The organism is uncultured Moraxella sp. (assembly GCF_945873075.1).
Taxonomy (GTDB): domain Bacteria; phylum Pseudomonadota; class Gammaproteobacteria; order Pseudomonadales; family Moraxellaceae; genus Moraxella.
Map to the genome: position 1 here is coordinate 1 of NZ_CAMCBS010000003.1, position 56,932 is coordinate 56,932.

The window sequence follows — 56,932 nt, forward strand, 5'->3', positions numbered from 1 at the left end:
CTTTGTTATTTATCACTCGCCATATCGTCATTGATGATGTCAGCTTGATGTGGATTGCTTATATCAACCGCCATCTCCAAGGCAAAATGCCGACATTTGAACAAACCCAGGAGGCGTTGCAGGCCCTTCTGAAAATCAAGCAACCAAAGTCTCAACACTTTAATGCAATACAAAAGGGTTTGTATCTTGCCAGACAGACCTTTAAAAATTCACAGCTGGATATGCAAATGTCTGCCATTGTCAGCGATCAGCAAAAACACACGAGCATCGGCAGTGATCAGTGGAACAAATACCACTCACCAAGCTTTAAACCACTGATATTAGCGCTATCCGATGAGCTGTTTACCACGACTTCGCCCATCAAAAAAGGTAAGGCAGAGCCAACCGATAAACCAGCTGTATATAAATCCGATCTAGTGCGTGAAATAAGAAATATCCTAAATCAAACTAACACCACAGCCATCGAATCGCTTAAGGGGCTTGCCAGTCAGACACAAATAAGTGCCCAGCTGGGTCTGATTTATTGGATAAGCGATCTACTTAACGGCGTAAAATCTGCAGGTATCAAACGTCATCAATCTACAAGTGCCCAACGCTATTTAAGCGAGGTTGGCGATTGGTTTTTACATTTTGTGCAAGATCAAGACATAACCACTTGGAATGCCGATGATTTTATCAATTTATATGAAAGTATCATTTATCAATCCAATAAGAAGAAGATAGGCTACACAGCAACTGTGCTCAGATCCTTACACCAATCTTTGCAAAGGCATTTTGTGAGCATTCCCGGTGTCGCAATTGCAAGTAAAAGCGATGGCATGGTGGTTGAGCCTGTCCTTGTCGCACCTATTATGTATCAGCATATCCGCAATCTGATACAGTCATCAACATTGAGTGAGCATAATCAAAAAATATTGGACATCATCTTTATTCTTTTGTATCGCACAGGCATGCGGATCAATGAGCTTTTGGGGCTTAAACTTAGGGATTTTGAGTATGATTACAAGCAAGAACAAACAGTCATCCTAAATATTTTGGTACGTCCCAATGGTTATCGTAGTATCAAATCTGATGATGGTCATCGTAGGCTTTGCCTGCAGCCACTGCTCAAACCATCCGAACTGCAATTGGTGCATGAGTGGTATTTGTTACGCAAACAAAGAAATGAGACTTTCTTTTTGACGCTAGAGCACAAATCGAGTGCGCTTGAATATCATGAAATCCAAAAACCAATCTCGGTGATATTGGATACTTTGCCTTATAAGGTAACCCCACACGGCTTTCGCCATAATGCCATCAGTGTGATGGCGATGATTTTGGGTGGTGCAGATGCGCTCTTGCCATATTTCAGTGACTATAGCAGTGATGAGATATTGGCGATTAAGCGCAAGTTTTTGGGTGAATGTCATCAGATATCGACAACAGCATGGAGCATCTTGGCAGAATTTGCCGGCCATTCATCGCCTGAAACGACATTTTCTAGCTACATTCATGTGGCTGATTTGATTGCGTATAGTCAAATGGCTCATACGACGATTGAAATGCCTGCGACTTTGGTGGAGGCGCTGACAGGTCTTCGTCGCCAAAGTTTTAGCGACAATGGGCGTCGTGCCTATGATAAAGATAGCGGCATGGTGAACCTAAATGATATTCGTACACTGATAATCAAGCAATTGGATGCCAATTGTTATCACAGACCTGCTCGTGTTACACTGCCTACCATCAAAATCGCGTCACACAAAGCATCAAGCAAAAATCAGATGCCTGATATCTTAAAGATTGATGTACATGCAGCCGTGATGAAGTTTTTGAAGAAGCTGCAAGACAATTACTCATTTGAGCACGCCAAATCCGAAGGCTTGGATTCAATCAAGGCTGAGAAGATTAAGAATTATATTGACACGCATCGTAAACAATTAACATCCTATTTTGGGGATAAAGGTAAAAAGAATCCAAATCAATATCTACCGATCGAACCCAAAATCAAGCAGGAAATCACTTTACTACACAATTTACTTGAAAAATTAGGTGATTTATATCAGGCAGATCGCAAAGCATTTGATGATTTTGTGGTGATTTTACGCGGTGCAAGCTTTGTAAGTGGTCAGATGCGAATGCCTTTTAAGGATCGGGAGCAAGTTTATCGATTTGCACAAATCGCCGTCAAGCTACTAGACAAAAAGTATTGGCAGATTGAAGTTGCCGCTAGGTCTGATGTTAAAAAGTCTATCAATCTAAACCAAGAATTGGCTCAATTAAAGCAAGAAACCACAATCATTGCCAAAAAATCAACTCGTGCAAATAGCTCTTATACGGGATTTTTGATATCAAATACCTATACCATCGATAAGAAGAAGCATAATGGCGTTGCCATATTGCAACATGTATGCTTTTTATTGGTGGTGGGGGTTGATGCTTTTTTGGATAAGCCTCAGAGTAATATATAGGGCTTGATGGTATATTTATGTTATCAAAAACCAAAAAAACTCAAGGGCTGGAGTAAATACCCAACCCTTGAGACTTAATCAATCCTGCACCGGTACAAATTTATGAATTTAGCGAAGCTTGCTATGACAATCAAATCAATCAAAAGTTTACCAACCAACAGCAAAGCTGAACGAGTAATTAGAACCTTAATGCAAATATGTATACCGGTACAAAACCCGAACCCAACCCCTATCTTTGAAAATCAAAAGTTTAGCCATCCACAAAACCTTCAATTATTTTATTAAAATCACTAGGGCGCTCTATATTTGCTATATGTGACGCTTGAATGGTTGCAAGAATAGCTCTCGATACATTATCGACAATAAATTGGGCATCACTAACAGGGGTAACTGGATCCAGCTCTCCACCGATTGATAAAATAGGCAGCTTAATCTCTTTGAGCCCATCCCTCACATCAGCTATAGCTAAAGCTTGACAACAAGCCGAATAACCTTCAGCGCTTTGATTGGACAAATTTTTAGTCAATCGATCAACAACATCCCCATTCTGGACAACAAAACTCTCGCTAAACCAACGAGAAGGAGCTGAACTGGCAATACTTTCAAGTCCATGCTCAAGCACAAGCTTTGCCCTATCCTGCCAAGCGCTTTCTTGCCCAATTTTGGCGGCGGTATTGCTAACAATAATTTTATTAAAACGCTCAGAGTGATGAATGGCAAGCCACAGCCCTGTCAAGCCACCCATAGAAATGCCACAAAAGTTAGCTTTTTGTAAGGATAATTCATTTAATAAAGTGATGACATCCTCGCCCAACTCCTCAATAGTATAACTTCCTTTTGGCGCATCTGATTTTCCATGTCCACGAGTATCATAGGCAATAATAAAAAATTTATCTTGCAATGCATCAATTTGTGGCTGCCACATGGTATGGTCAGTGCCCAAAGAGTTTGAAAAAATCAAGGCAGGGTTGCTTTTATCCCCAAAGGTTTGATAAAAAATTTGTCCATCTTTGGTTTGACAATACGACATAATCATTCCTTAATATAATAATTGTTTAATATAATAATTAAACACGCTCAATAATTATCGCAATGCCTTGCCCCACACCAATGCACATACTGCACAGGGCGTACTTCCCATTGATGGTCTCAAGCTGATTTAGGGCGGTTGTGACAAGTCTTGCGCCAGAAGCACCAAGCGGATGTCCCAAAGCAATCGCACCGCCATTGGGATTGAGGCGTGGGTCGTCATCATTAAGACCTAGCGCGCGAGTGCATGCGAGCGCTTGGGCAGCAAAGGCTTCGTTTAATTCAATCACATCCATGTCATTGAGTGTTAAGTCAGCTTTTGCCAATAATTTTTTGATTGCTGGCACAGGGGCAAATCCCATAATGCGTGGCTCAATACCCGCCGTGGCGCTGGCGACAATCTTGGCTCTGGGTGTCAGACCAAATTTCTGCACCGCAAAATCAGAGGCGATTAAAACTGACCCTGCACCATCATTGATGCCCGAGGCATTACCCGCTGTAACTGTACCATCTGCTTTGACAACAGGTTTTAGTTTTGCCAAGGCATCAAGGCTTGTTGCTCGTGGATGCTCATCTTTGTCTACCGCAATCAAGTCGCCTTTACGCTGTGGAATGGTCACAGCAATGATTTCTTTATCAAAAAACCCCTTATCTTGGGCAAGCTTGGTCAAAGTTTGGCTACGCAGTGCAAATTTATCTTGATCCTCACGGCTGATATTAAACTGTTCAGCGACATTTTCGGCAGTTTGTGGCATGGTGTCCACGCCGTACAGCTCCTTGAGTGCAGGATTGATAAAGCGCCAACCCATAGTGGTGTCTTCAATCTTTTGAGTGCGAGCAAAGGCAGTTTCCGCCTTGCCCATCACAAACGGAGCGCGACTCATACTCTCCACACCCCCTGCAATTATTAGGTGCGCTTCGCCTGATTTGATGGCGCGATTGGCATAAGCGAGTGCATCCATAGATGAGCCACACAAGCGATTGATGGTGGTGGCCGGCACTTCTACGGGCAAACCTGCCAATAGCGCTGACATGCGTGCCACATTGCGATTGTCCTCACCTGCTTGGTTGGCACAGCCAAAAATCACATCGTCAATTTGGGAAAAATCCACTTGGGGGTTGCGCTCCATCATTGCCTTTAAAACGATTGCCCCCAAATCATCGGCTCGCACATTGGCAAGCGACCCACCATACCGACCAAACGGCGTACGAATTGCATCAATAATATAAGCAGTTTCCATGAGTATCTTCCTTAAATTTCACTGGTAGTATCAATTAAAGTCGCTTCTGTTAGGCTTTGTAATTCATCAAAGCTCAAACCCTCCACCATCTCAATTACCTTTAGACCGTCGGCAGTCACATCAATGACGCACAAATCGGTATAAATTCTATCCACGCAGGCTTTGCCTGTTACAGGATAGCTAAGCTCTTTGACGATTTTGGGGGCGCCTGTTTTGGTGGTATGCTCGGTGGTGACAAATACTTTTTTGGCACCGACTGCCAAATCCATCGCCCCACCAACTGCAGGTACGGCATCTTTGGCACCTGTATGCCAATTAGCAAGGTCACCATTTTGTGCTACTTGAAACGCCCCAAGCACACAAATATCCAAATGCCCGCCTCGCATCATCGCAAAGCTATCCCCATGATGAAAAAACGCTCCCCCTGTGAGCATGGTCACATATTCTTTGCCTGCATTAATCAGCTCGTCATCTTCCTCGCCTTTGGCGGGGGCTTCACCAAAGGCAAGCAAGCCATTTTCAGAATGTAAAAAGATTTCTTTGTCTTTGGGTAGAAAATTGGCGATTTTGGTGGGTAGCCCAATCCCCAAATTGACATAAGCACCTTCTGGAATGTCTTTGGCAACGCGTTTGGCAATGTCATCTCTGCTTAATTTTTGGTACATATTATATCTCTGTCTTAGTGGGTGATGAAGGAGTGGCTTCTACAACATATTGCACAAAAATACCAGGGGTGATGATATGCTCAGGGTCAAGCTTGCCAAGCTCTACCACCTCTGACACTTGGGCAATGGTTGTGGTGGCTGCCATTGCCATGATAGGACCAAAATTGCGTGCTGATTTACGATACACCAGATTGCCCCAGCGGTCACCTTGATGCGCCTTAATCAGAGCAAAGTCAGCCCTGATGGGCATTTCAAGTACATAGTCTTTGCCATCAAGATGGCGAGTTTCTTTGCCTTCTGCTAGAAGCGTACCATAGCCTGTGGGTGTAAAAATCGCACCAAGCCCCATACCAGCTGCCTGAATGCGACACGCCAAGTTCCCTTGTGGTACAAGCTCAAGCTCAATCTTGCCTGATAAATACAGCTCATCAAAGACCCAAGAATCAGCTTGGCGCGGGAAAGAGCAAATCACCTTATCCACCGCCCCTGTTTTTAGCAGTTTGGCAAGTCCATAGTCGCCATTACCTGCATTGTTGCTGACAATTGTTAGACCCTTGACGCCAAGCTCAATCAAGCCATCAATCAATTCAGCGGGCTGTCCTGCAGTGCCAAAGCCACCAATCATAATGGTTGAGCCATCTTTGATATGGCTAATGGCGTCGCCAAGGCTTGTGTGTTTGTTTATCATCCAATTCTCCTTTTTAAGAATTTGCCATTCAAAACCAGGTAGCTAATCATACCGATTACCACTCCCCAGAATACCGAACTCAAACCAAGCAAGCTAATATCCGAGGCAGTTGTCAAAAAGGTAATCAAAGCCGCTTCTTTCTGCGCAGAAGTTTGCATAGCTATTGATAGATTATTCAGTAATGCGCCAAGTAAGGCTAAGCCGGCCAAAGCTCCAATCAATGCCGATGGGAGGATTTCGAACAAGCCCACCAAACTGCCTGCAAATAACGCCCCTAACAGATAAAATAAGCCGTTAGCAACTCCGCCAATATATCGTTGACTTGAGTGCTCATGGCATTCTTTACCCATGCATAAAGTTGCCGTCACCGCTGCCTGCACGATACTAATTCCACCAAATGGAGCGATTACCAAGGATGCCAAACTTGCGGTATTAATGACGGGCTTACTTGACATTTGATAATCATTCAATCGCAATAAAGCCATACCTGGCAAAAATTGCCCTGTAAAATTCAGAATAACCAGCGGTACCGCCAGGTTTAATATCGCCTGCCATGAGAAATCTGGGGCAATAATCTGAGGCTTAGATATTGAAAATCGAATCTCAGAACCATCAAATCCCTCTAGAAAATATGCGGCCAGAAGACCTGATAGCAAGACCCAAAAAATTACATACCGGGGGCTAACACTTCTACCAATCAAATACACGATCAACATAGTAAAAACCAGCACAGGTGAATCAGTGGCAGAATTAAAGATCTGTAAGCCAAAATTCAGTAATATCCCCGCCATCATACCAGCTGCAACTCCCTGTGGAATCCAAGATAGTAACCTATCAAAATATCCACTTATGCCTATCACTAGGCTAATAATCGCTGTTACAATGTAAGCACCAACCATTTCCGACAGGGTCATTTGTGGTAATAAATCAAGAAGCAATACCGTTCCAGGAATTGACCAAGCCAATAAAACTGGCATCTTGTAACGGAGAGATAGTGCAATACTAGTCAGAGCCGAACCTATCGATATCGCCCATATCCAAGAAATCATCATGCTATTATCTAGACCGGCTTGCTGTCCCGCTTGAAATACAATCACAAGTGGTCCAGCATAGGATATCGCTACCGCCAAAAACCCAGCAATGGTTGCAGATAACGACCAGTCTTTAAGCAACCCTTTTATCCAACTCATAAGACACTCCTTGTCGGTCTTTGGTTAACCTTGATCACCCCCACCGACTGGTACCACAGCACCGGTTATATATGATGATTCATCAGATGCCAAGAATAAAATGGCATTTACCTGCTCATCAATTGTGCCGTATCTACCCAAAAAAGTGCGGTCAATTGTCTGCTCAACCACTTGTTGCATCCACACCTTTTCTTGCGCAGATTGCTCTTGTGAGTTTCTAGGTATTTTTCTAGGTGGTGCTTCTGTACCACCAGTTGCCACAGCATTCACGCGAATGCCGTCTTTAGCATGTTCAAAAGCCAAAGATGCTGTCAAAGCATTTACACCGCCCTTGGCGGCCGAATAAGGTATACGATTAATACCCCGTGTTGCAATCGATGAAATATTAACAATAACGCCAGCCTGCTGAGCAATCATTATTGGCAATATTGCACGACAACACCAAAGCGTGGGATAAAGCGAGCGGTTAATTTCCTTAACAATTTCATCCTCCGCAAACTCTTCAAATGGCTTCATCCAAATCGCACCGCCAACATTATTGATCAAAATGTCAACTTTTTTATACTTTTTCAAAGCATATTCAACCGCCTTGCTGGCACCCAGAAAAGTTTCAAGATCAACCTTAACAGCGACAGCCTTACCCCCAAGGTCTTTAATCTCTTGAACCACATCATTCACATAATCAGAGCGATCTACTAGTACGACGCGCCCAGACTCTTTAGCGATTTGCAGAGCTACACCTCTGCCAATGCCTTGCGCAGCCCCCGTTACAATGACTACTTTATCCTTAAATCGTTTATTACGTGACATAAGCCCACTCCTTGCTTAAATAAATCATAAATCATTTACACTTGTTCTGGCTTCGCAGAAGCCTTAGGGATAATAGCCAATACTGCAAGTGTTGCCAACACACCAAAAGTTACCATGGTTAATAAAGCATATTGTGCGGCAACATGAACATCAACACCCTTAAAGGCGCTAAAGATAGTTGCGCCAGTTGCAATACCAAATGAAGCACCCAGCGCACTTGCCATCTTAAACACACCGGCTGCAACACCTGCTTTATCCATTGGGACATTAACCATGGCACAATCTGCAGCAGGTGTTGAGTAGCAACCCAGTCCAAATCCAAAGACAGCGAAAGATACAATTACCCACCACATATAAATCTCATGCGAAACGAATGTCATAGATAGACCCAAGGCACCCACAGCAGTGATCGCTGTACCAAGCCACATAGGTGTTTTGTAGCCAAATTTATGTAATAATTTTTCACTAATTCGAATCATGATCATTACCATTGCCACATAGCCTAATGATTTTACACCTGCCTCGAAGGCTGTTAGTCCATGCCCTTGTTGCAAATAAGTATTGATAATAATAATCGTGCCCGCCATGCAGTTTAGTAGGAAATTAGACAGGCAGGCACCGCTATACCCGCGACTTTTAAATAATGAAAAATCAAGAAATGCATTGGATCTTCTATGTATTTCGGTGCGAAAGAACACAATTCCCATAATAATTGCTCCCGCAAGCATCATCAGAGTAAATTGGTGTGTCAAACCCAGTCGAAAACCCTTTGTTATCAATAGGTTTAATGCCAATAAACCTAGTACACAACTAAATAACCCAATATAATCGTAACGACTGGTACCAATTTCATTTGATTTGCTTTCCGGCGTTCCTTTAATTAGCAAGACACCAATGATAGAAATGGCAATAGATAGCAAGAAAATACTCTTCCAGCCTAGACTGGTTGCAATAGCCCCACCAACAAAAGATGACAATCCCGACCCGCCAAACGAACCGATAGACCAAAAACTATATGCCCTCTGTCTTGCAGCGCCCTGATAATAATTTTTGATAATAGATAAAGTTGCTGGCATAATACAGGCTGATGACAACCCTTGTAATACACGACCAATACCGAAAGTAAAAGCCGAACTACTAAAATACAATACCAGACAGGCAAGAATATTTAGGGCAAAACCGATATAAGTTAGGCGTACCCGACCAAAACGATCGGCAAGACCACCCATTAAAATAATAAAACATCCAGAAAACAGCGATCCCAAACTAATGACAGCATTCAGTGATGAGTCACTCATATTCAAATCTTGTTGAATGGATGGCACCACATTGAACATGGATTGGTAAAATAGCCAAAATGTTAATACGCCTAGCACCATACCGATTAGCAGTCTGTCATTTCCGCGGAACTGCTTTGAGCCATATTCTTGATAAGATGTAGTCATGTGACAAAGTCCTTTTTATTAATCTTTTAAATAATTCTCAACCAATCCACAAAAGTAAGCGGCGGCAGGTGCAATAATTTCATCATTGAAATCATAGGCGGGATTATGCACCATGCAGGCACCTTCTCCACCGCCATTCCCTACAAAACAGTAATTTCCATTTGGATTGGCTTCTAACATAAAAGCAAAATCCTCACTCCCCATTAGTGGTGCAATATCGGTATGTACCTTATCCACTCCCACCAAATTTTGAGCAACTTTAATGGCAAAAGCGGTAGCATCATCGCCGTTAACAGCAGGCGGACAGCCATTGACATGCTCTATTTCAGCAGTTGCACCAAAACTCTGAGCTTGGAAATTAACCACTTCCTCAATGCGTTTTAGCACATTTTGGCGCACACTAGAGCTCAACGTTCTAACACTTAATTTTAATAAGGCACTGTCATTCACCACATTTGGTGCATTTCCCGATGTTAGCTGCCCCACTGTAATGACCGCCTGATCCAACGGACTAACATTACGGGAGACAATACTTTGTAACGCAATCGCAATATGGCAAGCCACCAACGTTGCATCAATGCCATATTCTGGCATAGCTCCGTGGCTTCCCACTCCCTTAATGTGGATATGGATGGTATCAGATGACGCCATTATTGCCCCAGTTTTAAAATAAAACTCTCCAGTATTTAATCGTGGCATATTGTGCATTGCAAAAATTACATCACAAGGAAATTGATCAAACAGACCATCCTCGAGCATGATGCGCCCACCACACAATAATTCCTCAGCGGGCTGAAAAATCAAATTCACAGTACCGTTAAAATTTTTAGTTTTGGCAAGCTGCTTGGCGCATGCAAGCAAGATAGTACTATGGCCATCATGTCCACATCCGTGAAACCTGCCATTAATGTGGCTCTGATATGATTTGCCAGTATTTTCAATAATTGGCAGGGCATCCATATCCGCACGCAAACCAATTGTTTTACCACCATCACCTATTTTTAAAGTTGCGACAATGCCTGTTTTAGCCAATCCTTGATGAACAGTATAGCCCCATGTAGTAAGCAGCTCAGCAATCAACTTGCTAGTTTCAAACTCTTCAAACCCCAGCTCAGGAAGTTGGTGTATAGCATGGCGAATGTCGCAAAAAAACGACCACTCACTCATAATATCTCTCAAATTCTGAGAATTAATTGTGATTGGGTTGGAAAGGGACATACTCACTCCTTTTATAACCATAGATGCAAACAAACTAATAAATATGCTATAAAAATATAATTGTAATGCATTTTATGGAATTTGTAATCCATCTATTATGAATAAGCATTTGTTATTAATTGGCTGAAAATTTCTCAAACAAGAAATTCTGCACTACAACATTTTGGTTATCTAGCCACTGCTTCACTGCATCCACCATAGCTACAGGTCCGCACAAGTAAATATCAACATTACCCGCATTCAACCAATCATCATCGATGTGAGCAATCACATAGCCTTTTCTTTCATGAGATGATTTTTCATTCGCGACGACCGTCCGATAATCGAACCAACTGTGCTTTTCTTTGAACGACTCCAAAACGTCAAGCCCAACCAGATCATCATCATTTGTAACGCCAAATATCATGCGTACTGGTTGCTCAGAGCCTTTTTCATCCAATACTTTCAGCATGGATAAAAATGGCGCTATGCCAGTTCCACCTGCTAAAAATAAGGTCGGTCGAACAATTTTTCGCAAATAAAAACTGCCAAAAGGACCAGTAAATTTCATTTTATCGCCAATTTGTGCAGAATTAGTCAAAAATGAGCTCATCTTGCCATTAGGAACATTTCTCACGACAAAACTGGTTTTACGGTCACCTGGTTTTGAGCTAAATGAATAAGATCGCGTTTCACCAAGCCCCGGTATCTCCACATTGACATACTGCCCCGCTAAGAAATTAATTTCTGGCTCACCCTCATCAAGCTCAATTTCAAAAGAAATCGTACTATCAGACACTTTTTGCAGATTGTTTAGACTGCCTGAAAATGTTTGAATTTCAGTTTTGCAGACAGTGGAACTTGCCAAGATTTGAACAACCGAATCAGAGGTTGGATAGCACTGACAAGCCAACACAAATCCATTTTGGGCATCTTCTTCACTTAAGGCATCCTCGATATACATATCCTTATCCATCTCATAAGTGCCTGACTCATAAAATGCACGGCAAGTACCACATGCCCCATCTCGACAATCTAGCGGAATGTTCATCTTTTGTCGATAAGCGGCGTCTGACAAAACTTCGCCATCATTAACTTGGATAAAGTGAGTAACACCATCTTCAAATTGTAAAGCGACATTGTGGCTCATAACTAAATATCCCTATCTTGGTGATTTTAAGATTTGTAAAAGCGCTCGCCCATTCCAAAGGTAGAACAAGCGCATTAAATTAATAAAAAGTCAGGCTTGATTTAATCAAATATGATAAATGTCAATCACCTGGTGGATGTAATCATTTTTCAGTACGACATACTTACTCAAAATCTTGAATTCATCGCTAGAGATATCAATCACATATCGAGAGATACCAAAATATTGATACATGGTTTTATAGCGAAAACTTGATGTCTGCCAATTGAATCGTACAATAGCCCTACCGCCATCAACACTCTCAACCTCAATGTTGTGAATGTTGTGATTTGTGCGCGTATCTGGAATTGTCGCTGACGAACGCTCGGTTTTAATACGGAAAACGCGATCTTCAAGACCCTGTCGATCTGGATAATAAATCAAGGAAATTTCAGACATTGGATCAGTGATTAGTGTATCATCGTCATCCCACGCAGGCATCCAAAAGGAAGCTTCAGGAGCGTAACACTCTAGCCAATCATCCCATTGTTCATCATCCAAAAATCTAGCCTCTTTGTACAAAAATTGACTAATCTTATGATGTAATTCTACAGACACTAAACTCATGCAACACCTCCCGATTCCAATTCTCGCTCATTTTTAATAGCCCGCTTCATGACTTCCATCCAGTGCTCATGCTGAGCCAGATATAGACCTTCATCTTCAGTTTTAACACCGCTAAGCTTTGGCTTGAGACCAATTTCTTTTGCGAATTCATCCGCGCCATACACCCAGTGATTGGCACCTCGGCACATATCATTCCACTCAACCTCAATGCCCGCATATCCAACTTGGCAAGAACGGAATTCCTCCAAGTCATCTGGAGTTGCCATACCAGATGCATTAAAGAAGTCTTCATACTGACGAATACGACGTTTACGATTTTCTACATCCTCCCCCTTAGGAGCAATGCAGTAAATTGTAACTTCGGTTTTATTAACAGATAATGGACGCAAAACACGGATTTGCGAACCAAACTGATCCATTAGATATACATTTGGATACAGACAGAGGTTGCGCGATCTCTCAATCATCCATTTTGCCATCGCTTCGCCATACAGCTCTTTATAAGAATCATACTGGGCATAATTTGGACGATCCTCTGGATTTGCCCACTGAGTCCAAAGCAGCATGTGACCATGCTCAAAGCCATAAGAACCTCCGCCCTGCTTGCCCCAGCCACCTGCACTCATGGCGCGGATTTTATCTTCACCTGCCTGTTTTTCTTTGCGCTGTTGAGTGGTTGCCGCATAGTTCCAATGCACTGCCGTAACATGATATCCATCAGCACCATTTTCTGCGGTAAGCTTCCAATTGCCTTCGTAGGTATATGTTGACGAACCACGAAGCACCTCCAAACCATCTTTTGCTTGATCAACAATCATATCAATGATTTTGGTTGCCTCACCCAAATACTCCTGTAATGGCAATACATCAGGATTTAGGCTACCAAACAAGAATCCTTTATAGCTTTCAAAACGTGCGACCTTTTTTAGATCATGGGAGCCATCTTTATTGAAGCTTTCTGGATAGCCAGCATCTTTCGGATCTTTTACCTTTAGCAGTTTGCCTGAATTATTAAATGTCCAACCATGAAATGGGCAAGTATATGATGACTTATTGCCTTTTTTGTATCGACAAAGCTGAGCTCCTCGATGCGAACAAGCATTAATCATTGCGTTTAATTCGCCATCTTTATTGCGTGCAATAATGATTGGCTGGCGTCCGATATGCGTCGTATAATAATCATTAATTTCGGGAATTTGGCTTTCATGCGCCAAATACACCCAATTTCCCTCAAAAATATATTTCATTTCAAGATCAAATAAGGTTTGATCGGTAAATACAGAGCGATGAACCTTATATTCACCCGTTTCTTTATTTTCAACCAAAAGCTCGTTGATTCGGTCAAGATGGCTTGTATTAATGACAGGAATGCGCGGCATAATTATTTCTCCTTGTTAAGCTGACTGAACTTAGATATCATCAACCAGGCTATCCGTCAGCCTAGCTGATGATAAAAGGCATTAGCCTTGAGCGCGTCTGCGGTCAACTTCGGTGCTTGGGGCAGTTTGGGTGTCGCGTGTGAGTTTAAAATCAAAGCGAATGTGCTTAAAAGGTTTGTCCAGATTATTGGCTTTGATTTGTGCTTCATCAGTGACATCCACAGCGGTTGCAACCAAGCCTTCACGAGTACCAAAGGCAAAGTCATCCCAAAGATATTCATCACCCTCAATATTAAATTGTGTGGTGAGTTTACGATAGCCATCAGCAGTGATAAAGTAATGTACGTGTGATGGGCGTTGTCCGTGACGACCTAAAAGCGTCAATAAAGCTTGGGTTGGACCATTAGGCGGGCAGCCATAGCCAACAGGCATGGTAGTTTGGGCTTTGTAGCAGCCGTTTTCATCAGTATAAATGGTACGACGAAGGTTGAAATCAGACTGTGACTTATCAAAGAATGAGTAGTTACCTTTACCGTTGGCATGCCACATTTCAACCTTAGCATTGGGGATGATATTACCGTCCACATCGGTGACTACGCCTTCAATGATAAGGGTGTCCACACTGTCAGATTCAGCACCATCATCCATGCGTGCAAAACCGACCGATTCTGGCGCACCCGCTACATACAGAGGTCCTTCAATGGTACGTGGTGTACCGCCCGTCTCCACACCCGCTTGTTGGTCTTTCTCGTCTTCCAACAAATCCATGAAGTGTTCAAGCCCCAAACCTGGCACAAGCAAACCCACTTCGTTAGCCTGCCCCAAATCGGCAATATACTCCATGCCTTTCCAAAGCTCGGTTTGGGTGATATTCAAATCCACAATGGCTTCAAATAGGTCGCCCAAAAGACGCACCACAATCTCTTGTACGCGCGCATCCACCTCGCCTGTGGCGGTATCCACATTCATTTTTTTGACCAATGCGTCAATTTGTTCGCGATTCATAACATACTCCATATTACTGTTAAGTGATTTTTAATAGCTGGCAGAAGCTGGCTATCATTTCCTTGTTACCTTACTATGGTTTTAGCTGTGTCATAGCCCACAGTGTTTTTAGCTGTCGTCTTCTTTGATAGAAGAGGGGTGACGATTAAGCGGTGTAATTTCAAGACTCATATAAGGATATAGGGGCAGACCTTGTAAAATGGTGTGTAGCTCTTCGTTGCTCTCCACATCAAAAATACTGATATTGGCATACTGCCCTGAAATACGCCACAAATGTCGCCACTTACCTTGGCGTTGCAATTCTTGAGAGTAGGCTTTTTCGGTTGCCTTGATAACATCTGCAGTTTCTTTTGGCATATCCAGCGGGATTTTTACATCCATTTTTACATGATAAAGCATCACTTTCTCCTATTTGTAAAGCTATTTTCTTGTCAATTCCTTTACCTTGGTCTCATCAATCTCAATCCCAAGCCCCGCACCTTTGGGTACTTGTAACTCAAAATCGCTATACACCAAAGGCGTTGTCAAAATCTCTTTTGTTAGAAGTAATGGCGCAAACAACTCTGTTGCATAAGGCAATGATTCAAAGGTGCTAAACACATGTGCAGATGCAATCGTGCCAACAACCCCCTCTAACATAGTGCCACCATAAACATCAATCCCCGCCAAGCGTGCAATATTAGCTACTTCACAAGCCTCTAAAAGCCCACCAGACTGTTCAATTTTAACAGCAAACACATCTGCAGCATGACACTTGGCAAGCTTGTATGCACTATCAGGGCCTGTTAACACTTCATCAGCCATAATTGCAATATCAAATCGTTTGGTCAATCTACTTAAAGTATCAAGTTGATGAATTGCACAAGGTTGCTCAATTAAATCAATGCCACCATCTTGAAGCTTGGCGATGCCATCAATGCACTCAAGCTCACTCCAAGCGCGATTGACATCCACGCGAATGCTAGCGCTGTCGCCTAGGGCTTTTTTGATAGCGATGACATGGGCAACATCTTCTTTGACGGATTTGGCACCTATTTTGAGTTTAAAAATATTGTGGCGCTTTTTCTCAATCATTGCCTTAGCTTCAGCAATGTCCTTATCGGTATCACCTGATGCCAAGACCCACAAGACAGGTACGCTGTCACGCAAGCGACCTCCCAACACTTCGCTTAAAGGCAAGTTTAGCTGTTTTGCCCAAATGTCTAGCAGGGCTGTTTGTACAGCACATTTGGCAAAGCGGTTGCCATTGATAGACTGATTGATAAGTTTACGCAGTTGAGCGATGTTTTTAGCCTTACTGGCTAGCACCAAAGGGGCAAAATAAGTATCAATATTGGTTTTGATGCTTTCTGGGCTTTCTTCACCATAGCCAAGTCCGCCAATGGTTGTCGCCTCACCCCAACCCACTGTGCCATCAGCAGCTGTGATTTTGACAAGCACCAACGTTTGTACTTGCATGGTTGTCATAGACAGCTTGTGCGGTCTAATGGTTGGAATATCTAGGATAAACGTTTCTACAGATTGATACATATTTTATGAATCCTTGAGCGATAAACTGCTTGATATATACTTTAAATCACTATAAACTACTTGTCCAAGACTCTTTTTGTATTTTTTTATACCTAAAAGGTATATTTGCTCAAATAATTAGAAAAGCCGGATTTATTTCCAAATCCGGCTTTTTGCTATCCAACTCTCAGTTTTGTTGAGCACTAGAGAGATTTACCATAAAAACAGCAATGGCCGCAATGATGCCCGGTATGGCGATTGCCATAAAGTTCATTTGATGTGGCAATTGATACGCCAATAAAGCTCCTGTCAAAACAGGTCCCACAATGGCACCAACCCGGCCAATACCTGATGCCCAACCCATACCTGTTGAACGGACAGCAGAAGGATAGTATTGCGCAACAAAGGTGTATAATAAAATCTGAGACCCGATTGTTGCTGCGCCTGCGATAGCAATCAGCGTATACAATACAATCGGCGGGCTATTAAATCCAAGTAAAACAAGTGATCCAGCACCCATAACAAACATCGCAACTAAGACCGGTTTCAGATGGAATTTATCAGCCAACATACCTCCACCAATAGCACCGATCATTCCGCCAATATTTAGCGCAAACAAGAACAACATACTTGCGCCCAATGAATAACCCGCCTGAATCATTAATTTTGGTAGCCAATTGCCTAAAGCATATACCATTAATAGGCACATAAAGAATGCTATCCAAAACATGATAGTACTAGTGGCTCGATTTTTCTGGAATAATGCTTTTAATGGCGCAGCATCCCCTCCAGTCTCTTCAAGTGGCGCTACTACAAATTCCTTGCTCACCAATGAGGGTTCAAGCTTTTTAAGCATTACAGTAACTTCTTCATCTTTGTTCTTCTGTTTTAAATACAATAATGACTCTGGAAGCATTACCCACAAAATCGGCAATAACAAAATCGGAATACCAGCAATCATAAACATAATTTCCCAGCCAAATTGAGGCACTAAAACTTTCCCCAGTAATGCCGATGCCATACCGCCGATAGCATATCCACTAAACATGATAGCCACCAAGGTACTTTTGATGCGCTTTGGAGCATATTCCGTCGTTAGAGATACAACATTAGGCATTACCCCACCAATTCCCAAACCTGCAATAAATCTCAAAATCGCAAATTGAATCGGAGAGTCTGCAAATGCACCTAAAAAGGTAAAGCCACTAAATAGCAATACACACAGCATGATTGTTAATTTGCGTCCAAGTTTGTCAGAGAGCGTTCCAAAAGCAATTGCCCCAAACATCATGCCAAATAAAGCGGAACTAGCCAACCAGCCAGCCTGCACGGAGGTTAATTGCCATTGCTCCATTAATAACGGTAGAGCAACGCCATAAATTACTAAGTCATAGCCATCAAAGATAATAATTGCTAGGCACCAAAGCAAAACTTTCCAATGAAACCCTGAAAATTTCGCTTGATCAATTACGGATTGAATATCCACTTTCTCCATCTGCATATAACAGCTCCTTGCCTGTTTAAAAATACTATGGTGATAAAATAACCTTTAAAGAGATTTAATTCAAAGACTTAATTTGTATATATTTATACCTTTTAAGTATCTCGCCTTTATTGTCATTCTCATTCAAGATTAAAATTGCAAAACTTGCTACGCTGTGGTATTTTTAAACATACATATTTATAAAAGGTTCTGTTTATATGGACATAAGACATCTACGGTATTTTGTTGCAGTGGTTGAGGAACAAAGCTTCACCAAAGCCTCTGAGCGTTTATTTATCGCCCAACCCCCTCTTAGCAGACAAATCAATAACCTGGAAGATGAAATTGGAACTCCTTTACTTAACAGGAATAGCAGACCTATTGAACCCACTGATGCCGGTAAATTTTTTTATCAATACGCAAAGCGCATTCTGAATAATATTGACCAAATGGTTGCAATGACGCGACGCACGGGTATCTCGGCTCGCAAACTCAGAGTGGGTTTTACTGGATCGCTATTGCTAGGCCTTCTACCGCAAATTATTTATCAATTTCGTCAACTCGCACCTGATTTGCATATTGAATTTATTGAAATTAACACTTTTGAACAAGTGGAGGCTCTTAAAAAAGGCGATATTGATGTTGGTTTTGGTCGATTGAGTTTTAGCGATCCCATTGTTAAACGCATTCTTCTTAGAAATGAACCATTGGTATTGGCTGTTCATAAGTCACATCCACTTGCGCAGAATGAAAATGGAGTATATTTGGCGGATATAGTTGATGAGTTGGTCTTGCTATTCCCTGATACACCTGGATATACATTCGCAACCCATATTAAGTCAATCTTTTATGAACATGGCTTAACTATTGATAATACAGAATCAGTTTCAGGCATTCGCTTGGCTCTCGGTATTGCTGCGTCAGGCTCGGGCGTTTGCGTTGTGCCGCAAAACAGCCGTGCGATACATATGACAGACTTAAAATACATACCCATTTTGGATCCAGGAGCAGTGAGTCCTATCCATATCTCATTTCGAAGCATGGAGAATAATGAATATATACATCTTATGTTGACTACAATTGATTTAATTTACAAAAAACTTACATCCCAAGAAGGGTTAAGCATAACACCTTTGTTTAATGAGACTTGGGGTTATGATGATGAGTCAAAAAAATGGAAACCAAAGCCAAAATCTCTTAATTTCAAATAACCTTAGAATCATCACAGCATAAAACAAGGAAACTCATATGGAGCAAGCAAGCACCCAAAAGCTGACACTTCAAGACTATGCACCCAAACACTACATCGAGTTATCAGAGTTAGAAGAGGATTTTGATTACTGGATGGAAGTTGTCGAAAAAGATGTGATTGCTATTATAAAAGATGGAGAACCTAAATTTTGCATGGTGCCTGAATTTATTTATGCTCAGATGACAGCCTATACATCTTTGGATGATTGATGGTTAATAGCAGTTATCATAAGCCAAAACCCATGAAAAACCTACCAACGCGTATCTTTGATGCCTTTTGTGAAGGGATATTAGATACTGCTGTGTTCTATAGCAGTGATGATGCGTATTTGTATCGATTGGATGAATATAGACAAGTCTTTGAAAGACTGGCTAAAGATGCTGATATTCATGTGATTTATTATGACTTTGCTGATGTGCAAGCATCTATTTATCAGCATTTTATGTCGCATATGATTGCAGCTGTTTGCCCCAATCAAGCAGATAGCTGTTATTCTCTCAGAGTTGTATTTGAGCAAATTATCTCAGGTAGTCAGCGATACTTGTTAATACTGGATAATATTGAGTGTTTATATCAACCATCTAATCCCCAATCACCTGAAATCAAAGACTTCATCGGCTCATTACGCACCTGCCTAGATGTCTATCGAATAAATATCCGCACTGCTATGTTTTGTCGAGATACAGCAAACTTAAGAAAACTGTATTATGATTACCGTGAGCCATTTTATTGTTTTGGGTATTTGCAGGATGTGGGGAGGTGAACATCCTTTGAACAAAACGCTTAAAGGCAATATCAACCCCACTTTACCAATCCATACCCCACATTTCCAGTTCCAATAAAGCGAGAGGTTTGGATGGCTTCATCGTAATTTGCCATATTTTATCGTAATTTGCCATATTTTATCGTAATTTGTCGTAGATTATCGTATTTTAGCGCAATTTATCATCAATTTACTTTTAGGCAATTAGTTTATACTTGAAACTTTTTTATTTATAGAAAAAGTTTCAAGTATAATTGAAACTTTTTCTATATCAAGGTAAAATATCAATTATAGTTTTAGGATTTTACCATGAAAAAAGATTTAGTTTATCGCCAGAAATACCTTGAAACGGTACACCCGTTTATCGGAAAACGTTTGATTAAAGTGTTCACAGGGCAGCGCCGTGTGGGCAAAAGCTATTTGCTGTTTCAGATTATGCAAGAGATTCAAACAGCGGATGAAAATGCCCACATTATTTATATCAACAAAGAAGACTTAGCATTTTCGCCCATTCAAACAGCACAAGAATTGGCAGAATTTGTCTTATCGGCAAAAAAGAGCGGTCAAAAAAATTACATCTTTATCGATGAAATTCAAGAAATTACAGATTTTGAACAAGCGTTACGTTCGCTTTTATTAGATGACGAATTGGATTTGTATTGCACGGGCAGCAATGCTCATTTGCTTTCTCGGGATATTGCGGGTAGCTTAAGTGGGCGGGCGATTGAAATTAATGTTCATTCCCTTTCCTATTTTGAATTTCTTGATTTTATGAAACTGGACGATAGTGATAAATCGATGTCGCTGTTTTTGAAATATGGCGGTTTGCCTTATTTAAAAGACTTGCCGTTGCAAGACAATATCGTGTTTGAATATCTACGAAATATCTATTCCACCATTGCTATTCGGGATATTGTGAACCGCTATGCGTTACGAAATGTGCAATTTTTAGAGCAACTTACGCAATTTTTAGCAAGCAATATCGGCAATCTATTTTCCGCCAAAAAAATCTCTGATTTTTTAAAATCGCAGAAAATTACCACATCAAGCATGCAGGTACAAAATTATGTGGAATATCTTGCCAACGCTTTTTTAATCCACAAAGTGCCACGCTATGACATTGAAGGTAAACGCATTTTTGAGATTGGCGAAAAATACTATTTTGAAGATTTAGGCTTACGAAACGCCCTGATTGGCTATCGGGTACAAGATCGTGGCAAATTGCTTGAAAACTGCATATTCAATCATCTTCAAATCGCAGGTTATGATGTCAAAATCGGCGGTTTAAATAGCCAAGAGATTGACTTCGTGGCAGAGAAAAATGGCGAACGTATTTATGTGCAGGCCGCGCTGACCATTAATGAAGAAAAAACGCTTGAGCGAGAATTTGGCAACCTGCTGAAAATTCAAGACAACTACCCCAAATATGTGGTGACGATGGACGAATTTGACGGCAATACTTTTGAAGGGATACAATGTTTGAGTTTGAGAGCGTTTTTGAGAGAGATTTTGGGTGGATGATGATCAGCCATACATTACTGATGTGGCGCAGAATAAGCATATATAATGTTTTAGGAGCAATTTTATGAAATTACGAACATCCATATTAAAAACTTCCGTTCTATTCATGATGTTGAAATAGAAGTTCATAACTATACGATGTTTGTACCGGTACATACCAATGGATTTGCCCAAAGATAGTAAAACCATTATCTTTTCACGTTCATCTATGCTAAGATGTTTATAAGAAGTGTTCATCTGTTTAATGTCTTGTTTTGTGTGGTAACTTAATGATACATTAAATTGATGAACACTTCTTTTTTTATTTGGTGTTGCGGTTAGATTGTAAATTCAAGCACTTAAAATTAATCATTCCAAGAGTATTGTAGCTCTTGTAGCTGCCCGTATAAGCAATGACTGTCGGGTTTGATTCTACTGGTAACGATAGATATTAATGTGTCGGCTTTGGTATCTTTTGCAGCAAACCGAACCAACCCATAAACCCTTGTTTTGTTGATATATCTCATCCAAATGCTTAGCAATCATTGTAATGATTGTACCAGTACAAAACACTCAAATACCGAGTCGGCTGATAGTTACTTATCATAAGCGAGCACCTCAGCGATGGTTTTGGGTTTGATTGCTTTAGGTTTGGTTAATTTCATAAACCGAGCAATATCATCCAATATCATCCACAATAACAAAAAGTTCTTTAAAGAAATATGACCTGTATCCTCAAACCGACGAATGGTTGGCTCTGGAATCAAGGATTTTTCAGCCAGTGCTCGGCGTGACAGCTTAGCATCTTTGCGTTTTTGTTTTAGATACGCTGCCAAAGCTAAGCGTGCATCAATATCGTCATACAGATGAAGCATAACCACCTCAACTTGGTTTAATTTTGATATTATTTTATCAAATTTACGGGATTTTTGGTAGTTTTTGATAATATTTTATCAAATTCATGCATGAATATCTTTTTTGTAGCTACTCCACAAGACAGCTCAGCTCATAACTTTGACTGCGTCCAGAAGCTAGTGACTTCACCAAAATTCCTTTTTCAACCAAATCATTAATATCTCTTAGAGCGGTATCTGTGGATACTTTTGTGATACTCGCCCATTTTTTGGTGGTAAGCTTGCCATAAAAATCACCCCAAAGCTTATTGATCATCACTACCTGCCGTGGATTGAGTGATGTGTGGCGATATATATGCCAAAATTGTGACTTGGCGACAACCTTTTGTGACTGAACAAGTGCTTGTATCAAAGCTGCTTCTAGATTGGTTAAAAACCAAATTAGCCATTCGGTGGCTGATGCCAAGCCCCTTTGAGTCTGTTCAAGTATGTGATAATACTCACGACGATTGGCAAGAATTTGTGCGGACATACTATAAAATCGCTGCGGACTGCCATCGCTTTTGGCGAGCATCCGCTCAGTGAGTGCACGAGTTAGGCGACCGTTACCATCATCAAACGGGTGTAGCGTGACAAACCACAGGTGTGCAAGCCCTGCCTTAATTGTCAAATCAAGTCCCGTATCATCATCGTTATACCACTGAAAAAATCGCTCAAGCTCATCGGGCAATCTATCGGCCTTTGGTGCTTCAAAGTGTACTTTGGCTTTGCCATAAGCACCTGAGACCACCTGCATCGGGCCATTGGCATCATCTCGTAATGCACCCACATTAATGTCATACATGCCACTTAGCCCTTGTGGGAATAGTGCATGATGCCAACGACAGACTTCATCTAAGGTTAATGGCAAATCAAATCTTGAAGTTGCCTTAAGCATCATTTCAACAATCGCTTCCACTTCATAACTTGGCGTAACAAGCTGATGCTGATACAGTGCTTCAATACCTAAGTGCCGAGCAACCGAAGAGCGTACCTGTTCAGTGTTAAGATATTCACCCTCAATCTCCGATGTCTTAATCACCTCCAATGTCAATGCCTCAAGACAAACTTCAAGTGGTAAATCAAACCCAAGGCTGCTCATCTGTCCCAACAAGCGCCCCTGAAGCAAACGAATGCGAGCAACAAGGGGAAGTAGCTGCCCCTCATCAAGCTGCCAATCTGTCCAATTTGGATATTCATGAATAAACGTATCAACCATCACTATTCTCAATTTCGCCTCATCTGCGGTAATTATACCACATATTCTCCGCAAAATATGCGGTGAATAACACCATCAATCACCGCAAAATTGGCATACCAAACCCCAAACCAAACTGACAAATTATAAGAATTTAATAAAAAAATTAATATTATTAAATAGAAAATATAAAATTAAAATAATTCAAATCCATCAATACCTGCAACTTTCATCAGCAAACACAAGAGCAAAAAATTCAAAATTATGATAAAATACGAAAAATGATGGGGTAAATTTACCCTATTGTTTTTCGTGCCAAAAAATAAAAAGTCATCAAAGCGTGTAATCAGCATCCACACTGATAATAACCATAAGATATTGATATATAAAGATATTATTTAAGGTAACATAAGGTTATTCGTCGAAAAATAGTCGCCCAAGATTGCCAAGGTTGGGGTCGCGAGTTCGAATCTCGTTTCCCGCTCCAAATTTTAAAAAGTCCAAATCGAACGGTTTGGGCTTTTTTGTTGTTTAAAATCAAGGGTTTGGGCGGTTGTTTATTTGTGCTGTTGTGTGACCACTTTTGATAAGTTGGGCACATGCAAATTTTTGTGTGCCCAAATTGTGCCTAAAATGTGCCCATTGATTCTTTTTCAATAAATCAAAATATTGGAAAAATTAACAACCCAGCTTAATTTTAGATAATGGGCAAATCAGTCCAAAAGAAGCCTTAATGGCAGCTATAGAGCGGCCCGCGAGCATGAGCCGTGATGGCTTGCTGATTGCGATATAGCTCATCACTCGGCTGAATGATGAAAAGACCCTATTTACCATCGCAGGCGAGATGGAGCGGGCAGGATATTTTGTTCAGACGCCGATAGATGGTTAACACATTATGCTGAATATCTTCAGCACCCGAAACAAGTCCATACTTTTGGGTACTGAAGATAGCTCAGCTAGATTGATTGCTCACCATAGAATTATTTGTTAATAAAAATAAATAATTTATCGCTTAGATATTATTGGCTAGATAGCACATAACGCTCTACTTCAGCAAGTCGCTCCAGTGTACCGACATCCACCCAGTGCGCCGACATCAGCTCGCCACTCACTCGCCCTGCCATCATCGCCGACTTCAGTCGTGGTGCTAGCGGTGCAATTTCACCGACGCCCACATCAGCGACCAACTGCGGTGACATTACGCTGATACCTGCAAAGGTATGCGCCTGCTCCGCTTCAGTTTTGATGGATGCTTGACCGTCATTAAGAACAAAATCTCCTGTTGGGTTATGCTCAGGGTTTTTGACTAGCACCAGATGCGCAAGCTGATCATTGAGCTTGTGGTGAACCAGTTGCCCAAAATCATATTCGGTCCAAACATCGCCATTGACCAAAATAAATGGCGCATCATCCAAAAGCTGCTGATCCAGCGCATACTTGATCCCGCCTGCCGTCTCCAAAGGCTCGCCAGATTCCACCGAGATTTTTAGGCGGATACCCAGTTGTGTTTCAAGGTCAAGCTTGGCAAGCCCATCGATCAGCACATCCGACAGATAGCCTGCGTTAAGCGTAATATCACGAATACCAGCTGCCGCCAAGCGTTCAATATGCCACACGATCAGCGGCTTATTTGCTACAGGAATCAGTGGCTTGGGCGTTGTCAGCGTCAAAGGGCGCATGCGAGTGCCCTTGCCTGCCGCCAAAATCATCGCTTGAGTAATCATGATTGTGCTGCCTGCAGTTGTTTTTGGAATTTCTTTTGATAAGACGGTAACACAAATGTCTCAAGCCATACCAAAAACTCTTGATACACGCCATCGATGTGATGATCCTTCAGCCAAGTCAGCTCGGTTAGCAAATCTTGCATGACTTTTGGAATATTATCCAAATAACGATGCTTACCATCTCGTTCAGATAGTCGAATAAAGATACCCAGTACTTTTAAGTGGCGCTGAATACCCATGATATTCGTCTGTGCAATAAAGCTACCCAAATCCACTGATGGCTCGATCATTTTATAAAATTCATGAATGCGCTTCTCAACCCATTGTTCATCATAATTAATATAAGCATCACGCACCAGACTGACCAAATCATAAGTATATGCACCGATGACAGCGTCTTGGAAATCAATCACACCAAGCGCATCGCTACCTTTATCCGCCATCAGATTGCGACTATGATAGTCACGATGCACGATGACTTGTGGCTGTGCATTGATATTATCAATTAAGGTTTGCTTCAATTTTTGCCAAAGCGTCTTCGCATTTGGACTCATTTTTACATCCAAATAAGGCAAGAACCATTCGTCAAACAAATCCATCTCTTGCTCAAGCTTCACATCGCTATATGTCGGCAAATCAACTTGCGTATCGATGCTTTGTAGCTGCACTAAGGTTTGAAGCGCCTTGGTATAATAGCCATCTTTATGCTCGGCATCATCGGCGATCAAATGCGCAAACTCTGTCGTGCCAAAATCTTGCAACAACAAAAAGCCCTTCGGTACATCTCGTGCGATGATGTCAGGCACATTGACCGTCTCACTTAAGATGTCACAAACATGAACAAACTGCTCAACGCTCTCTTTTTCAGGGGGTGCATCCATCAAAAGATAAGTCATCTGCACCTTACCTTCTTCGGCGACGACAGGCAGATGAATGCGATGGTATCGGCGAAAACTAGCATCTCCCGGCAGGCTTTCAACTTCAAAGCCTTTGGCAAGATTGGCATTCAAAAAATTCATCATCTCATCATGGCGAGTGCTACTCATAGCGCATCCTTATTATGATATCAAATCAAGTGTCAATTATTAATGGTATGAAATCCGATGGTTTAAATCGGCTTAGTTTAGCTGATTTTGACAAATTTCACCAGTAAATTTGTATTGTATTGTTGTGAATTAAGCTTGGATTAACAGTTAGCAAGATTCGCTTAATTTTATTGAACAACTGTTAGCAAATCCTTAGCACTCCCCCTTAAAATAGTGTAAAATAAGCCAATTATTTTTGTGCACTTAGGGCAAAATTGTGAACGATTATCAATCTCAAACTCATACTTGTCATCCATCAACTAGGCAACAAAGCGCCAATCCACTGCATCTTGCCATCAAAAGCATCTTGTTTGGTGCTGTGCTTTTGCCAGTTGCACCCCTTGCCAATGCTGAGCTTGTGATTGATCAACGCATCAGCGACCCTAGCGTATCGGTAGATGCGGGTCATGGCACGCAAGCGATCACAGACACCAAAAATGCCTTTGATGGTGTGGATTTTGATGCTATCGAGCGCCAAAGTCAGCAAACAGTCGCAACCGAAAGCCGTGATGCGGCAAACGATGAGAAAGTTATTTCTCATACAGATTTTGATCAGCCTGTCATCAACACTAATTCTGATAGCACTGATAATGTAGCGGCTGAAGCGACAGTAACAGCAGAAAAGACCGAAAACGAACAAGCGCGCAAGATACAAAATGATGAGCCATCAATGGCTGATGCATTCATTAAGCGGCTCGGTTTTGAAGGCAATGGTGCAAAAAGCCAAAGCCTAGCTAAGCTTGCAGAACATTATCACACCAAACCTAATGATCAAGCACGCTGTCAAGGCACTTGGGTTCAACCAGAGCGACATAGCGCCCCAACCCAAACTCGCTATGATGAGAATAGCAATCCACTACCTGCCGATACCATCTATGCTCAGTCTGACTATGGCTATTATGATGCCGAACAATATGCCGAACTGTCAGGTAATGTCATCGTCGAACAAAACGGACAGCAAGTCATCGCCGATAAAATTATGCTAAACACCCTAACAGGTGAAGCGATCGCTACCGGTCAAGTACAGTTCAGCGATGGTGGTATGCCAACAACTGAAGGCGGACTAACAGATAAAATCGGCGTCGGCATCATCGGTGTGGCTGACAGTCTTGAGTATTCAACTGATGGCAAAAATGCTGCCGCCAAAGATGTGGCATTTGCAAGTACCAGTATTAATGCTCATGGCTATGCTGGGCAAATGCAAAAGTTAAGTCAAAACGAATACCAGATGTCTGATGTGATGTTCAGCACCTGTCCGCCGACAGAGCGAAAATGGTATTTAGATTCCCAAAAAATTGACATCAACAGCGATACAGGGCGAGCCATCGCACGCAATACCACCTTGCGAATCAAAGATGTGCCAGTGCTATATCTGCCTTATTTCAATTTCCCTATTGATGATCGCCGAGCTTCTGGCTTTTTATTACCGACTGTCGGCTTTGGTTCATCAGACAGCTTTGAGATCAGCACGCCTTATTATCTGAATCTTGCGCCCAACTATGATGCCACCATCACGCCGACCATTTATACCAATCGAAACCCCATGGTTACCGGTGAATTTCGTTATCTGACCAAAAACTTCGGCTCAGGGGTTTTGACTGGTTCATATTTACCAAACGACCAAAAATACCACGATGAAGATCGTAGCCGCATCCGCTATGATCACAATTGGCGCTCACAAACCCTTCCGCAACTTAGTGCATATGCACAGTATCAATATCTGTCTGATGCTCGCTATTTATCTGATTTTGACTCGTTGGGACTTGAGACAGCCAAATTGAACCTACCACGCCGCATCGGTGTCAATTATTTCAATGAAAACATCGATGCTGATTTGCGCATTGAAACATTCCAAAAGCTTGACGCCACTGACATCGGCGGTACACGCATCTTGGATAAAGATCGCCCTTATGCACGCTTACCACAGCTTTCGGTGAATTATCGTCTACCAAAATCTTGGATCAACTTTAGCGAATCGCTTGAAATTTCAGGCATTCACAATTCCGCCTATTTTAAAAAATCCATCGAAGATAGCTCAGATGCCGAAAAAAGCGGCGCACGCATGTACAATCAAATCAGTGCCAGCTATCCGATGCTACGCACTTGGGGCTATGTCACACCCAAGCTTAGCTTAACCCATTTATACACAAGCTATGACCAAGACAGCTTAACCGCGCAGAACTTAAGCGAAAAGGACGGCACCTATTCCATCTTCGCACCAACTGTCAGCATTGACAGCGGTCTGTTTTTCCAAAAAACCGGCAGTCCATTTGGGCTATATGACGATAGCCTGGGCGGTTATCAGACTTTGACCCCACGCCTACACTACACCTATACTCCATACAAAAATCAGCAGAACCTGCCAAATTTTGACACGGGATTCTCACAGATCAGCTACGATCAATTACTTTCTGACAGTTGGTTCTTGGGTTATGATCGCATTCAAGATCTTCACGCCATCACACCTGCAGTAAATTATCGCTATATCGACCGCACAGGTAAAGTGCGCTTTGATGGTAGTATCGCTGAGCAGATTTTACTGGATGATATGCGTGTCGGTATTGATAATAGTGAACGATACAGTGGTCATAGCTCTGGCATGGCTTGGCAAGCAAGTGTGCAGCCTCGTGATAATCTGTGGCTAGAAACCGCTGGCGCACTGACCAACAACTACGATCTAAATACACTGATTGCACAAGTGCGCTATCAGCCAAATGAAGGTCAGTTATTTAACTTTGGCGTCGTTGAACGCAAGGAAAATAAGGCTACCAATCAACAAGCGCTCTCTGCCTATACAGCATCTGCCGTATTCCCAATCAATAATCGCTGGCGTATGCTTGGACAAGTACAATACGACTATAAAAATGATTTGTTGATGGATTCGCTTGTTGGTGTCAATTATGAAGATTGCTGCTACGGTCTATCAATCTACGCTCGTCGTTATCGTGACAGCATCAATCCACAAATTGAGCCAAATAATGCCATTATGGCAGAAGTTCGTCTAAACGGTATCACAAATGGTAGTAAGCTCAACCAGCTGATGCGTGATAAAGTGCTTGGATTTGACGATGTTCAACATGCTTGGCAAAAAGCCTATTGATGTATTCGCCACCAAAAACTTGCTTGATATTAGCAGTTTTGTAACCATTGCTCGTTATTTTTATTCAGTGCAGGCGCAGCATTTGACGATTTGGTTTGGTGGTGTTACACTTACAAAAGTTTATTAATTGCTAGTGATTGGCGCTAGCACATCCAAATTAAAAGGAATCTTCATGCAAAGCAAATTGCTCAATAAAGCTTTGATTATCGCATTGACCACCTGCCTATCTATCGGCACCGTTCATGCATCAATTAGCAGCAATAGCGCAGACGGCATCGTCGCACTAGTTAATGACGAAATCATCCTAAAAAGTGAGCTTAATAGCGCAGCACAGTACATCAAAGCACAGCTAAAACAAGCAGGTACTGATGCCAGCGACGAACAAATTCATCAATTGGCACTCAATGAGCTCATCACTCGCAAACTACAACTTGGCTTAATCAATCGCTCTGGTATGGTGACAAACGAAACTGTTATCAATCAGCAACTGCTAAAAATCGCTCAATCACAAGGGCTAAACAGCCTAAGTGAACTACAAACCAAACTTGATGGCGAAAAAGCTGGTAGCTATGCTGCTATGCGCAAAAATCTCATCGAAGAAGCCGCCATTCAAGCCATGTGGCAAAATCAAGTGCAAGGCCGTGTTCATATCACTGATCAAGAAATTGCCACTTTTTTACGCTCGCCCGAAGGTGCGCAAATTGCAAGTAGCGATAAAGTGCTAATTCCAGAATGGCAAACCAGCCATATTCTAGCTCGTATCGATGACACCCAAAATGCTGCCATCGCCGAACAAAAAATCAATGCGCTTTATGAAGAGATCCAAAAAGGTGCTGATTTTCGTACACTGGCAGCCACCTACTCAGATGACACTGGCTCAGCTCAGCAATACGGTAGCTTAGGCTGGGTCTCTGAAGGTCAAATGGTACCTGAGTTTGAATCTGTGATGAAGACCACAGAAGCTGGCGACTATTCAACACCGTTTCGCTCGCAGTTTGGTTGGCATATTCTAAAAGTGGACAACACTCGTCAGCGTGATGTCACCGACCAATATCGAAAAAACGCCGCCAAAGAGTACCTATTTGCTCGCCAAGCACCACAAGCTGAAGAAGATTGGTTGCAAGAATTGCGCTCAAGTGCCTATATTAAGATTTTTGAGTAATCCGTGTAGATAAAAGTTAAAAGATTGGGATATAACCCAATCTTTTTTTATTCATGATGCCAACGGCAGATATATGGCTACGGCAAGCCCTTTGCTATACTCACCTGTCGTAATGGACACATGCCCATGATGATGCTCAGCGATCTTTTGTACGATTGATAAGCCCAATCCTGAGCCTGTCTTTTTGCTGCCAAGCACTCGAAAAAACCGCTCGCCCAAGCGTGCCAAATCTGGCTGAGCCACCCCTACACCATCATCGGCCACCGTCAGCACAAGATTATCGCCCTGCTTTTTTGCCATCAAATAGATTTGTAGATGCTCGCCACCATATTTTAAGGCATTATCAATCAAATTACGCAAGGCGATCAACATCAGCCGACGATCCATCATCACTGTCATCTCTGTCACAGAGTCAGGCTCATGCACGCACATTATCTTGGCAGACTGATGTCTAATGTCACCATCAACAAGCACCATCACATCATCAAACAATGCCTGCACGCTTACCGATTCGAAAGTACCGATCGTCGTATCATTTTCAAGTCGTGCTAGCGTCAAAAGACTCTCAACCAGATCTGTCGCTCGAAGGACATCTTGTCGCACACGACCCACTTCATCGACTAACATCGGCTGATCAGCAAACTTTCGCTGAAGTAGTTGCAGCTTCATCGACACTGCCGACAGTGGGGTGCGCAGCTCATGTGATGCATCTGCTGTAAATCGCTCTTGAGCATCTTTGGCTCGCATCAGTCGTGTAAACAACTCATTGATCGCCACAATCAAAGGCTTGGTTTCACGAATCACCACAGGCGGTGTGATTAAGCTGAGATTTTGTAGGTTTTTTTGGTCGATTTCTTGGGTAAGTCTATTTAGCGGTACTAAATTTTTTCGGATTGACCATGCGTTGCCAATGGCAAGTGCAATCAATAAAACAACCATCAGTCCAGCATAATTGGCAACAATCGGCCAAGCATATTCAAGTCGCTGTTTCCATGGCTGAGCGATCTGTACATAGCGGTTCAGCCCTTGATCATAGGCGGTATACACCCGCCAAAGCTCGCCATCTTGCCAGACATTATCATAATAATCATGCTCAAATTGTGCAGTATAAGGCGCATCAGGCGCATGCATAGTCTTGGATAATAGCCGTCCTTGGTTATCATAAACTTGGTATTCGATATCCATTTCATCATTTAGATATTGTAAACTATGCTCAATATCTGGATAAGCTTGCTTATTATCACCGAGTAAAGCGTGCGCATTACTGTCAAGAAGCTCATCAAATACTTCATCATTACTATGAATCACCGTGGCACAGATGACAATAAAGCCGATCAGGGCACATAGCAGGCTAATCACTACAGTGCTTTTGATCAGCTGTACTTTTAATGAGATGACTTTCATAATCACCCCCTGTTCTGGCTGCATGATGACCACCCAAGTACCAAATACAAAAAGCCATTCATGACAGATTCACCCAACAGCTGTTAAGCATCATCCTGCGACCCCATAATGTAGCCCTGCTTACGAATCGTCTTGATACTGGTGGCACCAAGTTTTTTTCGAAGGTGCGAGATATACACTTCGATGGCATTACTTTCGATCTCTTCACCCCAGCCATACAGCTCATCTTCGAGCTGCTCTTTTGAGATGATATAGTTTGGATTTCTTAGCAATCGATGCAGGACAATGTATTCTTTGAGCGTCAGCGTTACGACTTGTTCATTATGCGTGACAAGCTTGGATGCAGGGTTGAGCGTGATTTGACCAGATGGCACAAGATGGCTTAAAATCGGCGTGCTTGGCTTATCACCATATTTGCGCACGGCAGCTCGGATGCGTGCTGACAGCTCTTCTAAGTCAAAAGGCTTGACCAAATAATCATCTGCGCCCAAATCAAGTCCTGCGACTCGATCTTTGATACTGTCTTGGGCGGTGATCATCAATACAGCGACCGACATCTGATGGCTTCGAATAAAACTCAGCACTTCATCACCGCTCATCTGTGGCAATCCACGATCCAGCAGTACACACGCATAGTCATAGCTCTTGAGCGCACCGATCGCCAACTGTCCTGATTCTACCCAGTCCACTGTCAAGCCATCAAGCCCAAGCCAACTGCGGATGGTCTCGCCAAGTGATGCATCATCTTCAACCAATAACACTCTCATCAATCACTCCATCTACCAAGCGGCTAGCTTTTGACCCCAAGCAAGGCATTTTTGTTCAATGGTATCGACCGAATGCCCCATGATGTCCGCGGTCACAGCGATATAGGATACAGGCGCACCTTCAAGCTCATCTCTGAGCTGATAAATATTATCCAGTGCAATGCCGCCAATCACACAAAGCGGAAAATCAACCCCTGCCGCCTTTGCCAAAATCTGCCTTGGGACAATACTCGCTCTCGGCTTGGTGATGGATGCAAATGCGGTACCCATCGCACCATAAGTCGCCCCTTCGCGGCGAGCTTCTTTAAACAGTGCAATGTCAGCATGACAAGTGCGCCCGATCACTACATCATCACCCAAAATCTCTCGAGCCACACGCACACTGCCATCACGCTGACCCAGATGTAGTCCCGTCCCAAAATGCGATGCCAATTCCAAATCATCATTCATGATAATATCAACATCATAATCATTAGCAAGACTGACGATCAACTCTGCTTCTTTATAGACTGTCGCCAGATCATACTGCTTGAGTGTCGCTTTTCGGCGAATCTGTAGCAATGACACAACCCCCGTCGCCAAAACTCGCTCAAGCTTATCGATCAAAGTGGCGATATCATCATCGTTGGTGAGTAGATACAGTTTTGGTGGCTGTTTTTTCAAGTTGGGCGTTGTCATCTTTATCACTGGCATTGGTTGATATGGTTAATTCTGTAGCCGCATCAGCTTTGCATAATCTTGATATATGAAAAAAGCCTGAGCCATCGCCCAGACTTTTATTATACTAGCAGATTATTTGCGATATGCCAATTCGGTTAAGATGCTTTCTGCATCAGACCAGCGGTTTTCGCTGTTGCTTGCACCCAATTGCACGATGATTGCAGGGCGGTTATTGACATTGGTCTCCATGACGACGCTGTAGCCTGCTTCACGGATAAAGCCAGTTTTTTGGACGCCGATTGGGTAGTTGCCTTCACGCACCAAACGGTTGGTATTATTGCCCTTATAAGTGCGGTTGCCCGAATCATAGTTGGCGATATAAAAATCGTATTGCGGGGCAGTTGAGAAGTTGCGGATACTTTGGTAGCGTGGGTCACTATTGACAACTTTCATCATCTTAACCAAATCATTGGCTGATGAGCGGTTGCGTGGATCAAGACCTGATGTGTCACTAAATGTTGTCTGATACATGCCAAGCTCCTGCGCCTTGCGATTCATCGCATCGACAAACACATCATAGCCGCCTGGATAGGTACGGGCCAACGCCTTGGCAGCTGGGTTTTCTGAGCGCATCAGCATCATCAAAGTGAACTCAGAGCGAGTCATACGATCGCCTGCTTTCAGACGAGTACTTGCCTGCTTAGCACCCACCAAATCTGATGGGATTAGGGTAATTTCTTCACGCATATCAAGCTGTGCATCCAGAATAACCATCGCCGTCATCACTTTACTGATCGATGCGATCGAACGCTGTACATCGGCATTTTTTGAATACAACAGTTGATCTGACTGCAAATCAAATACTGCTACCGCCGCTGAGCGTGGTGACAGCATCAGCTGATCTGTGCTACTGCCAAAATTCGCCGTACTATAATTTGTATTCATCACTGGTGCTGCCGATGCGACAGGCACGCTACCTGCTGCTACGACGCTGACGGTCTGACTTTGGTTGAGCTGTGGACTTGGTGCAGGCGTGCTTGCATAGCTTGGAGTTGGCTCAAAATACGCAACTTCAGAGATTGCATAGTTTGCCGATGGCTGCACATAAACCTGTTGATTGCTTGAGAATTGTGCGCTTGGTACTGTGACGGTTTTTGACTGGCTATTATCCACCACAAATGCCGATGCACTTGAGCTTGCCATAAGAGCCAATAGCATCGCATAATGCTTATTAGAACGCTTGCCAAGATGGATGTTTTTCATGGTATTTCCTTCAAAAATGAACAAAAGCAACAAACGATACAAACGCATCACTTTGCAACTGCCCAAGTTAGACAGCAATATTAACAATAAGATTAATAATGATGTCACCTAAAATCATGATTGCCATTGTGCCAATCAAAAACTATACTTATACTTCAGATGGTGACTGATTGTGTCTTTACAAGGTTTTTTCGGTCATCAGGCACGCCACCCTTACAGCTTTATTGTAGCATATTTTGCTAGCAGTGACTGCAAACTGTGTACAAAAAATGAGCAAATGTCACCAAAAACCTATGTTAAGTCCCATTTTTTATAAAAAATTCGCAATTAATAAAACAAAGGAAAGAATAACGCAACAAATCACCAATTGTGATAGTCACGCCATCGGTATATTTGCCAAATTCATGGCAACTTTTGGGGAAATTTGCTAAAATGACTAGTCAATATTGAAAATAGGCAAATAAGAATGATAAAAGTATTGGTGGTGGATGACCACGATTTGGTGCGAATGGGCATCACTCGTATGCTCGATGACTCACCCGAAATTGAAGTTGTCGGCGAAGCGGACAATGGCGACGGTGCGGTGCTGCAAGCTAAAGCATTAAACCCCGATGTGATTTTGCTGGATGTCAATATGCCCAATATCGATGGTGTTGAAGCCACTCGTCGTATCAAACTGCATAATGCCAATATCAAGATTCTTGCGGTATCCAGCCTATCAGCACAGCCTTATCCATCCATGTTACTAAAAGCAGGCGTCAATGGCTATATCACCAAAGGCACCCCACTTGACGAGATGATTCGTGCGATCAAAAAAGTGCACGCAGGCTCACGCTATTTTAGCCATGATGTCGCCGAACAGCTTGCCGAAACTGTGCTAGGTGAGCAAGCCGAATCGCCCTTTGATGCACTGTCAGAGCGTGAAAAACAAGTGGCGATGATGGTGGTCAATTGCCAAAGCACGCAACAAATCGCCGATCAGCTGTTTGTCAGCGCCAAGACGGTCAATACTTACCGCTATCGCATTTTTGAAAAATTAGGCATCGATAGTGATGTCAAGCTGACACACCTAGCCATCAGACATGGTCTTGTACAAACAAACTGACCGTACAAGTCCATCCTTGATACGAAACATAATAAAACAAGCCGATTTAAGCAAGATAATCATCACTCAAATCAGCTTGTTTTTTAATTTAAAAATAGTATTCTGATGGCTTATCGATGCGCTATTGCCCACCTGTGATAGACAGTCTGACACCTTCACCGTCTGGCAATCTGCCTTGCTGCATCAGATCAAGCGTCAGCTGCAACCAATCAGCATTGCTGACATCGGGCGTACTCTCAAAGCTAACATCAGGCACGACACCCACTTTATCAATCTTCACCCCTTTGGGTGTCAGATAGTGTGCTGTGGTCAGCTTAATGCCTTGATTATTATCAATCGGCACAACAGACTGCACTGAGCCTTTGCCATAACTGGTCTCGCCCACCACTAGGGCACGACCATAATTCTGGAGTGCGCTGGCTAGCACTTCTGCAGCTGATGCTGAATAACGGTTTTGCAGAACGATGGTTGGTAGTGTCTCAAATAGTGCCGATCCTTGTGTCTCAAGCACTCGTTCGATGCCATTACGATTTTCAACTTGGGTGACGACCTTTTTTTTCATAAATAAAGACGCCACATCCACCGCCGCATCAAGTACACCCCCAGGATTATTACGCAGATCCAATATCACGCCATAGACAGGCGTGTTAATTTGACTGATGCGATCCAAGATGTCTTGACGAGTGTTGTTTTGGAATACTGGCAGTTTGATTACGGCGATGCCATTATATAGCACAACTTCAATGTTGCTTTTTTGCATTTGGTTACGCATCAAGGTCACAGTGCGCTTAGAGCGCCCTGCTTTAGAATAAGTCAGCTCGACATTCGTCCCTGCGATACCACTTAACAGCTGTGCGACATCATTTGCACTTTGGCTTTGGTTCAGTTTGACATCACCGATTTGGTGCAGGTAGTCACCGACGACGATACCTGCTTCTTTGGCAGGTGAATCAGCCACAACTTTTGTCACCACCCAATGCGCATCATTGGGCTGCCATATCGCTTCAACGCCAACGCTTGCTACATTACCACTGGCGAATGACTGTAGATTGGCAAATGCTTTGGCATCCAAAAATTCCGCATTACGATCAATGCGACTAATCATGCCGCTGATGGCATTTTGCATCAGCACTTCGTCATTGACAGGCTCAACATATTCACGGCGCATCAAATCCACCGCCTGCACAAAAGTCTTGAGTGTCGTTGGGCTAATCGCATCCAATGGCACACGCCCAGAATGCAACCCTTCGATGTTATGCAGTTGATTTGGCTGAGTATCAAGCACTTCTAGATTGGTCGCAGTGCCGTTATCAGCCGCAAGCTCATCCAAAGACGCAACATCGGTCGCCGCTGATTCGGTCGTTGCTACCTGTATTGGCGCAGGCAAAGCGGGATTTGGCTTGGACAAGCCCAATAATTGCCCAACCTTAACCAAAGAATCAAGCACCTGCGCTGATGATGACATCGGTACTGCCAATACCATCATCATAGCCACACCAAGCGCTGTCAGTGAAGACGGTTTCATAATCAATGCCCTATAAGGTCAAAGCCAATTTATGCAGTTTCGACAAGCAGGCTTGAGCCTGTCATTTCGCTTGGCTTATCAATGCCCATCAAATGCAAGATGGTCGGTGACACATCACACAGCTTACCGCCATCACGCACGCTCACTGCCTTGTCGCCCACATAGATAAATGGTACAAGCTCAGTCGTATGCTGTGTATGCACCTGCCCGCTGTCATAGTCTTGCATTTGCTCACAGTTGCCATGATCGGCAGTAATGAGTAAATGACCGCCCATCGCACGCACATGCTTGACGACTTCGCCAATGCAGGTATCCACCGCTTCAACCGCTTTGACCGCCGCATCAAAGACGCCTGAGTGCCCCACCATATCACCATTGGCATAGTTGATGATCAGCACATCATATTTACCCGAATCGATGGCGGCGTTGAGTTTCTCGGTGACTTCAAAGGCACTCATTTCAGGCTTAAGATCATAAGTCTTGACATCAGGGCTATTGACCAAGATGCGATCTTCACCAGTAAATAGCTCTTCACGACCACCACTAAAGAAGAAAGTCACATGGGCGTATTTCTCAGTCTCTGCGATGCGTAGCTGAGTTTTGCCAAGTTTTTCTAAATACTCACCCAGTGTATTGGCAAGGCTTGTCGGCTCATAAGCAATGCTTGTCTTGGCATTATTTTCAAGTTCATCTGAATACTTGGTCAACATTACAAATGCCGATAGCTCAGGCACGATATGACGCTCAAAACCGCTAAATTCAGGATCAACGAAAGCTAGGCTAATTTCACGAGCACGGTCGGCGCGGAAATTCATAAAAATCACGCCGTCATTATCGCAGACCACGCCATCTTCTTCGATAAAGGTCGCTTGGACAAACTCATCGGTTTCGCCTGCTGCGTACGCCATTTCGATCGCTTGCAAGGCAGACTGTGCCGTACGCTCCGATTTGCCTTCGGTCAATAGCTCAAAGCAGGCTTCGACACGATCCCAACGCTTGTCACGATCCATCGCATAAAAACGACCGATGACACTAGCGATTTTAGCTTCACCATCATACTCTTGGTTAAGAGTAGTTAAATAATTTTCAAGATCAATGACATAGCCTTCGGCGGATTTTGGTGGGGTATCACGGCCATCCAAGAACGCATGGACAAACACCTGCATCGCACCTTCAGCAAGGGCAAGCTTCGCCATCGCCTTGATATGATCGATATGCGCATGGACACCACCATCAGATAGCAGTCCCAAGATATGTACCGCACCTTCATTCTCAATCGTCGCTTTGACCGCTTGAGTCAGTGCAGGATTTTTAAAAAATTCACCCGTGTCAATCTCATTCATAATACGGGTAGAATCTTGGAACAAGATACGACCTGCGCCCAAGTTCATATGCCCCACTTCTGAGTTGCCAAATTGACCATCAGGCAAACCGACATCCATGCCAGAGCCTGAAATCAAGCCATTTGGGCAAGTGGCAGTTAGCGCATCAAGATTTGGTGTATTGGCAGCCAAGACTGCATTGTCTCGTGGATCTTCACGGTGTCCAACACCATCAAGAATCATCAGCACATGGGGGATTTTTTTGCTTTGGGTGGTCATGTATTGCTCCAGAGTGTATTTTTTCCATCTGATTATGATGGCTTACAGTGATTGCATTAGTATAGCACAAAAAGCCATTTGACAAAAATTTCGTCATAAAAGTCATAAAAAAAGCACTTGATGAACAAGTGCTTTTAGAAAAATTATACAGCTGACACGCCTGTCATATCCACTGGGGTATCAACTAGGCTGATGCCTTTGTCTTTGGCGGCATCATTACGGCGATTTTGTAGCTCGGTCAAATACGCTTCGTCAATATTACCTGCGATGTATTTGCCATTAAACACCGAGCAATCAAAGCCATGCACACGGCTGTGCTTGGTGTCATTGACCGCTTCAATCAAATCATCTAAGTCTTGGAAAATCAAGCGATCAGCGCCGATAATCTCACGCACTTCTTCGACACTGCGACCTGCCGAAATCAGCTCGCTACGCACAGGCATATCGATGCCATAGACATTTGGGTACATCACAGGTGGCGCAGCCGATGCAAAAAAGACATTCTTAGCACCTGCATCACGAGCCATTTGGATGATTTCATGGCAAGTCGTACCACGCACGATTGAGTCATCGACCAGTAGGACATTTTTATTTTTAAATTCAAGCGATACAGCGTTCAGCTTTTGGCGGACGCTCTTTTTGCGCTGCTGCTGACCCGGCATAATAAAGGTACGACCGATGTAGCGGTTCTTATTAAAGCCTTCACGATATTTAACATTCAAATGATGTGCAAGCTCAAGCGCTGAGTTGCGAGATGTATCAGGAATCGGGATAACCACATCAATGCCGTGATCTTCGCCCCACTCACGCAAGATTTGCTCGGCTAGTTTTTCGCCCATACGCATACGAGCCTTATGCACCGAGATATTATCGATGATCGAATCAGGACGAGCAAAATACACATATTCAAAAATACATGGCGTGTATTGACCTTCTGCCACTTCGACACACTGATGTGTGTGCAAATTGTGATTAAGATCAATATACAACGCTTCGCCCGGTGCGATGTCACGAATCACTTCAAAGCCAAGCGCCTGTAGCGCTACTGACTCCGATGCCACCATATATTCGACGCCTTTTTCGGTCAGGCGACGACCATAAATCAATGGGCGGATGCCGTTTGGATCACGAAACGCCACCAAGCCATGACCGGTGATAATCGCCACTACACCATAAGCACCATCACAGCGTTTATAGACTTTTTTGAGCGCATCAAAGATGTCTTGTGGCTCTAGTGCAGTTTTGGTGAATTTTTGTAATTCATGTGCAAAGATATTTAGCAATACTTCAGAATCTGACTGCGTATTTAGATGGCGGCGATCTTCTTCGTATAGCTCACGTGCCAATTTATCGGCATTGGTCAAATTGCCATTATGCGCTAGTGCAATACCGTATGGCGAGTTGACATACAAAGGCTGTGCTTCAGCGGTGCTAGATGTACCTGCCGTTGGGTAGCGGACATGACCGATACCGCAATTGCCCACCAGTCGTACCATATGCTTATTCATAAACACATCACGCACCATGCCGTTGTCTTTACGCAGATATAGGCGATTGTCCTTTAGAGTGACAATCCCTGCTGCATCCTGACCACGATGTTGTAGCATGGTTAGACCATCATATAACATTTGGTTGACTGGTTCATGCGCCATGATACCGATTACGCCACACATAAGAGCTCCAATTTTAGTCAATGCAATGAATTGCAAATTATTTAATAAAAATAATCAATTTATCGTCAAAACAGGCAGTTATATCATACTAACAGCCATACCAATTTTGATGAACTATTTATAGGGATTTTCTAGCTGATTCCAAGTCTGACCCAACGTCTCTTGCAATAAAGTCTTGGCAACTGGTGCATATGGCAATAGTGCAGGCACAAGTACCGAGCTTTGGACGCTTGGGACTTTTAGCAATAACGGTGCAATGATACTTAGTACAATCAGTACCTTGAGCACGCCCACGCCTGCGCCAAGCACACCGCCTGCCAAGCGATCAAGAAAGCCAAGCTTGAGCGCTGATACTGTCTTGGTCAGGGTACTAGCAATCAATTGCACACCGACCACCACCGCAAGCATCACCGCCAAGAATGCCATAGCAATCTGTAGTACCTGACTGTCTGTGATACCAACAAACCAGTAAGCAAAATCATCCGCCATCTTGGATGCGATAATCAGTGCAAGTAGCCATGATACCAATGCCGCTAAAGTCTTAATCATGCCTGCACGAAAGCCACGCCACAAACCCATAAACACCACAAAAGTGATGATGATATCAAGCCACGCCATCGCTTAGTTTGCCACAACAGGATATTGACCTGCGATGCTTTGGATGCAGTCAGCAATCAGCGATGGCCCTTTATAAATCAGCCCAGAATACAACTGTACAGCGACTGCGCCAGCTTGTAGTTTTTTGACCGCCAGTTGCCCATCATCAATACCACCGACACCGATCAAATCTACCTGCGTACCCAAGCGATTGGCAAATTCGGATAAAATCAGCGTACTTTGATGATTCACAGGGCGACCAGACAAACCACCTGTCTCATCAGCATGCGCATGCCCTTCGACACCTGTGCGTGACAACGTGGTATTGGTCGCAATCAAGCCATCAATATCAAAATCAATCACCGTCTTGGCGATGGCATCAACTTGTTCAAGGTCTAAATCTGGGGCGATCTTTAGGGCGATCGGCACATAAAAGCCATAGCTATTAGCAAGCTGCATTTGACAGTTTTTGATACCATCCAATAGATGCGCCAACGCATCGGCACTTTGTAGGTCACGCAGATTTTTGGTGTTTGGACTTGAGATATTAACCGTGATATAGCTGGCATAAGGATAAACACGCTCAAGACAGTAGATATAGTCATCGAGCGCATTTTCGACGGGGGTAATGGCATTTTTGCCGATATTAATACCAAGCACGCCATTATATTTGGCACGCTCAATATTGGCAATCATCTGATCAACGCCATCATTATTAAAGCCCATGCGGTTGATGATAGCGCCGTGTTCTTTTAGGCGAAATAGGCGTGGCTTGTCATTGCCTGCCTGTGGCATCGGTGTGACCGTGCCAATCTCCAAAAAACCAAAGCCAAGCTCAGACAGTGCGTCGATATAGGCGCCATTTTTGTCCAAGCCTGCTGCCAAGCCGACAGGGTTGAGTAGCTGTACGCCCATGCAAGAAGTTGGCAAGGCTTGCTTACTATACCCAAAGCCCAATAGATTCAAATCTTTGGCTTTTTCGAGCAGCTCTAGCGTCGTCTCGTGTGCCTGCTCTGGATCCATACTGAACAGAATTGGACGAAGCAACGCATAAGACATAGACACACCCTTTTGATAAAATAAAAAATACTACTAATTATACCACAACACTATGAAAAATTAAGCATCATCTTATCAAAATTTATCACTTAGCATCGTCTAAGGTTTTTGACTCAAGTCCCAATAGCACTTTTTTGATGCCAATACCGCCTGTATAGCCACCAAGCCCACCATCTGAGGCTATCACTCGATGACACGGGATGATGAGACTAATCGGATTTTTGCCATTGGCATTGGCGCAAGCACGAAACGCTGTTGGCTTACCTATCCGCTCGGCAAGCTTAGCATAACTGATGGTCTGCCCATAAGGAATACTTAATAATGCTTGCCATACCTTTTGTTGAAACGCTGTACCACTGCTTAAATCCAATGCCACATCAAAGTGTGTACGCTTGCCATCAAAATACTCATCAAGCTCTTGAATGGCTTGGTATAGCACCTGTCCATTGGCGCTCTGTTTATCAAGCGCATCCATCTTTTGATACTCAAAGTCATCAGTGCTCATGCCAAGCAGTTTTTCGCTTTTTTGGGTAAACCAATCAAGCGCAATCAGCTTACCCTCTTTGGCAATCAGCGTGATGATAGGTAGCTCAAATGGTGGCTGGTAGTGGGTGATGGTAGGCATAATCATCCTTATTCACTTATTGAGTTGGTTTGGCAAGCACCGCATCATTCGTCAGTGCCGTCAGTACATGGTCCTGCCATCGCCCTGCGATTTGTAGATAGGCTTTGGCGTAGCCTTCTTTGACAAAGCCAAGCCGTGCTAGCACTTTGGCGCTTTTGTGATTATCAGGCATTAAACGGCATCGGAATGATGTTCGAAAAATTAATCACTCCAATCACTTGATGGCAATCCTTATCCCAAATCAGCCAATTCACCGAGCGACTCTCTGCCATCATCTGCGCCTGCTGTGCCAAGTGGCGAGTGACACCATCTAGCGTATAATAGCCATCATCCCGCAGCGGCTCAAACGGCGCCAAAAACTGCCGATTACGAAGACGAAAGGCAAGCACGGCATCATCATCTGCCATACTTGCCAATGCTAATACAAAGCCCGTACCATCAAAGCTTACGCCTATGATACGGGGTGCGACTTTGTCCTTTGGGGTCATTATTCGTCTTTTTCAAGCAAGGCATCCACGAATTCTTTGGGCTCAAAGGGCTGTAAATCATCAATGCCTTCGCCCACACCAATAAAGCGAATCGGGATGTCGGTATTTTGGGCGATATTAAACACCACACCGCCTTTGGCTGTGCCGTCAAGCTTGGTGATACTAATACCGGTCAAATTCACCGCTTCAGAGAATACCTGCACTTGATTGATGGCGTTTTGACCGGTGCCTGCATCAAGCACAATCATCGTCTCATGCGGGGCAGTTTCGTCAGCTTTTTTCATCACACGCACGACTTTTTCGAGCTCTGCCATCAGATGCGTCTTATTTTGTAGGCGACCTGCGGTGTCAGCAATCAGTACATCAATACCCTTAGCACGAGCCGACTGCATCGCATCAAAAATCACCGACGCACTGTCCGAGCCATGACCTTGTGCCACCACAGGGATGTTGTTACGCTCACCCCAAATCTGTAGCTGTTCGGTCGCCGCCGCACGGAATGTATCGCCAGCAGCAAGCATCACCGATTTGCCTTCTTTTTGTAGGCGTTTGGCAAGCTTGCCGATGGTCGTGGTTTTGCCCACGCCATTGACACCGACCATCAAAATCACATACGGTTTTTTGGTGGTGTCAATCTCAAGTGGCTTGACCTTTGGCGCAAGAATGTCGTGCAATTCGGACTTGAGCGCCTTATACAAAGAATGCGAATAAATCAAATCGCCACGAGCGGTCTGCTCGGTGAGATTCTTAATAATGCGATTGGTGGCATTGACGCCGATATCAGCGACCAGTAGCTGATCTTCGACTTCTTCGAGTAGCTCATCGTCAATCTCTTTACCACCGACCAAGACATTCACCAAGCCTTCGGACAAATTTTTGCTAGACTTGGCAAGTCCTGCTTTCATACGGGCAAACCAGCCGCCTTGTTCGTTTTCGCTCATAAGTCGCCTTTTTGATAAATTTTAAAAATATTGCCGTGATTGTAGCACAGTTTACCAAAGATTTCACCCAACAAAAAAGCCCTGAAATTTTTCAGAGCTTTGGTTTGGCTGTTTTGGCTGATTTTAAGATAGCTTAAATGATGACTTAAAATGACGGCTTGACATGATGACTTTTTTAAATATCACTTAAAAAGACTCACCCAAAATCACACCGCCGTCATTTTTGGTAATCATCACCGTCGCTGAGCGTGGAATTTTGCCACCTGCGACCGCACCCCATGCCACATCGGGATGATCTTCACCCGGATGCTGGATATTGATAAACATCGTCTTAAGATCTGCTGTCATGGTGATGCCAGTCACTTCACAGCCCTTTGGCCCGACAAAGAATCGCTTAAGCGTATCTTCACTTGCCATCATGCCCACAGGGGTATTTTTGCCGGTGGTTGTAGTGACGATTTTGCCATCGCCGACACGATTTGGCAAGGCGGCGAGCAGCATACAGTTGGTGGTCTTGGTATAGGCACCGTCATCGGTCTGAATCCATAGCACACCGCGTGGATCAAAGTACAGACCATCAGGTGATGATAGATCGTTATCGGCAGTCAGATTGGATAAGTTTTGGGTGGTCAAGTCATTTGGCGCAGCGAACAAATACACATCCCAATTAAATCGTGTGGCGGTATGATCACCATTTTGTTCGTGCCAGCGGATGATATGCCCGTGCTGATTGCCCTTGTCATTATAGCTTCGTGGATTGGCGGCATCGGTGGCATCGACGCTGCGTTTTGAGTTATTGGTCAAGGTGACATACACTTCGCCTGTGATCGGACTCACCGACACCCATTCAGGGCGATCCATCTTGGTCGCACCGAGCGCATCAGCGGCTAGGCGGGCATGGATGACGATGTCGGCTTGGTCTTTAAAATTATAGTCCTTATGCTTGACCGTATCCATCGCCAAACGCTTCCACTCGCCTGTGCCATCGGCGTTGAACACCGCCACATACAGCGTGCCTTCGTTCATGTATTTATCGCCTGCTTTTAGGCCTTTGCCGATGTCTTTTGGCGACCACAGCGCCTTTGAGACGAATTTATAAATATACTCACCACGGGCATCATCCCCCATATAAAATACCACAGGCTTACCTGCGACAGGTGGCGCAAAGGCGCAGTTTTCGTGAGCAAAACGACCCAAGCTTGTGCGTTTGACCGCTTTAGCTTGTGGGTTGAATGGGTCAATCTCAACGATATAACCAAAGGCATTAAACGCATTGCGGTAGTCATCATGCGCTGATTTGCCACGAGCACTGATGTCCCAGCGGCTAAATTCATCTGCCACCACGCCGTCTTTGTCATCAGCAGTATGCCACAGATAGCCACCGCCTGTGCTGTTTTCTTTTAGGCCATAGCGAGCCAGTGCGATATCAGCTTGACTGCCGATGATGGCTTTGTCTTCACCACGAGCAAAGACATTCAAAAAGTTCTCTTCGGTGGTCAAATAAGTCCCCCAAGGCGACATCCCTGCGCCGCATTGGTTGTTAATCCCCCAAATGGTCTTGCCCTTTTTATCGTATTTGGTTTGTAGCTGTTCATTGCCACTTGCCACACCTGCGACATTGACCATCGTGCTACTTGTGTAGCGTTTATTAAAGCGAGAATTTTTGACCAATTCAAATTGACCATTATCCTTGCGGACTAGCTCCACCACAGAAACGCCGTGAGCGTTAGCATCGCGACGCACATCCATAGCAAGGCGTTTTTTGCGATAAATTGGTGCGGCATTGGCATCCTCCTGTGTGTACATCCCCATTGGGTGTAGGTTGTCATTGGTGTATTCGTGGTTCATGGCAAGTAGGCCACGATTGGACTGATTAGCGTCGTATTTACCATTAGTCATGCCAAAAAAGTGCATCCCGTCGTGGTTATCGCCCATGCGATACATGAATGACTCGCCCGAATGCTGGCGGTCATCACGAAAAGCATCAATACCATCAACCAGCGGTTCACCCAAGTGCAAAAATGCTTTGGCAGTATAGCCTTCGGCGACCATCATCTCATTGCCAGTATAATGCGGTACGGCTTTGAATTTTAGGCTGGTTGGACGAGCAAGATTGGTGGCAGATTTGGCAAAAGCGGTATTGCCAAGCAGTGGCAATGAGCCGAACATCGCTGCTGCCGTCAAGCCTGCACCGCCTTTGAGCACGGTGCGACGAGAGACCGCCTTGTCCAGAATATCGCTAAACGCTGGGTTGTCGCTTGGGTTAGAATCTTCAATATAATCATGCGGATGCATCATGGCTGTTATCCTTTTGTTTGATAATGGCTGTTTTTGATGGCAAAAATTGTAGCAAGCCATCATGACAGTTTTGCGATGATTTGATGACAGTTTGATGAAATTTTATACATATCAAAAATTCAAATCATGCACCAAAAGTCCCATAAAAACACCTTTCTCCCATGATTTTGCGTGCGTCATCTTACCCAACTGCAACATTTTGTAGAAAAATCTTAAAACCGCTACTTATGCCATCGATTTGCATTATAATAAGCACGGTCAATTCGACTGTATTAGGATTTTATGATGAAATTAATGAAATTATTAATCGCCACCGCCATCATCAGCACACTAACCGCTTGTTCTGTCGGTGCAGGATTTGGCATCAGCCCAACAGGCACTGTGATGGTCGGTGTCGGCGGCTAATATCACCGCCACAAATCGCCAGTTGTATGATTGGCGATTTTTTGTTGCTGATTAAGCCATTCTGATTGTGTGCATTGCGTACTACTCATTTTTATTTTATACTTGATTTTTTAAGAATAAATTATAAGGAAATCTCATGAAATTTGCCAAATTGCCACTCATCATTGCAAGTATGCTAAGTATCAGTGCTTGCCAAAGTATCAAGGCAACGCCAAACACACCAAGCCAAAGCACCGCCAAAACGCCCACAAGCACCGCCCATGAAGTAGGCGATGTCTTTAGCACGACTTTGGATAATGGCTTAAGAGTGATTATCAAAAAAGACACCAGAGCACCGATTGTCATGACGCAGATTTGGTATGATGTCGGCAGTAGTGATGAGCCCGTGGGCAAAGGGGGGATTTCGCACTTTTTGGAACATATGATGTTCAAGGATGCCAAAGGCATCAGCCATGATGATTATCAACGGCTCATCAGCCATTTTGGTGGTACGACCAACGCCTTTACCAGCAATGATTACACCGCTTATTATGAGAGCCTGCCTGCCAATCAGTTTCCGCTTGCGCTACAAATCGAAGCCAACCGCATGGCAAATCTTATCCTAAAAGATAGCGAAGTCGCCACCGAAAAAGAAGTCATCAAAGAAGAGCGTCGTCTGCGTACCGATGACAACCCTTTGGCAAAGGCTTATGAAGAATTTCTAAAAACCGCTATGCCAGATGTACCACAAGGTCGCCCGATTATCGGCAGTATGGCGGACATTGATGGCATCACGACAAGCGATTTGCAGGCGTGGTATCACAAGTGGTATGCGCCAAATAATGCCGTGCTTGTGCTGGTCGGTGATATCGAGCCTGCCGCCGCCATGCCATGGGTGCATAAATATTTTGATAAGCTCACCCCATCTGCCCTGCCACAGCGTGTCAGTCTCACTCAGCCAAGCCATCGTGGTTATACCCAAACCACGAGCCATCAATCCGTACAAGTACCAAGCTTGATTATGGGCTTTAATGTGCCAACGCTCGGTAGTGGCAAATCAGCACAAGATGCTTATGCACTGTCGCTGTTTTCGGATGTGGCAGACGGCGGGTTGTCGGCACGCTTTGAAAGCAATCTCATTCGTAAGAAAAACTTATTAAATAGCGTCGGTATCAGCTATAGCATGATTGGCAAAGGCGATGAGTTATTTGTCATCACCGCCACCCCAAAAGACGGGGTCAGCCTACAAGATGCCGAACAAGCCATCCTAGATGAAATCACGGCCATCTATCAAGGACAAATCAGCGACAGCGAGCTGGCTCGTGGGCAAGCCAATCTGCTGTCGGGGCTGATTTTTGGTAATGATAGCGTCGCCAATCAAGCCATCACGCTCGGCTCGCTCGCTAGCCAAAATCTGCCGATTGATACGCTAGACACCCTACCTGCCAAGCTTGCTACCATCAGTAAAGACGACATCAAACGAGTCGGCAAGCATTATCTGACTAAGGATAATCTGACCACCATGTATGTCCTGCCACAGACCAAATCGGACTAAGATGATAAGCGATTGAGATTGTTTAACAAAGTTTTAGAATTATGCTAATCAATTTTTGGGAAAATTATGAAATTATTAAATAAATACAATAAATTAGCACAAGCCATCGGTGCGACACTTGCCATCAGTATCATCAGTGCCACACCTGCCATCGCCAACCAAAATCACAGCACAGCGATGAGTAGTGCCATACTACAGCTTTCTGATGACAGCATCATTGATAGCATTGACCAGCTTGGCAAGCTCGATTTTCGTGTACCGACGACGCACAGATTTAGCACGGATAATGGCGTTGCTGTGGTATTTACCGAACTACATCAGCTACCCATTGTCGATGTCAGCGTGGATTTTTATGCAGGGTCGGCATTTGATAGCCAAATCCGCGCCGATGGTGATGGCATCGCCAATATGACCGCCACCATGCTTACCCAAGGCACAAGCACCCTCGATGAAGATGCCTTTATCGCCAAAAAAGAACAGCTTGGCATTGAGCTCGGTGGTGGAGTCTCAAAAGATGGCTTATCACTGTCTGTACGCAGTCTATCCAAAGCACAGACACTACATGATGCCACAACCCTATTCATTGATGCACTCACAAAGCCTGTATTTGATGATAAAATCCTTGAGCGTAACAAAAGCCGATTGATTAGTAGTGTTAAACAACAAAAACAAAATCCTGCGTATGTCGCATCGCTTGCCTACACACAAGCCCTATACGGCGGACACCCTTATGGGCATCCTGCCACAGGCGATGAAGCGAGTATCAAGGCACTGCGTCGTGATGATTTGATGGCGTTTAAAAATCAATTTCTCACCAAAGATAACGCCAAAATCACCATCACAGGCGACCTAAGCCTAGATGATGCCAAAGCGCTTGCCAATCGTATCAGTGCCGAGCTACCATCGGGCAAATCCTATCAAGGCAGTATCAGTACGCCTGCCAAGCCTGCACCACGACACATCCACATCGACCATGACAGCAGCCAAACCCAAATCATCATCGGACATCTGACCGATGCCGAGCGTACCGACATGGCGAGCCGTCAGCGATTTAGCGATTTGTCATTGGGTAATGAAATCTTGGCAGGGTCGGATTTTACTGCACGCCTGATGAAAACCATCCGCGAACAAAAAGGCTATACCTACGGCATCTATGGGGGTATTGAGCGGATGCAAGCAGCGGGTAGCTATGCTGTCCGCTTCTCCACCAATGGCGAGCAGGCGCGTGATGCTATCTTTGATACTGTTGCTATTATTCAAGATACTCTAAACAATGGTGTCACCCATGATGAGCTTGAGCTTGTCCGCTTGGGCAACAAAAACAGCTTTCCTGAAATTTTTGCAAGCAATGCTTCCATCCACAAGATGACAGGCAGTTTGGCATTTGGCAATTATCCTGCTGATCATCTTGCCACACGCCTAGATCGGCTAGATCGTGCGACCATCGCATCGGTCAATCAAGCACTCAAAGACACCATCCACCCTGATGACTTTATCATCATCACCGTGGGCAAATCCAAGCCTGATTTGAATGGGTTGTTTGAGAAATAACCACAATACCGACAATTAACCCACGGCTTGACATGATGCACATTGTCAAGCCGTATTTACTTAACTGATGAGTCAATATTTTGATAATAATGCTGTGTTATACTAAGCTTTTCATAAACACTGCACAAAATATCATTTAAGATTAGGGATGATCGCATGAACGACTTTTGTACTGTCAATATTGCACCGACTGACTTGACCATGACCGTACTGATGACACCTGATATGGCGAATTTTTCGGGCAATGTGCATGGTGGCACGATCTTAAAGCTACTTGACCAAGTGGCGTATGCGTGTGCCAGTCGATACTCGGCAAGCTATGTGGTGACTTTGTCAGTGGATCAAGTGATTTTTAAAGAGCCGATTTATGTCGGTGAGCTAGTCACTTTTTTGGCGCGTGTCAATTATGTCGGGACAACATCGATGGAAGTCGGCATCCGTGTCGAAGCTGAAAATATCCAAACTCGCACCGTGCGCCATACCAACAGTTGCTATTTTAGTATGGTCGCTGTCGACGAACAGCGAAAACCAAAAGCTGTGCCACCGCTTGAACTGCTAGATAACACCGCAAAACAGCGCTTTGAGATGGCGAAAAAGCGCAAGCAGTTACGACTAGAACTCCAAGAGCATGACTGGTAAGGTAAGTATTACCAAAATACACAAACCATCAGCGACCATACGACTGTTAGGCGTTGCCATAATTCATCCACTGTAATCTACTTTGGGTTAATAGTGCTTCGTGATAGCGTATGTGCTATCTCATCATTGTATGAAAATTGTGTTAGATACCAATCTTCTTGTCAAGGCTTGCAAGGACTCATATCATGCCAATCGCCTATTAGCAGCTTGCCTACAAGGTAAATTCACCCCTTTAGTCAGTGTGACATTGCTGGCAGAATATGAATATGTGTTGGCTCGTGAGTCGCTGTTTTATGATGACAAATTATCACTGGCAGAGCGCAACGAGCTACTGGAGGAATTATCATGAGCACCATTACCCTGCGCCTAAGTGATGACAAACACAGCCGTCTTAAATCTTTAGCCCAAGGCATCAGCGTCAATCGCCTGATGGATGAGCTTGCAAGCCTTGCTTTGGCAGAATTTGACGCCAAAACTCGCTTTGAAATTCGTGCCAAGCGTGGCGATATTAAGCGTGGTTTGGCATTGCTTGATAAGGCATTACAATAACGCTTTGGCTATCACCGCCAGCATCACAGGGCTGACTCGCCACCCGTCCTGCGTGCGTGTGATGGCATTAAAACACCTCTCACTACAAAAATACTTATGCGGATGCAATCTTAGCTCTGCGATATGGCATTATGAGACAGGCAGGGCCAAGTGATTAGCCTTGCAGATACCTTGATAACTAGGAGTATGATTGCGTTATATCCCATTGCGATCCTAAAGGGCGATGACAAAACCGCCCACGGCATCTTTTTCCCAGATGTGCTAAACCTTAGCACCGCCTGCGATGAGCTGAACGATGCACACAAAATGGCTTTAGAGTGTCTTGATGTGCATTTTAGCGGATTGGTTGAAGATGGTGAAGAAATACCGCTACCCACCAATTTTGAAGCGCATACCCAAAGCAGCCAATTTGATGGCATGATATGGGCATGGATTGATGTTGATTTATCCAAATGTGATGTAAAAAGCCATGAAATTAATGTCACTCCGCCAAACTATTTAATCATCAAGATTGATAAGAAAGTATCTGCGCATAAGTCGCTTTATAAGAGTCGCAGTAATTATTTGGCACAGTTGGCGATGGCGGATTTATCTTTATAATATCCATCAAAGAGTAATTTCAAGGTTGCCCAACCAAGAAAAAGAAATAAAAACAAAATCCCACTTCTACAGTGGGATTTTTATCGCAAACCAAAAATAGCAGATTGATTTTTATAATACATTGCATTATAATACTATGTATCCATTAAGAGCAATCACCATGTACACCATTGCAGAGACCGACCAATTTATCCGACAAGTTGCCGACATTTAGTCAGATGATGAACGCTTAGAGTTCTTTGACTATTTGGCGAACAATCCCACCAAAGGCGATGTCATCCCCAATGCCAAAGGCTTGCGCAAAATTCGTTATGCGGCAAAAGGTCATGGCAAGCGTGGTGGTGCGAGAGTGATTTATTATAATATGCTGGATGATGGCTTGATTATTGCAGTTGCCATCTACCCAAAAAACGAACGAGAAGACCTAAGTAACAGCCAAATGAAACAGTTGGTCAAACACAAGGAGTTGCTATGACACTGCCAAATTTCAATGTTGATGAAGTCATGCAAGCCATCATTGCTGATGAGCCAGACCTTGCCATGCACCAAGATAGCCTGCATAGCGCATTAAGCCAATTGAAGAACAAAGAATTTGGGCGTATCACCACACCAGCCGCCCAAATCCGCCAAAAGGCAAACCTATCCCAAAGCCAGTTTGCCCGTGCCATCGGCATTTCGGTCAATACGCTCAAATCTTGGGAGCAAGGACAAAGACAGCCTAGTGGTTCTGCGCGTGTACTGCTTGACCTACTGAGCCGACGCCCTGAGCTGATCGGTGAAATCGCCGTTAGTTAATAGCCGCAGCCAACAAACAAAAATCCCACTTCTACAGTGGGATTTTTTTATGCTCAAAACTTGACTGATATTATATACTAGTATATAATATATCCTATCAACACAATGCTGTGCTGATGAGCAGTAAGGCTTCAACCTTACCGCAAACAAGGAGTAAAACGATGAAAGCCATTCTCAAAGTGCTTGCAATCATCGCTCTGCTGTTGCTAAGCTACCCAGCTTACTAACAGTAAACGCCTAAAGGTGGTAACGACACCCAAGGCAGGTTAGGTGGAAACGCCTAGCCACTCCTTATTTATTATCATACTAAGTTTTTAAAAAAAGTCAAGGAGAAGTACATGACCACTTATAGCCAAGCACACCAAAAAGCCACCAATAATTACCGAACCAAAGCACTAGCCAATATCGCCTTGGTCATCAGCCACACTGAGCCTGATGTCTTGGTGGCACTTGAGACCATCATGGCACATCATGACACATCCAAAGCAGGAGCGATTAAGACAGCATTGGTTGAGTACGCCAAGACGCTCACCCGCTAAGCAGGCCCACTTGTCCGCTTGCCACCACTTTCCACGCCACCATGCGTATGCGTCGATAGGCTCACGCCTGCCCCTACAACATCGCCTACAGCGACCACTGTGCCAGTGACGCTCACATCACCATTGAGCGTGATGGATGGGGCATTGATCGTGACACTGCTTGCGCTGACAGTCACAGCACCACCGACAGCATTGCCGACCGCTTTATCACCACCGCCTTTGAATAGACTGGTAAAGCTATTCCACAGCTCGCTCGCTTTGGCTTTCCACCCTTCAATCTTAGCCAAAAGCCTTCCCATGCCTTGCTAAAGCCTGCAAAATATCGCCAACGCTGATATTCATGCGTTTGACACTATCGCCAAGCTGATAGTATTGCCCAATCATCTTGCCCACGCCTTTTGAGCCATTACCCATCGCCGTATCGATGCTTCGACCAAGGCGCGCATGTTCAGCTTGTAGCACATTACCCGCCTTTGATAGCGATTTGACCGTACCGCCCAGTTCGGATAATGCAGAAACCGCAGCCCCTGTGACTGCTGAGACCACTAAAGAGATTGAAAATTCCGCTGCCATTGGTTAAAATACCTTATAATGCTTTGAATTGGTTACAGGAGAATACGAGTGACGGACACTTTCATCGTCTGGTTTTTTATTTTGCTGTGCCTATCTCCCATTATCATATTGCTGACCAAACTTGTGATTGTCTTTATCTTTGTGCCCATCGGTACGATGTATAGCATCGCCAAGTATGGTGTAAACCTTGATGATAACGATGAAGAAGCCATCGATCCCAAGCTTGAAGCCGAACTCAAACACCGCTATCCCGATAGCCGTTGGTAGGCCATCATGCCGAACACCTTTGAGAAAATCTTTAACTTCTTGCTTGATGCCAGCACTGGTTCTGCTTGGCTTGCATGGACGATTTTTGTTTTATCTGTCGGGGGCTTATGGCTCTTTACCGATGCTAATTTCACGATCGCTCTGCTGTTTGGCATTCCTTTGAGCTTGATTTTAATCATCGTCTGTGTACTTGCCTTATTTGTCTGTTATTTGGTCATGATGCTACTGTCTGAGTTTTATTGCATTTTCACCAGAAAGTGATAAAAATGATCTGCCATTGGTTAAAATACTCTTAAAAGGGCTAAAACAGGACTAAGCAATGATTGATTTTCTACTATGGGTGATTGCTGCTGTTTTTATCCTTGGAGCAATAGTAGCGGTCATTTACTTACTTGCCGCCATATCGGATGTGGCTTTGGCATTATTTGAGCTGATTACAACCATCTTTGAGCCCATCATAGACAGGCTAACTACCGGCAAATCATCTTAATGCCAGTCACCTAAGCCCTAGCATATCCCGCCTTAGCTTGGCGGGATAATTGATTGAGCCATCGATCAAAGTCATCGATATCAAGCATATCAATCTCATCACTACTCCAGCCATACCACCACGCTAGGTCAGCGATGGCATCCAGTAGCTCATTGTACCAGTTGTCACTCGCCGTCTTGGTCTTTTTGTTCTGATAATTGGCGAAAAGAGCGTTGTAGTTTTTGATAATCCTGCCAGTCAAGCAAATCCAAGTCTTCCGGCACAAGACCCGTCAGACGAGCAAACAAGCCAAGCTCCTGCTCCACTTCGTTCTTTAGACTGCCGACCGCTCGCATATCACCGACACGAGCACGGCGCATCTTGATGACGCTCACGGTTTCGCCCATGCCGTTTTTGATTGGATGATCCAGTGTCACACTGATATGACTGCCAAGCTGTTCTTGGATGGTTTGGGTTGGATTGGTCATAACATACTCCTATTTGGGATAACGATAAAAAAACACTTGTGATGGTCATATTGTAAATAGATTGGCGTTTCACCGTCTTTTAAAGTGGTTTAAAAATAAAGATTGACAGTTTGGCACGACTATTGACATTTACTGGCCAAATCGCTACCATAAAGGTATCCATGACCACATAGGTCGCTTAAAAAATCGGAGTTTTTATGTTGCAGCACCTTAAGGCGTTATGGCGATGGCTTGTCACCGACCGCTTTCATGCGTTCAAAGACCGCAACAATCCTGCCAAAAGCGAAAACGGCTTTTTGATGATTGATAAAGATGGTGTTGCTCGTGTCGATTACAGCAATCCACACGCTCGCCAAAAGCTTGCCGATCAAATCGCTTTTTTTGCCACCATCAAAGTCAATCAAAAGAGCTAACTAGTGCTAGCTGTCTTAATTTATATCAATTTTTATGCAATCATGGTGATTTTATGAATAAAACATTTTGGCAGGGCTTGCTGAATGCTTTATTTATTCAAAGCAATCCGCCTGCTCCAAAAACAACACATCAAACATTGGCACACTTTGACGATGCGCTTGAACAATCCCTTGCACACGACTGGCAGGCTGTCGGTGGTGATATTCATCTTGCAAGCGTGCGTACCGCCAAAGCTCAAAGCCCAAGTTTTCAAGCATCTTTATTAGCCAAACTTTCATATCATGACCCAAAAACAGCGTAAAGGCACACGCCTACAAGCCAAACAGGATGAGCACGGCGTTCAAGCTCAGTTTGAGCATGTTGAAGAATACTCCATCTATCCACCTGCTGAGTTTTTACAACAACTGCATCAGATTGATTCAAAGTTGGTGCATCAAGTCATGGATATGGCACAAAAAGAGATGGAGCACCGTCAAGCTCTACAAAACCAACAACTGACAGAAATTCAGCGAGTAAACTCCGCCCATATACAATACGATCAAAATTCACTGGCTTTATTTCGCCGCGGTCAATGGTTTGGTTTGATTGTCGCTATTGGTTTAATGCTGGTAGCGATTGTTGCCATGTACTTAAATTTCCCTTTTGTTGCAGGCACAGCCATTACTGCAATCATTGGCATTTTAATCGTTTATGTTTTAAGACAATCTCCAAATCCCCCATCAGCACAATAAACACACTAAAAAAGACAGACCGCTTAAGTCTGTCTTTTTATTTTGCCAACTTTACGCCCCAACCACTCGGCGGAAGTTTGCCAGCGCATCTGTGCCATTGACACGATACTCGTTCTTAAAGGCATTAAAATACAGCACTTCTTTACCATCGATCAGCTGACGCACTTCATGCGCCTGAAAGGTACTGGCAAATTCAGCACGCTCTTTAGGCTTATAGCTACCCAGTGGGTTTTTGCTAAAATTACCCGTCAAAATGGTCACCAGTGGCACTTCTGCCGCCAAGCCTTGTGCGTCATGCTTTTGGATATCGGCACGCACCATGATTTGCACCGCCTTGAACGGATGATACGCCATCTTAAACGCATCTTCATAAAAGCTGTTCCAAGTGATTTCCCCTTCGAGTGCTTCTACGCCTGATGGCAGTTTAATCGTGCCGACCAGACCAAGACCCTTGTACTCATCTTGGCTGATTTCCACTTCAGGCAGCTTGATTTCTTGGGCTTGACCCAACAGATTGTTGCCGTTGATATAGACATTGGCATTATAAATCACATTAACTTGCATCAGTTCGCTCCTTTAGCCAAGTTCACGAGATATTTACGCGTCATCACGCTTGTGTTGGTGATGCGTTCAGCAGGCAGTTTTGGGGTGTAGTCATAGACGATTGGCACTTGTCCCTTACTAAAGGCATCGACCAAGTCATAGTCATAATCTAGGCTCACCGAATAGCCGACGATGGATTTGAGCGTACCAAGATAGGTGCGGATGCCTTCGATTAGGCTGTCAATCAGTGCATCATCGATCTCAAAAAAGAAGGCATCCCAGTCAAAACAAAGATGGTCACCGCCAAA

Annotated in this window: 63 protein-coding genes (1 of these 63 cut by a window edge); 24 read left to right on the forward strand and 39 right to left on the reverse strand. The window is 43.8% G+C overall.

Features of this window, described 5'->3' with window-relative positions; genetic code table 11:
- The coding region (locus Q0N89_RS01380) for a site-specific integrase (RefSeq protein WP_294033027.1) at positions 1–2,447 on the forward strand (2,447 nt) is incomplete at its 5' end.
- 250 nt (positions 2,448–2,697) lie between these two features.
- Here the strand turns inward: Q0N89_RS01380 and pcaD are convergent.
- The 15 genes from pcaD to Q0N89_RS01455 all read right to left on the reverse strand — a co-directional run bounded on the left by pcaD (position 2,698) and on the right by Q0N89_RS01455 (position 17,862).
- Positions 2,698–3,477: a 3-oxoadipate enol-lactonase gene (pcaD, locus tag Q0N89_RS01385; RefSeq protein WP_294033028.1), complete on the reverse strand. Its 780-nt coding sequence runs from the start codon at positions 3,475–3,477 to the stop codon at positions 2,698–2,700.
- A gap of 37 nt (positions 3,478–3,514) precedes the next feature.
- A complete protein-coding gene (gene pcaF / locus Q0N89_RS01390) occupies positions 3,515–4,717 on the reverse strand; it encodes a 3-oxoadipyl-CoA thiolase (protein WP_294033029.1) in 1,203 nt (400 codons plus the stop codon).
- Between the two features lie 11 nt (positions 4,718–4,728).
- Positions 4,729–5,382, reverse strand: a complete 654-nt coding sequence (locus Q0N89_RS01395; RefSeq protein ID WP_294033030.1) for a 3-oxoacid CoA-transferase subunit B — start codon at positions 5,380–5,382, stop codon at positions 4,729–4,731.
- A 1-nt stretch (position 5,383) separates the two neighbouring features.
- Positions 5,384–6,070 (reverse strand): 3-oxoacid CoA-transferase subunit A, encoded by a 687-nt coding sequence (locus tag Q0N89_RS01400; RefSeq protein ID WP_294033031.1) that lies wholly within the window; start codon positions 6,068–6,070, stop codon positions 5,384–5,386.
- Positions 6,067–7,260 carry a benzoate/H(+) symporter BenE family transporter gene (locus Q0N89_RS01405; RefSeq protein ID WP_294033032.1) on the reverse strand — a complete coding sequence of 398 codons (1,194 nt, stop codon included), beginning with the start codon at positions 7,258–7,260 and terminating at the stop codon, positions 6,067–6,069. The genes Q0N89_RS01400 and Q0N89_RS01405 overlap by 4 nt, the downstream gene beginning before the upstream one ends.
- 24 nt (positions 7,261–7,284) lie before the next feature.
- The gene (locus Q0N89_RS01410) at positions 7,285–8,070 is read right to left on the reverse strand and encodes a 1,6-dihydroxycyclohexa-2,4-diene-1-carboxylate dehydrogenase (RefSeq protein WP_294033033.1); all 786 of its coding nucleotides are present in this window, start codon (positions 8,068–8,070) and stop codon (positions 7,285–7,287) included.
- A 35-nt stretch (positions 8,071–8,105) separates the two neighbouring features.
- Positions 8,106–9,515 carry an MFS transporter gene (locus Q0N89_RS01415; protein ID WP_294033034.1) on the reverse strand — a complete coding sequence of 470 codons (1,410 nt, stop codon included), beginning with the start codon at positions 9,513–9,515 and terminating at the stop codon, positions 8,106–8,108.
- A gap of 18 nt (positions 9,516–9,533) precedes the next feature.
- Positions 9,534–10,733, reverse strand: coding sequence for a M20 aminoacylase family protein (locus tag Q0N89_RS01420; protein ID WP_294033035.1), 1,200 nt, complete (start codon positions 10,731–10,733; stop codon positions 9,534–9,536).
- A 115-nt stretch (positions 10,734–10,848) separates the two neighbouring features.
- Positions 10,849–11,862, reverse strand: a complete 1,014-nt coding sequence (gene benC, locus Q0N89_RS01425) for a benzoate 1,2-dioxygenase electron transfer component BenC (RefSeq protein WP_294033036.1) — start codon at positions 11,860–11,862, stop codon at positions 10,849–10,851.
- Between the two features lie 105 nt (positions 11,863–11,967).
- Positions 11,968–12,468 (reverse strand): benzoate 1,2-dioxygenase small subunit, encoded by a 501-nt coding sequence (gene benB / locus Q0N89_RS01430; protein WP_294033037.1) that lies wholly within the window; start codon positions 12,466–12,468, stop codon positions 11,968–11,970.
- Entirely contained in the window at positions 12,465–13,847 is a 1,383-nt protein-coding gene (benA, locus tag Q0N89_RS01435; RefSeq protein WP_294033038.1) for a benzoate 1,2-dioxygenase large subunit, read from the reverse strand. The genes benB and benA overlap by 4 nt, the downstream gene beginning before the upstream one ends.
- An 81-nt stretch (positions 13,848–13,928) precedes the next feature.
- On the reverse strand, positions 13,929–14,852 hold the full coding sequence (gene catA, locus Q0N89_RS01440; RefSeq protein ID WP_294033039.1) for a catechol 1,2-dioxygenase: 924 nt from the start codon (positions 14,850–14,852) through the stop codon (positions 13,929–13,931).
- Between the two features lie 108 nt (positions 14,853–14,960).
- The gene (gene catC, locus Q0N89_RS01445; RefSeq protein WP_294033040.1) at positions 14,961–15,251 is read right to left on the reverse strand and encodes a muconolactone Delta-isomerase; all 291 of its coding nucleotides are present in this window, start codon (positions 15,249–15,251) and stop codon (positions 14,961–14,963) included.
- A 21-nt stretch (positions 15,252–15,272) separates the two neighbouring features.
- Positions 15,273–16,382 (reverse strand): muconate/chloromuconate family cycloisomerase, encoded by a 1,110-nt coding sequence (locus Q0N89_RS01450; RefSeq protein ID WP_294033041.1) that lies wholly within the window; start codon positions 16,380–16,382, stop codon positions 15,273–15,275.
- A 166-nt stretch (positions 16,383–16,548) separates the two neighbouring features.
- Positions 16,549–17,862 (reverse strand): aromatic acid/H+ symport family MFS transporter, encoded by a 1,314-nt coding sequence (locus Q0N89_RS01455; RefSeq protein WP_294033042.1) that lies wholly within the window; start codon positions 17,860–17,862, stop codon positions 16,549–16,551.
- 200 nt (positions 17,863–18,062) lie between these two features.
- Here Q0N89_RS01455 and Q0N89_RS01460 point away from each other — a divergent pair, with 200 nt between their 5' ends.
- The 4 genes from Q0N89_RS01460 to Q0N89_RS01475 all read left to right on the forward strand — a co-directional run bounded on the left by Q0N89_RS01460 (position 18,063) and on the right by Q0N89_RS01475 (position 21,380).
- Positions 18,063–19,055 carry a LysR family transcriptional regulator gene (locus Q0N89_RS01460; RefSeq protein ID WP_294033043.1) on the forward strand — a complete coding sequence of 331 codons (993 nt, stop codon included), beginning with the start codon at positions 18,063–18,065 and terminating at the stop codon, positions 19,053–19,055.
- Positions 19,056–19,092: 37 nt separating this feature from the next.
- A complete protein-coding gene (locus Q0N89_RS01465; RefSeq protein WP_294033044.1) occupies positions 19,093–19,305 on the forward strand; it encodes a hypothetical protein in 213 nt (70 codons plus the stop codon).
- 32 nt (positions 19,306–19,337) lie between these two features.
- Entirely contained in the window at positions 19,338–19,859 is a 522-nt protein-coding gene (locus tag Q0N89_RS01470) for a hypothetical protein (RefSeq protein ID WP_294033045.1), read from the forward strand.
- 309 nt (positions 19,860–20,168) lie between these two features.
- The gene (locus tag Q0N89_RS01475; RefSeq protein ID WP_294033046.1) at positions 20,169–21,380 is read left to right on the forward strand and encodes an ATP-binding protein; all 1,212 of its coding nucleotides are present in this window, start codon (positions 20,169–20,171) and stop codon (positions 21,378–21,380) included.
- A 575-nt stretch (positions 21,381–21,955) separates the two neighbouring features.
- On the opposite strand, the gene Q0N89_RS01480 is transcribed toward Q0N89_RS01475, so the two are convergent.
- The 4 genes from Q0N89_RS01480 to Q0N89_RS01495 form a co-directional block, all read right to left on the reverse strand.
- Entirely contained in the window at positions 21,956–22,234 is a 279-nt protein-coding gene (locus Q0N89_RS01480) for an XRE family transcriptional regulator (RefSeq protein ID WP_294033047.1), read from the reverse strand.
- A 109-nt stretch (positions 22,235–22,343) separates the two neighbouring features.
- Entirely contained in the window at positions 22,344–23,471 is a 1,128-nt protein-coding gene (locus tag Q0N89_RS01485; protein ID WP_294033048.1) for a Fic family protein, read from the reverse strand.
- Positions 23,472–24,469: 998 nt separating this feature from the next.
- On the reverse strand, positions 24,470–25,174 hold the full coding sequence (murU, locus tag Q0N89_RS01490; RefSeq protein WP_294033049.1) for an N-acetylmuramate alpha-1-phosphate uridylyltransferase MurU: 705 nt from the start codon (positions 25,172–25,174) through the stop codon (positions 24,470–24,472).
- On the reverse strand, positions 25,171–26,220 hold the full coding sequence (locus Q0N89_RS01495; protein ID WP_294033050.1) for a phosphotransferase: 1,050 nt from the start codon (positions 26,218–26,220) through the stop codon (positions 25,171–25,173). The genes murU and Q0N89_RS01495 overlap by 4 nt, the downstream gene beginning before the upstream one ends.
- A gap of 256 nt (positions 26,221–26,476) precedes the next feature.
- Between Q0N89_RS01495 and Q0N89_RS01500 the strand changes: the two genes are divergently transcribed.
- Both Q0N89_RS01500 and Q0N89_RS01505 read left to right on the forward strand, forming a co-directional pair.
- Entirely contained in the window at positions 26,477–29,359 is a 2,883-nt protein-coding gene (locus Q0N89_RS01500) for an LPS assembly protein LptD (protein WP_294033051.1), read from the forward strand.
- Positions 29,360–29,531: 172 nt separating this feature from the next.
- Positions 29,532–30,521: a peptidylprolyl isomerase gene (locus Q0N89_RS01505; protein ID WP_294033052.1), complete on the forward strand. Its 990-nt coding sequence runs from the start codon at positions 29,532–29,534 to the stop codon at positions 30,519–30,521.
- Positions 30,522–30,572: 51 nt separating this feature from the next.
- Here Q0N89_RS01505 and Q0N89_RS01510 read toward each other — a convergent pair whose 3' ends face one another.
- The 4 genes from Q0N89_RS01510 to Q0N89_RS01525 form a co-directional block, all read right to left on the reverse strand.
- Positions 30,573–31,949, reverse strand: a complete 1,377-nt coding sequence (locus tag Q0N89_RS01510) for an ATP-binding protein (RefSeq protein ID WP_294033053.1) — start codon at positions 31,947–31,949, stop codon at positions 30,573–30,575.
- Positions 31,950–32,008: 59 nt separating this feature from the next.
- Positions 32,009–32,692: a response regulator transcription factor gene (locus Q0N89_RS01515; RefSeq protein WP_294033054.1), complete on the reverse strand. Its 684-nt coding sequence runs from the start codon at positions 32,690–32,692 to the stop codon at positions 32,009–32,011.
- 12 nt (positions 32,693–32,704) lie between these two features.
- Positions 32,705–33,370: a thiamine phosphate synthase gene (locus tag Q0N89_RS01520; RefSeq protein ID WP_294033055.1), complete on the reverse strand. Its 666-nt coding sequence runs from the start codon at positions 33,368–33,370 to the stop codon at positions 32,705–32,707.
- A 114-nt stretch (positions 33,371–33,484) separates the two neighbouring features.
- Positions 33,485–34,615 (reverse strand): D-alanyl-D-alanine carboxypeptidase family protein, encoded by a 1,131-nt coding sequence (locus tag Q0N89_RS01525; protein ID WP_294033056.1) that lies wholly within the window; start codon positions 34,613–34,615, stop codon positions 33,485–33,487.
- 466 nt (positions 34,616–35,081) lie between these two features.
- Between Q0N89_RS01525 and Q0N89_RS01530 the strand changes: the two genes are divergently transcribed.
- On the forward strand, positions 35,082–35,720 hold the full coding sequence (locus Q0N89_RS01530; RefSeq protein ID WP_294033057.1) for a response regulator: 639 nt from the start codon (positions 35,082–35,084) through the stop codon (positions 35,718–35,720).
- Between the two features lie 121 nt (positions 35,721–35,841).
- Here the strand turns inward: Q0N89_RS01530 and Q0N89_RS01535 are convergent, their stop codons facing one another.
- The 10 genes from Q0N89_RS01535 to Q0N89_RS01580 form a co-directional block, all read right to left on the reverse strand.
- Positions 35,842–37,245, reverse strand: a complete 1,404-nt coding sequence (locus Q0N89_RS01535) for a S41 family peptidase (protein WP_294033058.1) — start codon at positions 37,243–37,245, stop codon at positions 35,842–35,844.
- 29 nt (positions 37,246–37,274) lie between these two features.
- A complete protein-coding gene (gene gpmI / locus Q0N89_RS01540; RefSeq protein WP_294033059.1) occupies positions 37,275–38,846 on the reverse strand; it encodes a 2,3-bisphosphoglycerate-independent phosphoglycerate mutase in 1,572 nt (523 codons plus the stop codon).
- Between the two features lie 143 nt (positions 38,847–38,989).
- Positions 38,990–40,519, reverse strand: a complete 1,530-nt coding sequence (gene purF, locus Q0N89_RS01545; protein WP_294033060.1) for an amidophosphoribosyltransferase — start codon at positions 40,517–40,519, stop codon at positions 38,990–38,992.
- A gap of 114 nt (positions 40,520–40,633) precedes the next feature.
- Complete coding sequence (locus Q0N89_RS01550; RefSeq protein ID WP_294033061.1) at positions 40,634–41,137, reverse strand: CvpA family protein; 504 nt, start codon at positions 41,135–41,137, stop codon at positions 40,634–40,636.
- A 3-nt stretch (positions 41,138–41,140) separates the two neighbouring features.
- Positions 41,141–42,175 carry a quinone-dependent dihydroorotate dehydrogenase gene (locus Q0N89_RS01555; RefSeq protein ID WP_294033062.1) on the reverse strand — a complete coding sequence of 345 codons (1,035 nt, stop codon included), beginning with the start codon at positions 42,173–42,175 and terminating at the stop codon, positions 41,141–41,143.
- Positions 42,176–42,260: 85 nt separating this feature from the next.
- Complete coding sequence (locus Q0N89_RS01560) at positions 42,261–42,800, reverse strand: methylated-DNA--[protein]-cysteine S-methyltransferase (protein ID WP_294033063.1); 540 nt, start codon at positions 42,798–42,800, stop codon at positions 42,261–42,263.
- A gap of 16 nt (positions 42,801–42,816) precedes the next feature.
- Positions 42,817–42,972, reverse strand: a complete 156-nt coding sequence (locus tag Q0N89_RS01565; RefSeq protein ID WP_294033064.1) for a hypothetical protein — start codon at positions 42,970–42,972, stop codon at positions 42,817–42,819.
- A complete protein-coding gene (locus tag Q0N89_RS01570; protein ID WP_294033065.1) occupies positions 42,965–43,288 on the reverse strand; it encodes a hypothetical protein in 324 nt (107 codons plus the stop codon). Before Q0N89_RS01570 ends, Q0N89_RS01565 begins: the two co-directional genes overlap by 8 nt.
- Positions 43,288–44,229, reverse strand: a complete 942-nt coding sequence (ftsY, locus tag Q0N89_RS01575; protein WP_211271255.1) for a signal recognition particle-docking protein FtsY — start codon at positions 44,227–44,229, stop codon at positions 43,288–43,290. Before ftsY ends, Q0N89_RS01570 begins: the two co-directional genes overlap by 1 nt.
- 186 nt (positions 44,230–44,415) lie before the next feature.
- The gene (locus Q0N89_RS01580; RefSeq protein ID WP_294033066.1) at positions 44,416–46,527 is read right to left on the reverse strand and encodes a PhoX family phosphatase; all 2,112 of its coding nucleotides are present in this window, start codon (positions 46,525–46,527) and stop codon (positions 44,416–44,418) included.
- A gap of 541 nt (positions 46,528–47,068) precedes the next feature.
- On the opposite strand from Q0N89_RS01580, the gene Q0N89_RS01585 reads away from it, so the two are divergent.
- From Q0N89_RS01585 to Q0N89_RS01630, 10 genes are all read left to right on the forward strand, one after another.
- Positions 47,069–48,466: a pitrilysin family protein gene (locus tag Q0N89_RS01585; protein ID WP_294033067.1), complete on the forward strand. Its 1,398-nt coding sequence runs from the start codon at positions 47,069–47,071 to the stop codon at positions 48,464–48,466.
- A 66-nt stretch (positions 48,467–48,532) separates the two neighbouring features.
- Complete coding sequence (locus Q0N89_RS01590) at positions 48,533–50,017, forward strand: pitrilysin family protein (protein WP_294033068.1); 1,485 nt, start codon at positions 48,533–48,535, stop codon at positions 50,015–50,017.
- A gap of 156 nt (positions 50,018–50,173) precedes the next feature.
- Positions 50,174–50,656 carry an acyl-CoA thioesterase gene (locus tag Q0N89_RS01595; protein WP_294033069.1) on the forward strand — a complete coding sequence of 161 codons (483 nt, stop codon included), beginning with the start codon at positions 50,174–50,176 and terminating at the stop codon, positions 50,654–50,656.
- Positions 50,657–50,786: 130 nt separating this feature from the next.
- The gene (locus tag Q0N89_RS01600) at positions 50,787–51,005 is read left to right on the forward strand and encodes a putative toxin-antitoxin system toxin component, PIN family (RefSeq protein WP_294033070.1); all 219 of its coding nucleotides are present in this window, start codon (positions 50,787–50,789) and stop codon (positions 51,003–51,005) included.
- The gene (locus tag Q0N89_RS01605) at positions 51,002–51,205 is read left to right on the forward strand and encodes a hypothetical protein (RefSeq protein ID WP_294033071.1); all 204 of its coding nucleotides are present in this window, start codon (positions 51,002–51,004) and stop codon (positions 51,203–51,205) included. The genes Q0N89_RS01600 and Q0N89_RS01605 overlap by 4 nt, the downstream gene beginning before the upstream one ends.
- A gap of 4 nt (positions 51,206–51,209) precedes the next feature.
- Complete coding sequence (locus Q0N89_RS01610; RefSeq protein ID WP_294033072.1) at positions 51,210–51,359, forward strand: hypothetical protein; 150 nt, start codon at positions 51,210–51,212, stop codon at positions 51,357–51,359.
- 32 nt (positions 51,360–51,391) lie between these two features.
- Positions 51,392–51,805, forward strand: a complete 414-nt coding sequence (locus Q0N89_RS01615; RefSeq protein WP_294033073.1) for a type II toxin-antitoxin system HicB family antitoxin — start codon at positions 51,392–51,394, stop codon at positions 51,803–51,805.
- Positions 51,806–52,052: 247 nt separating this feature from the next.
- A complete protein-coding gene (locus Q0N89_RS01620) occupies positions 52,053–52,280 on the forward strand; it encodes a DNA-binding protein (protein WP_294033074.1) in 228 nt (75 codons plus the stop codon).
- Positions 52,277–52,600, forward strand: a complete 324-nt coding sequence (locus tag Q0N89_RS01625) for a helix-turn-helix domain-containing protein (protein ID WP_294033075.1) — start codon at positions 52,277–52,279, stop codon at positions 52,598–52,600. The genes Q0N89_RS01620 and Q0N89_RS01625 overlap by 4 nt, the downstream gene beginning before the upstream one ends.
- 338 nt (positions 52,601–52,938) lie before the next feature.
- On the forward strand, positions 52,939–53,139 hold the full coding sequence (locus Q0N89_RS01630; protein ID WP_294033076.1) for a hypothetical protein: 201 nt from the start codon (positions 52,939–52,941) through the stop codon (positions 53,137–53,139).
- Here Q0N89_RS01630 and Q0N89_RS01635 read toward each other — a convergent pair.
- Complete coding sequence (locus tag Q0N89_RS01635) at positions 53,136–53,426, reverse strand: hypothetical protein (protein ID WP_294033077.1); 291 nt, start codon at positions 53,424–53,426, stop codon at positions 53,136–53,138. The two genes, Q0N89_RS01630 and Q0N89_RS01635, sit on opposite strands and share 4 nt — an antisense overlap.
- On the reverse strand, positions 53,419–53,712 hold the full coding sequence (locus tag Q0N89_RS01640) for a hypothetical protein (RefSeq protein WP_294033078.1): 294 nt from the start codon (positions 53,710–53,712) through the stop codon (positions 53,419–53,421). The genes Q0N89_RS01635 and Q0N89_RS01640 overlap by 8 nt, the downstream gene beginning before the upstream one ends.
- A 48-nt stretch (positions 53,713–53,760) precedes the next feature.
- On the opposite strand from Q0N89_RS01640, the gene Q0N89_RS01645 reads away from it, so the two are divergent.
- Genes Q0N89_RS01645 through Q0N89_RS01655 form a run of 3 tightly spaced genes read left to right on the forward strand, consistent with a single transcriptional unit; the run spans position 53,761 to position 54,469 of the window.
- Positions 53,761–53,979: a hypothetical protein gene (locus Q0N89_RS01645; protein WP_294033079.1), complete on the forward strand. Its 219-nt coding sequence runs from the start codon at positions 53,761–53,763 to the stop codon at positions 53,977–53,979.
- A 6-nt stretch (positions 53,980–53,985) separates the two neighbouring features.
- Complete coding sequence (locus Q0N89_RS01650; RefSeq protein ID WP_294033080.1) at positions 53,986–54,240, forward strand: hypothetical protein; 255 nt, start codon at positions 53,986–53,988, stop codon at positions 54,238–54,240.
- A 58-nt stretch (positions 54,241–54,298) separates the two neighbouring features.
- Positions 54,299–54,469 carry a hypothetical protein gene (locus Q0N89_RS01655; RefSeq protein WP_294033081.1) on the forward strand — a complete coding sequence of 57 codons (171 nt, stop codon included), beginning with the start codon at positions 54,299–54,301 and terminating at the stop codon, positions 54,467–54,469.
- A gap of 10 nt (positions 54,470–54,479) precedes the next feature.
- Here the strand turns inward: Q0N89_RS01655 and Q0N89_RS01660 are convergent, their stop codons facing one another.
- Together Q0N89_RS01660 and Q0N89_RS01665 are read right to left on the reverse strand one after the other, a co-directional pair.
- Positions 54,480–54,710 carry a GpE family phage tail protein gene (locus tag Q0N89_RS01660; RefSeq protein ID WP_294033082.1) on the reverse strand — a complete coding sequence of 77 codons (231 nt, stop codon included), beginning with the start codon at positions 54,708–54,710 and terminating at the stop codon, positions 54,480–54,482.
- Positions 54,634–54,936, reverse strand: a complete 303-nt coding sequence (locus Q0N89_RS01665; RefSeq protein ID WP_294033083.1) for a phage tail assembly protein — start codon at positions 54,934–54,936, stop codon at positions 54,634–54,636. The genes Q0N89_RS01660 and Q0N89_RS01665 overlap by 77 nt, the downstream gene beginning before the upstream one ends.
- A gap of 197 nt (positions 54,937–55,133) precedes the next feature.
- On the opposite strand from Q0N89_RS01665, the gene Q0N89_RS01670 reads away from it, so the two are divergent.
- Genes Q0N89_RS01670 through Q0N89_RS01680 form a run of 3 tightly spaced genes read left to right on the forward strand, consistent with a single transcriptional unit; the run spans position 55,134 to position 56,081 of the window.
- Positions 55,134–55,349, forward strand: coding sequence for a hypothetical protein (locus tag Q0N89_RS01670; protein ID WP_277809461.1), 216 nt, complete (start codon positions 55,134–55,136; stop codon positions 55,347–55,349).
- Between the two features lie 53 nt (positions 55,350–55,402).
- Positions 55,403–55,651: a hypothetical protein gene (locus Q0N89_RS01675; RefSeq protein ID WP_294033084.1), complete on the forward strand. Its 249-nt coding sequence runs from the start codon at positions 55,403–55,405 to the stop codon at positions 55,649–55,651.
- Positions 55,632–56,081 carry a DUF2335 domain-containing protein gene (locus Q0N89_RS01680; RefSeq protein WP_294033085.1) on the forward strand — a complete coding sequence of 150 codons (450 nt, stop codon included), beginning with the start codon at positions 55,632–55,634 and terminating at the stop codon, positions 56,079–56,081. The genes Q0N89_RS01675 and Q0N89_RS01680 overlap by 20 nt, the downstream gene beginning before the upstream one ends.
- Before the next feature lie 51 nt (positions 56,082–56,132).
- Here the strand turns inward: Q0N89_RS01680 and Q0N89_RS01685 are convergent, their stop codons facing one another.
- A complete protein-coding gene (locus Q0N89_RS01685) occupies positions 56,133–56,645 on the reverse strand; it encodes a phage major tail tube protein (protein WP_294033086.1) in 513 nt (170 codons plus the stop codon).
- Positions 56,645–56,932 carry the 3' portion of a hypothetical protein gene (locus Q0N89_RS01690; protein ID WP_294033087.1) on the reverse strand. 15 nt of this gene lie beyond the right edge of the window, so only the last 288 of its 303 coding nucleotides appear in the window; its start codon lies beyond the right edge, outside the window; the stop codon is at positions 56,645–56,647. Before Q0N89_RS01690 ends, Q0N89_RS01685 begins: the two co-directional genes overlap by 1 nt.

Excerpts from the sequence above, each read along its gene's own strand:
- pcaD (WP_294033028.1), bottom strand. The coding sequence starts at position 3,477 with ATGTCGTATTGTCAAACCAAAGATGGACAAATTTTTTATCAAACCTTT.
- pcaF (WP_294033029.1), bottom strand. The coding sequence starts at position 4,717 with ATGGAAACTGCTTATATTATTGATGCAATTCGTACGCCGTTTGGTCGG.
- Q0N89_RS01395 (WP_294033030.1), bottom strand. The coding sequence starts at position 5,382 with ATGTACCAAAAATTAAGCAGAGATGACATTGCCAAACGCGTTGCCAAA.
- Q0N89_RS01400 (WP_294033031.1), bottom strand. The coding sequence starts at position 6,070 with ATGATAAACAAACACACAAGCCTTGGCGACGCCATTAGCCATATCAAA.
- Q0N89_RS01405 (WP_294033032.1), bottom strand. The coding sequence starts at position 7,260 with ATGAGTTGGATAAAAGGGTTGCTTAAAGACTGGTCGTTATCTGCAACC.
- Q0N89_RS01410 (WP_294033033.1), bottom strand. The coding sequence starts at position 8,070 with ATGTCACGTAATAAACGATTTAAGGATAAAGTAGTCATTGTAACGGGG.
- Q0N89_RS01415 (WP_294033034.1), bottom strand. The coding sequence starts at position 9,515 with ATGACTACATCTTATCAAGAATATGGCTCAAAGCAGTTCCGCGGAAAT.
- Q0N89_RS01420 (WP_294033035.1), bottom strand. The coding sequence starts at position 10,733 with ATGTCCCTTTCCAACCCAATCACAATTAATTCTCAGAATTTGAGAGAT.
- benC (WP_294033036.1), bottom strand. The coding sequence starts at position 11,862 with ATGAGCCACAATGTCGCTTTACAATTTGAAGATGGTGTTACTCACTTT.
- benB (WP_294033037.1), bottom strand. The coding sequence starts at position 12,468 with ATGAGTTTAGTGTCTGTAGAATTACATCATAAGATTAGTCAATTTTTG.
- benA (WP_294033038.1), bottom strand. The coding sequence starts at position 13,847 with ATGCCGCGCATTCCTGTCATTAATACAAGCCATCTTGACCGAATCAAC.
- catA (WP_294033039.1), bottom strand. The coding sequence starts at position 14,852 with ATGAATCGCGAACAAATTGACGCATTGGTCAAAAAAATGAATGTGGAT.
- catC (WP_294033040.1), bottom strand. The coding sequence starts at position 15,251 with ATGCTTTATCATGTAAAAATGGATGTAAAAATCCCGCTGGATATGCCA.
- Q0N89_RS01450 (WP_294033041.1), bottom strand. The coding sequence starts at position 16,382 with ATGTATCAATCTGTAGAAACGTTTATCCTAGATATTCCAACCATTAGA.
- Q0N89_RS01455 (WP_294033042.1), bottom strand. The coding sequence starts at position 17,862 with ATGCAGATGGAGAAAGTGGATATTCAATCCGTAATTGATCAAGCGAAA.
- Q0N89_RS01460 (WP_294033043.1), top strand. The coding sequence starts at position 18,063 with ATGGACATAAGACATCTACGGTATTTTGTTGCAGTGGTTGAGGAACAA.
- Q0N89_RS01465 (WP_294033044.1), top strand. The coding sequence starts at position 19,093 with ATGGAGCAAGCAAGCACCCAAAAGCTGACACTTCAAGACTATGCACCC.
- Q0N89_RS01470 (WP_294033045.1), top strand. The coding sequence starts at position 19,338 with ATGAAAAACCTACCAACGCGTATCTTTGATGCCTTTTGTGAAGGGATA.
- Q0N89_RS01475 (WP_294033046.1), top strand. The coding sequence starts at position 20,169 with ATGAAAAAAGATTTAGTTTATCGCCAGAAATACCTTGAAACGGTACAC.
- Q0N89_RS01480 (WP_294033047.1), bottom strand. The coding sequence starts at position 22,234 with ATGCTTCATCTGTATGACGATATTGATGCACGCTTAGCTTTGGCAGCG.
- Q0N89_RS01485 (WP_294033048.1), bottom strand. The coding sequence starts at position 23,471 with ATGGTTGATACGTTTATTCATGAATATCCAAATTGGACAGATTGGCAG.
- murU (WP_294033049.1), bottom strand. The coding sequence starts at position 25,174 with ATGATTACTCAAGCGATGATTTTGGCGGCAGGCAAGGGCACTCGCATG.
- Q0N89_RS01495 (WP_294033050.1), bottom strand. The coding sequence starts at position 26,220 with ATGAGTAGCACTCGCCATGATGAGATGATGAATTTTTTGAATGCCAAT.
- Q0N89_RS01505 (WP_294033052.1), top strand. The coding sequence starts at position 29,532 with ATGCAAAGCAAATTGCTCAATAAAGCTTTGATTATCGCATTGACCACC.
- Q0N89_RS01510 (WP_294033053.1), bottom strand. The coding sequence starts at position 31,949 with ATGCAGCCAGAACAGGGGGTGATTATGAAAGTCATCTCATTAAAAGTA.
- Q0N89_RS01515 (WP_294033054.1), bottom strand. The coding sequence starts at position 32,692 with ATGAGAGTGTTATTGGTTGAAGATGATGCATCACTTGGCGAGACCATC.
- Q0N89_RS01520 (WP_294033055.1), bottom strand. The coding sequence starts at position 33,370 with ATGACAACGCCCAACTTGAAAAAACAGCCACCAAAACTGTATCTACTC.
- Q0N89_RS01525 (WP_294033056.1), bottom strand. The coding sequence starts at position 34,615 with ATGAAAAACATCCATCTTGGCAAGCGTTCTAATAAGCATTATGCGATG.
- Q0N89_RS01530 (WP_294033057.1), top strand. The coding sequence starts at position 35,082 with ATGATAAAAGTATTGGTGGTGGATGACCACGATTTGGTGCGAATGGGC.
- Q0N89_RS01535 (WP_294033058.1), bottom strand. The coding sequence starts at position 37,245 with ATGAAACCGTCTTCACTGACAGCGCTTGGTGTGGCTATGATGATGGTA.
- gpmI (WP_294033059.1), bottom strand. The coding sequence starts at position 38,846 with ATGACCACCCAAAGCAAAAAAATCCCCCATGTGCTGATGATTCTTGAT.
- purF (WP_294033060.1), bottom strand. The coding sequence starts at position 40,519 with ATGTGTGGCGTAATCGGTATCATGGCGCATGAACCAGTCAACCAAATG.
- Q0N89_RS01550 (WP_294033061.1), bottom strand. The coding sequence starts at position 41,137 with ATGGCGTGGCTTGATATCATCATCACTTTTGTGGTGTTTATGGGTTTG.
- Q0N89_RS01555 (WP_294033062.1), bottom strand. The coding sequence starts at position 42,175 with ATGTCTTATGCGTTGCTTCGTCCAATTCTGTTCAGTATGGATCCAGAG.
- Q0N89_RS01560 (WP_294033063.1), bottom strand. The coding sequence starts at position 42,800 with ATGCCTACCATCACCCACTACCAGCCACCATTTGAGCTACCTATCATC.
- Q0N89_RS01565 (WP_294033064.1), bottom strand. The coding sequence starts at position 42,972 with ATGCCTGATAATCACAAAAGCGCCAAAGTGCTAGCACGGCTTGGCTTT.
- Q0N89_RS01570 (WP_294033065.1), bottom strand. The coding sequence starts at position 43,288 with ATGACCCCAAAGGACAAAGTCGCACCCCGTATCATAGGCGTAAGCTTT.
- ftsY (WP_211271255.1), bottom strand. The coding sequence starts at position 44,229 with ATGAGCGAAAACGAACAAGGCGGCTGGTTTGCCCGTATGAAAGCAGGA.
- Q0N89_RS01580 (WP_294033066.1), bottom strand. The coding sequence starts at position 46,527 with ATGATGCATCCGCATGATTATATTGAAGATTCTAACCCAAGCGACAAC.
- Q0N89_RS01585 (WP_294033067.1), top strand. The coding sequence starts at position 47,069 with ATGAAATTTGCCAAATTGCCACTCATCATTGCAAGTATGCTAAGTATC.
- Q0N89_RS01590 (WP_294033068.1), top strand. The coding sequence starts at position 48,533 with ATGAAATTATTAAATAAATACAATAAATTAGCACAAGCCATCGGTGCG.
- Q0N89_RS01595 (WP_294033069.1), top strand. The coding sequence starts at position 50,174 with ATGAACGACTTTTGTACTGTCAATATTGCACCGACTGACTTGACCATG.
- Q0N89_RS01600 (WP_294033070.1), top strand. The coding sequence starts at position 50,787 with ATGAAAATTGTGTTAGATACCAATCTTCTTGTCAAGGCTTGCAAGGAC.
- Q0N89_RS01605 (WP_294033071.1), top strand. The coding sequence starts at position 51,002 with ATGAGCACCATTACCCTGCGCCTAAGTGATGACAAACACAGCCGTCTT.
- Q0N89_RS01615 (WP_294033073.1), top strand. The coding sequence starts at position 51,392 with ATGATTGCGTTATATCCCATTGCGATCCTAAAGGGCGATGACAAAACC.
- Q0N89_RS01625 (WP_294033075.1), top strand. The coding sequence starts at position 52,277 with ATGACACTGCCAAATTTCAATGTTGATGAAGTCATGCAAGCCATCATT.
- Q0N89_RS01630 (WP_294033076.1), top strand. The coding sequence starts at position 52,939 with ATGACCACTTATAGCCAAGCACACCAAAAAGCCACCAATAATTACCGA.
- Q0N89_RS01640 (WP_294033078.1), bottom strand. The coding sequence starts at position 53,712 with ATGGCAGCGGAATTTTCAATCTCTTTAGTGGTCTCAGCAGTCACAGGG.
- Q0N89_RS01650 (WP_294033080.1), top strand. The coding sequence starts at position 53,986 with ATGCCGAACACCTTTGAGAAAATCTTTAACTTCTTGCTTGATGCCAGC.
- Q0N89_RS01655 (WP_294033081.1), top strand. The coding sequence starts at position 54,299 with ATGATTGATTTTCTACTATGGGTGATTGCTGCTGTTTTTATCCTTGGA.
- Q0N89_RS01665 (WP_294033083.1), bottom strand. The coding sequence starts at position 54,936 with ATGACCAATCCAACCCAAACCATCCAAGAACAGCTTGGCAGTCATATC.
- Q0N89_RS01670 (WP_277809461.1), top strand. The coding sequence starts at position 55,134 with ATGTTGCAGCACCTTAAGGCGTTATGGCGATGGCTTGTCACCGACCGC.
- Q0N89_RS01675 (WP_294033084.1), top strand. The coding sequence starts at position 55,403 with ATGAATAAAACATTTTGGCAGGGCTTGCTGAATGCTTTATTTATTCAA.
- Q0N89_RS01680 (WP_294033085.1), top strand. The coding sequence starts at position 55,632 with ATGACCCAAAAACAGCGTAAAGGCACACGCCTACAAGCCAAACAGGAT.
- Q0N89_RS01685 (WP_294033086.1), bottom strand. The coding sequence starts at position 56,645 with ATGCAAGTTAATGTGATTTATAATGCCAATGTCTATATCAACGGCAAC.